Origin of the sequence: Chryseobacterium camelliae (assembly GCF_030818575.1) — a bacterium.
Classification (GTDB): domain Bacteria; phylum Bacteroidota; class Bacteroidia; order Flavobacteriales; family Weeksellaceae; genus Chryseobacterium; species Chryseobacterium camelliae_A.
In genome coordinates this window covers 3,286,893-3,344,563 of record NZ_JAUTAL010000001.1, presented here as the reverse complement: position 1 = coordinate 3,344,563, position 57,671 = coordinate 3,286,893, and the positions used below count along the sequence as shown (strand labels likewise).

The 57,671-nt window shown below is 42.0% G+C and carries 57 protein-coding genes (2 of these 57 cut by a window edge); 28 read left to right on the top strand and 29 right to left on the bottom strand.

The features are described 5' to 3' along the window. Together QE404_RS15285 and QE404_RS15280 are read right to left on the bottom strand one after the other, a co-directional pair. Positions 1–126, bottom strand: the 5' portion of a protein-coding gene (locus QE404_RS15285) for an outer membrane beta-barrel protein (protein WP_307451897.1). The gene continues 2,103 nt to the left of window position 1, outside the view; 126 of the gene's 2,229 nt are visible here — the first part of the coding sequence; it begins with the start codon at positions 124–126; its stop codon lies off the left edge, out of view. Between the two features lie 53 nt (positions 127–179). After that, complete coding sequence (locus tag QE404_RS15280; RefSeq protein ID WP_307451896.1) at positions 180–2,297, bottom strand: outer membrane beta-barrel family protein; 2,118 nt, start codon at positions 2,295–2,297, stop codon at positions 180–182. Positions 2,298–2,564: 267 nt separating this feature from the next. Between QE404_RS15280 and QE404_RS15275 the strand changes: the two genes are divergently transcribed. The 3 genes from QE404_RS15275 to QE404_RS15265 are packed head-to-tail and all read left to right on the top strand — an operon-like array spanning position 2,565 to position 4,153. Beyond that, positions 2,565–3,164 (top strand): histidine kinase, encoded by a 600-nt coding sequence (locus QE404_RS15275; protein WP_307453982.1) that lies wholly within the window; start codon positions 2,565–2,567, stop codon positions 3,162–3,164. Then, the gene (locus QE404_RS15270) at positions 3,121–3,480 is read left to right on the top strand and encodes a hypothetical protein (RefSeq protein WP_307454125.1); all 360 of its coding nucleotides are present in this window, start codon (positions 3,121–3,123) and stop codon (positions 3,478–3,480) included. The genes QE404_RS15275 and QE404_RS15270 overlap by 44 nt, the downstream gene beginning before the upstream one ends. Further along, positions 3,467–4,153: a LytR/AlgR family response regulator transcription factor gene (locus tag QE404_RS15265; protein ID WP_307451892.1), complete on the top strand. Its 687-nt coding sequence runs from the start codon at positions 3,467–3,469 to the stop codon at positions 4,151–4,153. Before QE404_RS15270 ends, QE404_RS15265 begins: the two co-directional genes overlap by 14 nt. Positions 4,154–4,205: 52 nt before the next feature. Here the strand turns inward: QE404_RS15265 and QE404_RS15260 are convergent, their stop codons facing one another. Beyond that, a complete protein-coding gene (locus QE404_RS15260) occupies positions 4,206–6,479 on the bottom strand; it encodes an aconitate hydratase (RefSeq protein WP_307451890.1) in 2,274 nt (757 codons plus the stop codon). A gap of 153 nt (positions 6,480–6,632) precedes the next feature. Between QE404_RS15260 and QE404_RS15255 the strand changes: the two genes are divergently transcribed. From QE404_RS15255 to QE404_RS15215, 9 genes are all read left to right on the top strand, one after another. Continuing rightward, positions 6,633–7,397, top strand: a complete 765-nt coding sequence (locus QE404_RS15255; protein WP_307451888.1) for a WG repeat-containing protein — start codon at positions 6,633–6,635, stop codon at positions 7,395–7,397. A 276-nt stretch (positions 7,398–7,673) separates the two neighbouring features. Next, entirely contained in the window at positions 7,674–9,791 is a 2,118-nt protein-coding gene (locus QE404_RS15250) for a TonB-dependent receptor (protein ID WP_307451886.1), read from the top strand. 140 nt (positions 9,792–9,931) lie between these two features. Beyond that, complete coding sequence (locus QE404_RS15245) at positions 9,932–10,687, top strand: HU domain-containing protein (protein WP_307451884.1); 756 nt, start codon at positions 9,932–9,934, stop codon at positions 10,685–10,687. Beyond that, positions 10,675–11,217, top strand: a complete 543-nt coding sequence (locus QE404_RS15240; protein ID WP_307451882.1) for an acyl-CoA thioesterase — start codon at positions 10,675–10,677, stop codon at positions 11,215–11,217. Before QE404_RS15245 ends, QE404_RS15240 begins: the two co-directional genes overlap by 13 nt. A gap of 163 nt (positions 11,218–11,380) precedes the next feature. After that, positions 11,381–12,310, top strand: coding sequence for a 2-hydroxyacid dehydrogenase (locus QE404_RS15235; protein WP_307451880.1), 930 nt, complete (start codon positions 11,381–11,383; stop codon positions 12,308–12,310). 165 nt (positions 12,311–12,475) lie between these two features. After that, complete coding sequence (locus QE404_RS15230) at positions 12,476–13,738, top strand: serine hydrolase domain-containing protein (RefSeq protein ID WP_307451878.1); 1,263 nt, start codon at positions 12,476–12,478, stop codon at positions 13,736–13,738. A 25-nt stretch (positions 13,739–13,763) separates the two neighbouring features. After that, positions 13,764–14,603 carry an Ig-like domain-containing domain gene (locus QE404_RS15225; protein ID WP_307453980.1) on the top strand — a complete coding sequence of 280 codons (840 nt, stop codon included), beginning with the start codon at positions 13,764–13,766 and terminating at the stop codon, positions 14,601–14,603. After that, entirely contained in the window at positions 14,581–15,546 is a 966-nt protein-coding gene (locus QE404_RS15220) for a hypothetical protein (protein ID WP_307453979.1), read from the top strand. The genes QE404_RS15225 and QE404_RS15220 overlap by 23 nt, the downstream gene beginning before the upstream one ends. Then, positions 15,546–16,004 carry a heme-binding domain-containing protein gene (locus QE404_RS15215; RefSeq protein ID WP_307451874.1) on the top strand — a complete coding sequence of 153 codons (459 nt, stop codon included), beginning with the start codon at positions 15,546–15,548 and terminating at the stop codon, positions 16,002–16,004. The genes QE404_RS15220 and QE404_RS15215 overlap by 1 nt, the downstream gene beginning before the upstream one ends. Before the next feature lie 55 nt (positions 16,005–16,059). Here the strand turns inward: QE404_RS15215 and QE404_RS15210 are convergent, their stop codons facing one another. The 5 genes from QE404_RS15210 to QE404_RS15190 all read right to left on the bottom strand — a co-directional run bounded on the left by QE404_RS15210 (position 16,060) and on the right by QE404_RS15190 (position 20,313). Beyond that, positions 16,060–16,575 carry an NUDIX hydrolase gene (locus QE404_RS15210; protein WP_307451872.1) on the bottom strand — a complete coding sequence of 172 codons (516 nt, stop codon included), beginning with the start codon at positions 16,573–16,575 and terminating at the stop codon, positions 16,060–16,062. After that, positions 16,572–17,486 (bottom strand): site-specific tyrosine recombinase XerD, encoded by a 915-nt coding sequence (gene xerD, locus QE404_RS15205; RefSeq protein ID WP_307451870.1) that lies wholly within the window; start codon positions 17,484–17,486, stop codon positions 16,572–16,574. Before xerD ends, QE404_RS15210 begins: the two co-directional genes overlap by 4 nt. Before the next feature lie 6 nt (positions 17,487–17,492). Then, positions 17,493–17,915 (bottom strand): deoxycytidylate deaminase, encoded by a 423-nt coding sequence (locus QE404_RS15200; protein ID WP_307451868.1) that lies wholly within the window; start codon positions 17,913–17,915, stop codon positions 17,493–17,495. A 41-nt stretch (positions 17,916–17,956) separates the two neighbouring features. Continuing rightward, positions 17,957–18,724, bottom strand: a complete 768-nt coding sequence (locus tag QE404_RS15195) for an enoyl-CoA hydratase/isomerase family protein (RefSeq protein WP_307451866.1) — start codon at positions 18,722–18,724, stop codon at positions 17,957–17,959. A 101-nt stretch (positions 18,725–18,825) separates the two neighbouring features. After that, positions 18,826–20,313, bottom strand: a complete 1,488-nt coding sequence (locus QE404_RS15190; RefSeq protein ID WP_307451865.1) for a catalase — start codon at positions 20,311–20,313, stop codon at positions 18,826–18,828. 133 nt (positions 20,314–20,446) lie between these two features. On the opposite strand from QE404_RS15190, the gene QE404_RS15185 reads away from it, so the two are divergent. The 8 genes from QE404_RS15185 (at position 20,447) to QE404_RS15150 (ending at position 27,818) form a co-directional block, all read left to right on the top strand. Then, on the top strand, positions 20,447–21,397 hold the full coding sequence (locus tag QE404_RS15185) for a LysR substrate-binding domain-containing protein (RefSeq protein WP_307451862.1): 951 nt from the start codon (positions 20,447–20,449) through the stop codon (positions 21,395–21,397). A 226-nt stretch (positions 21,398–21,623) separates the two neighbouring features. Next, positions 21,624–22,904, top strand: a complete 1,281-nt coding sequence (gene metK / locus QE404_RS15180; RefSeq protein ID WP_307451860.1) for a methionine adenosyltransferase — start codon at positions 21,624–21,626, stop codon at positions 22,902–22,904. An 82-nt stretch (positions 22,905–22,986) separates the two neighbouring features. Beyond that, on the top strand, positions 22,987–23,478 hold the full coding sequence (locus tag QE404_RS15175) for a hypothetical protein (protein ID WP_307453413.1): 492 nt from the start codon (positions 22,987–22,989) through the stop codon (positions 23,476–23,478). 195 nt (positions 23,479–23,673) lie between these two features. Then, the gene (locus tag QE404_RS15170) at positions 23,674–24,264 is read left to right on the top strand and encodes an RNA polymerase sigma factor (RefSeq protein ID WP_307451858.1); all 591 of its coding nucleotides are present in this window, start codon (positions 23,674–23,676) and stop codon (positions 24,262–24,264) included. 197 nt (positions 24,265–24,461) lie between these two features. Beyond that, on the top strand, positions 24,462–25,157 hold the full coding sequence (locus QE404_RS15165; protein ID WP_307451856.1) for a YjjG family noncanonical pyrimidine nucleotidase: 696 nt from the start codon (positions 24,462–24,464) through the stop codon (positions 25,155–25,157). Positions 25,158–25,267: 110 nt separating this feature from the next. Next, a complete protein-coding gene (locus tag QE404_RS15160; protein WP_307451854.1) occupies positions 25,268–25,717 on the top strand; it encodes a PepSY-like domain-containing protein in 450 nt (149 codons plus the stop codon). Between the two features lie 152 nt (positions 25,718–25,869). Beyond that, on the top strand, positions 25,870–26,544 hold the full coding sequence (locus tag QE404_RS15155) for a response regulator transcription factor (RefSeq protein WP_307451852.1): 675 nt from the start codon (positions 25,870–25,872) through the stop codon (positions 26,542–26,544). Next, positions 26,541–27,818, top strand: a complete 1,278-nt coding sequence (locus tag QE404_RS15150) for a sensor histidine kinase (protein ID WP_307451849.1) — start codon at positions 26,541–26,543, stop codon at positions 27,816–27,818. The genes QE404_RS15155 and QE404_RS15150 overlap by 4 nt, the downstream gene beginning before the upstream one ends. Before the next feature lie 37 nt (positions 27,819–27,855). Here QE404_RS15150 and trpS read toward each other — a convergent pair whose 3' ends face one another. The 9 genes from trpS to QE404_RS15105 all read right to left on the bottom strand — a co-directional run bounded on the left by trpS (position 27,856) and on the right by QE404_RS15105 (position 37,854). Further along, positions 27,856–28,824, bottom strand: a complete 969-nt coding sequence (trpS, locus tag QE404_RS15145) for a tryptophan--tRNA ligase (protein ID WP_307451847.1) — start codon at positions 28,822–28,824, stop codon at positions 27,856–27,858. 90 nt (positions 28,825–28,914) lie between these two features. Then, positions 28,915–29,559: a SanA/YdcF family protein gene (locus QE404_RS15140; RefSeq protein ID WP_307451845.1), complete on the bottom strand. Its 645-nt coding sequence runs from the start codon at positions 29,557–29,559 to the stop codon at positions 28,915–28,917. Positions 29,560–29,571: 12 nt separating this feature from the next. Then, positions 29,572–30,210, bottom strand: a complete 639-nt coding sequence (locus QE404_RS15135) for a lipoprotein signal peptidase (protein ID WP_307451843.1) — start codon at positions 30,208–30,210, stop codon at positions 29,572–29,574. Continuing rightward, positions 30,210–30,401, bottom strand: a complete 192-nt coding sequence (locus tag QE404_RS15130; protein ID WP_307451841.1) for a DUF2683 family protein — start codon at positions 30,399–30,401, stop codon at positions 30,210–30,212. Before QE404_RS15130 ends, QE404_RS15135 begins: the two co-directional genes overlap by 1 nt. Before the next feature lie 17 nt (positions 30,402–30,418). After that, complete coding sequence (locus tag QE404_RS15125; RefSeq protein ID WP_307451838.1) at positions 30,419–30,664, bottom strand: DUF6576 domain-containing protein; 246 nt, start codon at positions 30,662–30,664, stop codon at positions 30,419–30,421. Positions 30,665–30,744: 80 nt separating this feature from the next. Continuing rightward, positions 30,745–31,125: a TraR/DksA family transcriptional regulator gene (locus QE404_RS15120; RefSeq protein WP_100075899.1), complete on the bottom strand. Its 381-nt coding sequence runs from the start codon at positions 31,123–31,125 to the stop codon at positions 30,745–30,747. Between the two features lie 60 nt (positions 31,126–31,185). Continuing rightward, complete coding sequence (gene ileS, locus QE404_RS15115) at positions 31,186–34,581, bottom strand: isoleucine--tRNA ligase (protein WP_307451836.1); 3,396 nt, start codon at positions 34,579–34,581, stop codon at positions 31,186–31,188. 323 nt (positions 34,582–34,904) lie between these two features. Further along, entirely contained in the window at positions 34,905–35,219 is a 315-nt protein-coding gene (locus tag QE404_RS15110; RefSeq protein WP_307451834.1) for a hypothetical protein, read from the bottom strand. A 1-nt stretch (position 35,220) separates the two neighbouring features. After that, positions 35,221–37,854, bottom strand: a complete 2,634-nt coding sequence (locus QE404_RS15105; RefSeq protein WP_307451832.1) for a hypothetical protein — start codon at positions 37,852–37,854, stop codon at positions 35,221–35,223. A 249-nt stretch (positions 37,855–38,103) separates the two neighbouring features. Between QE404_RS15105 and QE404_RS15100 the strand changes: the two genes are divergently transcribed. Then, positions 38,104–39,396, top strand: a complete 1,293-nt coding sequence (locus tag QE404_RS15100) for a phenylacetate--CoA ligase family protein (RefSeq protein ID WP_307451830.1) — start codon at positions 38,104–38,106, stop codon at positions 39,394–39,396. Between the two features lie 76 nt (positions 39,397–39,472). Here the strand turns inward: QE404_RS15100 and QE404_RS15095 are convergent, their stop codons facing one another. Next, on the bottom strand, positions 39,473–40,717 hold the full coding sequence (locus QE404_RS15095) for an NAD(P)/FAD-dependent oxidoreductase (RefSeq protein ID WP_307451829.1): 1,245 nt from the start codon (positions 40,715–40,717) through the stop codon (positions 39,473–39,475). A 98-nt stretch (positions 40,718–40,815) separates the two neighbouring features. Here QE404_RS15095 and QE404_RS15090 point away from each other — a divergent pair, with 98 nt between their 5' ends. From QE404_RS15090 to QE404_RS15060, 7 genes are all read left to right on the top strand, one after another. Beyond that, the gene (locus QE404_RS15090; RefSeq protein ID WP_307451827.1) at positions 40,816–42,336 is read left to right on the top strand and encodes an HAL/PAL/TAL family ammonia-lyase; all 1,521 of its coding nucleotides are present in this window, start codon (positions 40,816–40,818) and stop codon (positions 42,334–42,336) included. Between the two features lie 73 nt (positions 42,337–42,409). Next, positions 42,410–43,141, top strand: a complete 732-nt coding sequence (fabG, locus tag QE404_RS15085) for a 3-oxoacyl-ACP reductase FabG (protein WP_307453411.1) — start codon at positions 42,410–42,412, stop codon at positions 43,139–43,141. A 145-nt stretch (positions 43,142–43,286) separates the two neighbouring features. Further along, the gene (locus QE404_RS15080) at positions 43,287–44,507 is read left to right on the top strand and encodes a beta-ketoacyl-[acyl-carrier-protein] synthase family protein (RefSeq protein WP_307451825.1); all 1,221 of its coding nucleotides are present in this window, start codon (positions 43,287–43,289) and stop codon (positions 44,505–44,507) included. A gap of 3 nt (positions 44,508–44,510) precedes the next feature. Then, entirely contained in the window at positions 44,511–44,765 is a 255-nt protein-coding gene (locus QE404_RS15075) for an acyl carrier protein (protein ID WP_307451823.1), read from the top strand. Positions 44,766–44,869: 104 nt separating this feature from the next. Then, complete coding sequence (locus QE404_RS15070) at positions 44,870–45,760, top strand: LpxL/LpxP family acyltransferase (RefSeq protein WP_307451820.1); 891 nt, start codon at positions 44,870–44,872, stop codon at positions 45,758–45,760. Between the two features lie 144 nt (positions 45,761–45,904). After that, the gene (locus tag QE404_RS15065) at positions 45,905–47,440 is read left to right on the top strand and encodes a phytoene desaturase family protein (RefSeq protein WP_307451818.1); all 1,536 of its coding nucleotides are present in this window, start codon (positions 45,905–45,907) and stop codon (positions 47,438–47,440) included. A gap of 58 nt (positions 47,441–47,498) precedes the next feature. Next, positions 47,499–49,151 (top strand): C45 family peptidase, encoded by a 1,653-nt coding sequence (locus QE404_RS15060; protein WP_307453408.1) that lies wholly within the window; start codon positions 47,499–47,501, stop codon positions 49,149–49,151. A gap of 14 nt (positions 49,152–49,165) precedes the next feature. Here the strand turns inward: QE404_RS15060 and QE404_RS15055 are convergent, their stop codons facing one another. From QE404_RS15055 to QE404_RS15005, 11 genes are all read right to left on the bottom strand, one after another. Next, positions 49,166–50,368: a DUF2062 domain-containing protein gene (locus QE404_RS15055; protein WP_307451817.1), complete on the bottom strand. Its 1,203-nt coding sequence runs from the start codon at positions 50,366–50,368 to the stop codon at positions 49,166–49,168. 5 nt (positions 50,369–50,373) lie between these two features. Continuing rightward, a complete protein-coding gene (locus QE404_RS15050; protein ID WP_307451815.1) occupies positions 50,374–50,859 on the bottom strand; it encodes a hypothetical protein in 486 nt (161 codons plus the stop codon). Further along, positions 50,856–51,236 carry a 3-hydroxyacyl-ACP dehydratase gene (locus QE404_RS15045; protein ID WP_307451813.1) on the bottom strand — a complete coding sequence of 127 codons (381 nt, stop codon included), beginning with the start codon at positions 51,234–51,236 and terminating at the stop codon, positions 50,856–50,858. Before QE404_RS15045 ends, QE404_RS15050 begins: the two co-directional genes overlap by 4 nt. Positions 51,237–51,355: 119 nt before the next feature. Then, on the bottom strand, positions 51,356–51,991 hold the full coding sequence (locus tag QE404_RS15040; protein ID WP_307451811.1) for a hypothetical protein: 636 nt from the start codon (positions 51,989–51,991) through the stop codon (positions 51,356–51,358). Further along, positions 51,957–52,583 (bottom strand): LolA family protein, encoded by a 627-nt coding sequence (locus QE404_RS15035; protein ID WP_307451809.1) that lies wholly within the window; start codon positions 52,581–52,583, stop codon positions 51,957–51,959. The genes QE404_RS15040 and QE404_RS15035 overlap by 35 nt, the downstream gene beginning before the upstream one ends. Next, the gene (locus tag QE404_RS15030; protein ID WP_307451806.1) at positions 52,576–53,331 is read right to left on the bottom strand and encodes a polysaccharide deacetylase family protein; all 756 of its coding nucleotides are present in this window, start codon (positions 53,329–53,331) and stop codon (positions 52,576–52,578) included. The genes QE404_RS15035 and QE404_RS15030 overlap by 8 nt, the downstream gene beginning before the upstream one ends. 22 nt (positions 53,332–53,353) lie before the next feature. Further along, positions 53,354–54,421, bottom strand: coding sequence for a beta-ketoacyl synthase N-terminal-like domain-containing protein (locus tag QE404_RS15025; RefSeq protein ID WP_307451804.1), 1,068 nt, complete (start codon positions 54,419–54,421; stop codon positions 53,354–53,356). Beyond that, on the bottom strand, positions 54,418–55,617 hold the full coding sequence (locus tag QE404_RS15020; RefSeq protein WP_307451802.1) for a beta-ketoacyl-[acyl-carrier-protein] synthase family protein: 1,200 nt from the start codon (positions 55,615–55,617) through the stop codon (positions 54,418–54,420). The genes QE404_RS15025 and QE404_RS15020 overlap by 4 nt, the downstream gene beginning before the upstream one ends. 7 nt (positions 55,618–55,624) lie before the next feature. After that, positions 55,625–55,882 (bottom strand): phosphopantetheine-binding protein, encoded by a 258-nt coding sequence (locus QE404_RS15015; protein WP_307451800.1) that lies wholly within the window; start codon positions 55,880–55,882, stop codon positions 55,625–55,627. Between the two features lie 160 nt (positions 55,883–56,042). Continuing rightward, positions 56,043–56,582: a 3-oxoacyl-ACP synthase gene (locus QE404_RS15010; RefSeq protein ID WP_307451798.1), complete on the bottom strand. Its 540-nt coding sequence runs from the start codon at positions 56,580–56,582 to the stop codon at positions 56,043–56,045. Beyond that, positions 56,579–57,671, bottom strand: the 3' portion of a protein-coding gene (locus QE404_RS15005; protein WP_307451796.1) for a beta-ketoacyl synthase N-terminal-like domain-containing protein. It continues 56 nt past the right edge of the window; the window shows 1,093 of its 1,149 coding nt (coding positions 57–1,149); the start codon falls outside the window, past its right edge — the gene reads right to left on this strand; the stop codon is at positions 56,579–56,581. Before QE404_RS15005 ends, QE404_RS15010 begins: the two co-directional genes overlap by 4 nt.

Here is a 57,671-nt window from a genome sequence, read left to right as displayed (position 1 = left end):
GGCTTTTTTAGTTTTCGTAATCGTTACCCCTTCAATCTGCTTTTCTTTTACCGGATTACTGGTTTTTTCCTGGGCATAAATCAAAGTAGCCCCGAGAAAAGCCAAAGTAATAATAATTTTTTTCATATCGCTTTTTTCTGCTTTATTAGACACAGAAAAGCAGATTTTGTTACACAGCTTTATTCAGCTCTTCCTTTTTCTTCAAATCTTATGTTCTTTGTGCGGATGCTTTTCTTCTGTCCAAAGTTATAGGTAACGCTTAAACGGAAGCTCCTGCCGTCCCAGTAATGGTTCATATGGTGGACACGGTCTGTGAAGTAAATATCTCCCAGGGAGCGCTGAGCCAAGATGTTGGTAACCGTTGCATTGATCTGGAGCTGTTTGTCCATCAGTGAAATTTTCAGCCCGGAAGAAAGGTCGGAAAAATTGTAGTAATAGTAATTGACAATTCTGCGGGGAAGGTTTTGACCATAATTTACAAACAGGGCAATAGTCTTGTTTTTGTTAAGGGAAAAAGTATTATTAACAGAATAGCTCAGTGAGTTTCCTTTATGCATTTGCGCATTGACTCCGAAGAATTCTGAATTCTGTGCGCTGGCATTGATGGCCACAACAGATTCCCAGAATTTGAAAAAAGTATCGGTATAGGAAACATTAAGCCCAAACGCATTATTATTATAATAATTCAGATAGGTGGAGATCTGTGAAAGTCCGTCCTGATAGGATACCTGCCCGAATGCATTTTTTACTCTGAGGTAGTAGATGCTTGCGGTCAGCTTATTGTTAAAGGTATATCCGAGTTCAAGATTATTAATGTATGAAGGCGTTAACAGAGGGTTCCCGGAAGAGTAGGAATAAGGATTGGAATACCATCTGAATGGATTTAGGGTACCCAGGTCAGGACGGTTGATCCTTCTTGAGTAGGAGAGGGTGAATACATTCTTATCTTTTTTATACGCTACATAGGCAGACGGGAACCACTGTCCGTAATGGTAATGGTTTCCGGAATCGGTGGAAGGCGTAAAGCCTTTGGCAGAAGTCTCTTCATAACGCAGGCCTGCTTTGGCCTCCCAGTGCGCTCCGAAATTTTTGGCATAGCTGAAGTAGGCGGCATAATTTTCCTCTTGATACTGAAAAAGATTGGCTCTTGTTTCATCGGCAACATACCCGTTATCAGTAAGGTTGAAATATTTTAGATCGGAATTGTTCTTAAACCGGTTGAATTTCACCCCTGTTTCAATGTTTCCGAACGAGAAAGGAAGTTCAAGGTCGGCCTGTGCAGAGAAAACCTGCGGTTCAACGATCGAAATGGTTTTCACATCCTGCACGGTATTGTCGGAAAGCTTGCGTGTGGAAAAATTAACTTCCGTATTAGAATTATCTTTATAAAAATTTGCAGCAAGGCTTAGCTTTTTCCCGAGTGAATCCAGCTTCAGGTCGTAGTATGCGCTTAGCGTATGGGTAGGCGACTTTCCCCTGTGGAACGTATTTGTAAGGAAATTTTCTTCTACAAGGTCGGGACTGATGTTTTTTGTCCTGTTCACAATGTCCATCCCTGACTTCTGCCGGGAAAATAGGTATTCAAATCCGGCTTCTGAATTTTTACTGATTTTGTAAGACATATTGATGCTGGGAGTCAGTCCGCTTCCCATATCCCTCCTGATCGTATTGCTGTAGTTTTGAGTAGGGCCTACGATGCTGTAATTTTCATCCGAACGTTTGGCAGTATCATAATAAAACAGCTTCAGGCTGCTGCTGAATTTCTCCGTCTGGTAATTCAGCATACCATTGTCGCTGAATCCTGAATAGGTTCTCTGGATCAGGGTTGAAGTAATATTTCCGCTAAAGCCGAGATTAGGGTTCTTCTTTAGAATAATATTGATTAATCCGCTGTTTCCCTGGGCTTCATATTTTGCGGGTGGAGTAGTAATTACTTCTATCCTGGCAATATTCTCGGAGCGGATAGATTTAAGGTAATTGAAGAGCGCTGTTCCGGAAAGATTCAGCATCCTTCCGTTTACCATTACATTGACGCTGCTTTTTCCTGCAATTGAAATAATACCCATCGTTTCATCAACATTAACCAATGGGACATTCGCCAGAGTCTCTGTGCCGTCCATACCTTGTGAAGCAATGGATGCCTCAACATTAAAAATCATCCGGTCCGCTTTTCTTTCCAGCAGTTTTTTCTTCACCAGGATCTCAACCTGTTCTATATTCTTAATACTGTCTTTCCGGGATTGGGCAAAAATTGCGGATGAAACTAAAAGGGCAGTACATAACAATGTTTTCTTCATGTTTGATAACTTTACCGCAAATGTATTTTTAGTACATATTGTCTGAAACAGCATTTAGATTTGGCCGTCAATTGTCCCGATGAAAGCATGTTCATCGGATAAAAAACCGGTTTTATCGAAAATATTGTTTACCTGACCTCGCAGATCGTCTATTTTTGTTGTATGAAAACCAATAAGATCATCTACTTACATCTATTATTCTGGCTGACCTATTTTCCAGGGAGTTTTTTGATTTACTATTATCAATTAAACTCAACAAAGAGAATAGTGCTTGAATTCACCTCTTTCGTGACCTACTTTGTATGTTTTTATGTCAATTACTTTTTTATCACTCCCCGGCTTTATGATGCGAAGAAGTTGTACAAATGGGTAATTGCGTTCATTTTAGGTGTCACCTGTTTTGTAATTGTCCGGTTTTCTTTAGAAGAAATTCTATTACCAGCTACTTTTGGATTCAGGAATTATATGGAAGGGACTGACTTCTGGTTTTATTTTTGCGACAATATTTTTTACAGCAGTTTTCCCATTTTTATCAGCACAACCTTCTGGTTTTTCAAGTATTCCATGGATACTGAAGCCGAAAAGACACAACTTGTTGAGGCCCGGAGGATTGCAGAGTTGCAGGCCCTGAAAACCCAGATCAATCCGCATTTTATCTTTAATTCGCTGAACAATATTTATTCTCTGGTTTACCAAAAGTCTGATAAGTCCTTGGCTGCCATTGAAGAGCTGAGCACACTGTTAAGATATAGCACCAAGGACCTGGAGAAAGACTTCATTCTCCCTGGAAAAAGAAATTGGATATATAGACAGCCTTACTGCATTGGAAAAGCTCAGAATCAAAAATCCGGAGCTGCTGGTCGTTGAAAAAAATATCTGTTACCCGTATCTTGATATTTCTCCCATGCTTCTCGTGCCATTTGTGGAGAACGCTTTTAAACATGGAGATTTCCGGAATAAAGGATTGGAAATGAGAATATCAGATGAAGATAAGGTGTTGCATTTTTACCTGTTAAATTTTAAAGATTACAGAAATAAAGATGAGGTGTCCGGAATCGGGATTGATAATGTGAGAAAGAGACTGGAAATCCTGTATCCTAAAAAATATACGCTGAACATCAAAGATTCGGAGAAAGAATTTATTGTAGATTTAACCATTGATTTAAGGGATGGAAAAAATTAAATGCATTATTGTAGATGATGAACCTCTGGCTATATCGCTATTGGGAAGCTATGTGCGGAAAGTTCCTTTTCTGGAACTTGTTTTTTCTGTGGAAAACCCCATATCAGCTTTGGAATATATTCAGAACCATCCATCAGACCTTATTTTTCTGGATATTCAGATGCCTGAACTCACCGGAATCAATTTCATGAAAATCCTGGGGGACAGTAAGAAATATATTTTAACAACGGCATATTCAGAATATGCACTTGAAGGATATGAGCACAATATCATTGATTATCTGCTGAAACCCGTCTCTTTTGAACGGTTTTATAAAAGTGCCATAAAAGCTAAGCAAAGGCTGATGACCGTAGAAAATAAAGCAGGGACCTACTTTTTTGTTAAATGTTCCGGTCAGCAGCATAGAATCAATTTTGTAGATATCCTGTATGTGGAAAGCATTAAAGATTATGTGAATATTCGTACCGAAACACAGGAATATATTGTATTGGACACGCTGAAATCCATGGAAAACCAGCTGCCGGAATCTTCTTTCGCCCGCATCCATAAGTCTTTTATCGTTAACCTGGACCGTATCAAAAGCATTGGCGCCAGAAATGTCACCCTTTTATCAGATCAGGAGATCCCGATGGGTGAAAGCTACCGTGCCGGTTTCCTGCAGCGCCTGAAATAAAAAAAGCAACCTCAATATGAAGTTGCTTTTCTATGATTAATCGATCTAACAATTAATTTTGTTTTTCCTGTTGCTTAATCAGGTTCAGGGCAGAACCTGCTTTGAACCATTCAATCTGCTGGTCGTTATAGGTATGATTTGCAATCACGATATCTTTAGTTCCGTCAGCGTGAACGAATTCTAATGTCAGTTGTTTACCCGGAGCAAACTGATCAAGATCAAGGAAGTTTACAGTATCATCTTCCAGGATTTTATCATAATCCGCTTCATTGGCAAAAGTAAGGCCTAACATTCCCTGTTTTTTTAGGTTGGTTTCGTGGATTCTGGCAAATGACTTCACCAATACCGCTTTTACACCTAAATGTCTAGGCTCCATGGCAGCATGCTCTCTTGAAGAACCTTCTCCGTAGTTTTGGTCTCCCACAACGATAGAAGGAATATTTGCTGCCTTATAAGCTCTCTGTACAGCAGGAACTTCACCATATTCACCGGTTAACTGGTTTTTAACATGGTTAGTCTCCATATTGTAAGCATTAACGGCACCAATCAGCATGTTGTTGGAAATGTTATCCAGGTGACCTCTGTATTTCAGCCATGGCCCTGCCATAGAAATGTGGTCTGTGGTACATTTTCCGAAAGCCTTGATCAGTACTTTAGCACCTACGATGTTTTTACCGTCCCAAGCCGGGAATTCTTCCAGCAGCTGAAGCCTGTCTGAAGTAGGGCTTACATTAACCACTACCTGAGATCCGTCTTCAGAAGGTGCCTGGTATCCGTTGTCTTCGACAGCAAATCCTTTTGAAGGTAATTCAGTTCCGTTAGGCTCGTTCAGTTTTACCTGCTCACCGGATTCCGTTGTTAACGTATCAGTGATCGGGTTGAAATCCAGTCTTCCTGAGATTGCCACTGCTGCTACCATTTCCGGTGAAGCTACAAATGCGTGGGTATTCGGGTTACCGTCTGCTCTTTTCGCAAAGTTTCTGTTGAAAGAGTGGATAATAGAGTTTTTCTCTCCTTTTTCAGCACCTTCTCTGTCCCACTGCCCGATACAAGGTCCGCAGGCATTGGTAAAGATTCGTGCATTTTCAAATTTTCTGAAAGAGTTCAGGAATCCGTCTCTTTCAGCAGTATATTTTACCTGCTCAGAACCTGGGTTGATTCCCAGGATCGCTTTAGGTTTTACGCCTTTGGCTACAGCATCTTCAACGATGGAAGCTGCTCTGGAAAGGTCTTCATAAGAAGAGTTGGTACAAGAACCGATCAGTGCCCATTCTACTTCAATAGGCCATCCGTTAGCTTCCGCTTTTGCTCTGAATTCAGAAACAGGGGTTGCCAAATCCGGTGTGAAAGGTCCGTTAAGGTGAGGAGCCAGTTCAGAAAGGTTGATTTCGATCAACTGATCAAAATACTGCTCAGGGTTTGCATATACTTCAGCATCACCGGTCAAGTGCTCGGCAATCTGGTCTGCAGCATCTACCACATCCTGCCTTCCTGTTGCGGCAAGATATCTTCTCATGGAATCATCATACCCGAAAGTGGACGTAGTGGCACCTACTTCAGCACCCATATTACAGATCGTTCCTTTTCCGGTTGCAGAAAGGGATTCTGCCCCTTCGCCGAAATATTCTACGATGCATCCGGTTCCTCCTTTTACGGTAAGGATTCCGGCTACTTTAAGGATAACGTCTTTTGCAGAGGTCCATCCGTTCATTTTACCGGTTAATTTTACACCGATAAGCTTAGGCATTTTAAGTTCCCATGCCATGCCCGCCATTACATCTACAGCATCTGCACCTCCTACACCAATCGCAACCATTCCCAGACCACCTGCATTTACAGTGTGCGAGTCGGTACCGATCATCATCCCTCCCGGGAAAGCATAATTCTCAAGGACTACCTGGTGGATGATTCCTGCACCCGGCTTCCAGAAGCCAATTCCGTATTTATCGCAAACAGAGCTCAGGAAGTTAAAAACTTCGGAATTCTTATTGATCCCTTCCTGTAAATCTTTATCAGCGCCTACTTTAGCCTGGATAAGGTGGTCTGCGTGTGCCGTTGACGGTACAGCCACTTTGGTTTTCCCGGCCTGCATAAACTGGAGAAGAGCCATTTGTGCAGTTGCATCCTGCATTGCTACCCTGTCCGGCGCAAAATCCACATAAGAGTTCCCCCTTTCATAAGCCTGTGTAGCATTGCCCTCCCAAAGGTGAGCATATAATATTTTTTCTGATAGTGTAAGAGGTTTTCCCACTGCCTGTCTTGCCGCAGCAATCCTTTCAGGGTAACGCTCATACACTTTCTTGATCATATCAATATCAAATGTCATATCTCAAACGTTTTTAAAATTATCAAACAATTAAAATTGTCCCCAAAATTACGAAATTTTACTATTTTATAAGAACGAAATTATTTAGATTCTTTATAAATAGGAATTTTATAGATTCTATTTTTGGTTGTACTTTTGCATGAAATGCTGAATATGAAAAATGCAGTTAATATCTTTTGTCTGATGATCTCCTGTTTTGTTTTTTCCCAGAGCAAACAGGTTAAAAAAAATCCCGTTAGCAAAACTTTGAAAGCTTCAGTTAAAAAAGCGCCGTCTGCTCCGGTTTTGGACCTTCCTGTCATCAACAGTGAGCTCCCGGTGCTGATTCCCAAGAAAAAAGACGGGAAGTTCGGGTATGTCAATCAGAACGGAAAATTTATCATAGCCCCGGAATATCATATCGCCGTGTTTTTCTATGAAGACTGCAACCTGCTGAATTCCCCGAACGAGAAAGTAAGAAAGTTCGGGATCAATGATTATGCTACGGTAGAAAAAGATATGATTTCCTACAGGATCAACAGATCCGGTAAAAGGGTATACCAGTTCAAGGATTCGGATATGGCCAAGTGCAAGCCCGTGGAATATAATCAGCAGCTCTATCAGGCTTATGTGCTGAACGGCTTTTACGGGATTATCGATAAGAAAAAGTTCGCCAATGCGGCAGATTACAGGGATTACCAGATCTATCCCCAGTATCAGTACCTTTTTATTCTGGAAGGTGATGATGTGGCAAATCCTATGATTATTGCTTCATATAATGATAAATTCGGCGTAATCGATGTTCATAATAAGGTAATCATTCCATTTGAGTATGATGATATCAAACGTAATTTCAGCTGGAAGCTGGGTCATATGTTTGAAGTATCTAAAGACAGTAAAAATTATTATTACGTGGATTCCAATAATAAAACGTACTGATCAGCTTTTCCTAAATCATTTTTCTGAATTCATTTTTAATTCCAATATCCGGTCATCTAACCTTTTAACAATTTTTTCGTACTTTCGCAGTCTGAAATAAAGGGGTGCTGTAAAAGGCTGAGATGATACCCAATGAACCTGGAACGGATAATGCTGTTTAGGGAAATTAAAATAAGCAATCGGTAATAGCAGTGAAAAAATGCTTACAATATACCGGTTACTCATTACTCATCATAATCTGACCCCTTTTATTCATTAAATGTTAAAATTTATAGAATGAAAGGATTTATTTTTTTAGGGCTGACCGCAAGTGCCATGGGCTTTGCACAGACCCAAAACAGAGACACCCTGAAAACAGGGGAAATAGAAGCCGTTAGTTTTACCAAAAGACTTCCCGTAGCCAAAGAAATCATTAATGTTCAGAGAGATCTGGACAGCCGGAACCTGGGGCAGGACCTGCCCTTTCTTCTGAAGAACCAGACATCTGTAATTTCAACGTCTGATGCCGGAAACGGAGTAGGTTACACCGGATTCAGGATCCGCGGTGTTTCCGGAACGGGAATCAACGTGATGATGAATGGAGTACCATACAATGATTCCGAAAGCCAGGGTTCGTTCTTCGTTAATGTGCCTGACCTTACCAGCTCTGCATCCCAGATTGTGATCCAGCGTGGGGTAGGAACTTCCAACAACGGGGCTGCAGCATTCGGTGCAAGCATCAATGTGATTTCCAAAGATCCGGAGGAAAAGTTCTACGTAAAAACGGATGACAGCTACGGTTCCTTCAATACCTACAAATACTCTGCAGAAGTCGGTTCAGGTAAATTCTGGAAAAACAGGCTGTCCGTGATGGGAAGGTATACCAATATCCATTCCGATGGTTATATAGACCGGGCTTTTTCAGACCTGCACTCCTATAATTTCACGGCACTTTTTGAAGAAGGTAAAACCAGGATAAGACTGATGGCATTCGGAGGGAAAGAAAAAACTTATCAGGCATGGAACGGGATCGACAGGAAAACCTGGGAAACGAATCCACGATTCAATTATTCCGGTGCGATTTATGATGCCGACTGGAAAAATATTACCGGATTCTATGATAATGAAACGGATAACTACCGGCAGAACCATTACCAGCTACTCTGGCAGCAGAAATTCAATGACCGGTGGAACCTGGAAACCACCCTGCATTATACCAAAGGCAAAGGCTATTATGAAAATTACAAGCAGGGAGATCCTTTTGCACGCTATAATTTACCGGATTTCATGAATAACGGGCAGGTCGAGCAATACTCTGACTTTATAAGGAAAAAATGGCTGAACAATGATTTCTACGGAATTGTGTCTACATTATACGGGAAGTTTGATGATCTTGACCTGAATTTCGGAGTTGTAGGAAACCAGTATTACGGAAGGCACTTCGGGAATGTAACCGGGGTTTTTTATCCTCAGATCAATGAGCATGAATACTACAGGAACCGTTCAGTTAAAAATGAGGTGGCCGGGTTTGCCAAAGCATTATACCGTGTAAATGATTTTGAATTCTTCGGAGACCTGCAGCTGAGGAATGTCGACTACAATACCAGAATCCTGCAGGCCGGAGACGGAGAGGGAGCAGACCTTAATAAAAGCTGGCTGTTCTTTAACCCGAAAATGGGGATTAACTACCGCATTAGCAATGGGAAATTATTCATTTCCTATGCCCATGCGCACCGTGAGCCGAACAGGGATGACCTGATGGCTAATTACAACGTTCTGGCAGAAAAACTGCATGATTATGAAGCCGGTTTTGAAAAGCAGATCGGGATATTTTCCCTTACCGCCAACCTCTACTATATGTACTATGTCAACCAGCTCGTGCTGAACGGTGAGCTTAATAATGTAGGGGCATTCATCAGGACCAATTCCGGCAAAAGTTACAGGAGAGGAGTAGAAGTGGGAACACTGGCCAAGCTTTCGAAACAATGGGAACTTTCCGGGAATTTCAGTGCAAGCCAGAACAGGAACCTGGACTTTAAAATGGAAGATGGAGCAGCGGTAAAAGACCTTGGAAATACACAGATTTCATTTTCCCCTGATATTATTGCCAATATTAATGTGAAATTCGATCCGAATGAACACTTCCGTTTGGCTCTCATAAATCAGTATGTCGGCAGGCAATACCTGGACAATACCGGTAATGATGATCTCCGCCTGAATGATTATTTCCTGATGGATTTCAATGCGCAGTACCAGTTTAAAATCAAAAATAATGATATCGCCCTGAAACTTCTGGTGAACAACATCCTTAACCGTAAATATGTAAATAACGGGGCAGTATGGGACGGACAGCCGTATTATTTCTCCCAGGCAGGTACGAATTTTATGTTCGGAATCAGCTGGAAGATTCAGTAAAAGGGTTCAGATTGAAATTCTTAAAACCAAATCCATTTAAAATAGTACCGCAAGGAACATTAAAAGGCTGCCAACGCAGTCTTTTTTCATGGCAATAAATCATCCGAAAAGTCATGAAAAAGTTATAAATTTGCTGCCAAATGAATATATCTGCGTACATTTTAGAATATGTGAAACAATTTGGTTCTGTTACAGTTCCGGGTTTTGGCATTTTTTCACTCGAAAAATCAAAAGCCATCATCAATTCGGAAAACGGGAGCATCCTTCCGCCGGCGAGCCAGATTGCATTCGTCTTTAATGATGAGGTAAAGTCTGATGATTTTTCAGCCTTTATAGGCACCCAGGAACAGCGGTCTGCCCAGGCTGCGGCTACTGATCTGAAAATACAGACGGATTTCTGGAAAAAGAAACTCCAGGCAGAACACAAGCTGGAAATCCAGCATCTCGGGACGGCTTTCCTCGATGAAGGAACGGTGAGCTTCAAAGGAAACCGGCTGGCAACAGACCATCCGGATTTTTACGGACTGGAAGAAATTATCCTTTCGGATATCCACACCGCGCCGGAGAAAAAAGCATTACCGCAAAACCCTGAAAAGGATTACAGGCTTAGGAAATCCATCCTATGGATTTTTCTGCTGATCATTCCGGTTCTGGGGATCATCTATCTGGCTTATACCCAGAGCGATCTTCTTTTCGGTAAAAAATCGTTCAATGATGTTTCAGTGCAGACGAAAACCCACAGGATTGTGGAAGATACCATAAAAATACAGGTTCATACCCCGCAGATAGCAGATACGCTGAAAAAAGATACGCTGAAGAAGGATTCAGCAGTGCTGCCTGCTGCAAAAAATGTTAATCCAAAGACAAAAACCACTAAGGCTACATGGCAAAAATAAAAAAAGCGTCAGATTCCCTGACGGTGATGACCAATATCGTTCTTCCGAACGAAACCAATTCTTTACGAAACCTGTTTGGCGGTGAGCTTCTGGCTAAAATGGACCGTTGTGCTTCTATTTCTGCGGCCAGACATTGCGAAAGAAGGGTAGTAACGGCTTCCGTAAACCACGTTTCCTTTAATCATCCGATTCCAGAAGGGGGTGTTGTGGTACTGGAATCTAAAGTATCCAGAGCATTTTCCACCTCCATGGAAGTGTATGTGGATGTTTGGCTGGATGATCCCATCAACCAGAAAAAGATGCATACCAATGAAGGTATTTATACTTTCGTAGCCGTAGATGAATTCAACCGTCCGATCCCGATCCCGGAAATGATCCCGGAAACCGAAGAAGAAAAACTGAGGTATGATGCCGCTTTCCGCAGAAAAGAACTTTCCCTGATCCTTTCCGGAAGAATGAAGCCGCTGGAGTCAGTAGAACTGAAAAAACTGTTTCAGGAACCGCAGGAACCTGCCGGAGACAAAAAGTAACTTTTAAAACATGATCTGATAGAATTCTTTCATGAGGGAAAGGCCTTTGAAGGTGCTCCTGGTTTTGAGGCTGCTGTATCTTCATGATGCAGATTTGAAATAAATGCTTTTATCTGTTATCAGTAAAGAATTCTATCCTGTTTATCATTTCAAAATTGAGTTCATGAAAATCCTCTTGTTAGATAAAAACCATCCACTGATCACTGCCCAGCTTTCAGAAAAAAACTTTATACTGGAAGAGGACTTCACATCATCTTATGAAGATGTGGGGCGGAAAATAGAACAGTATGACGGCATTATCATACGAAGCAGGATTCCTTTGGACAAAAACCTGTTGGAAAAAGCAAAAAACCTGAAATTCATAGCCAGGGTAGGTGCCGGGATGGAAAATATAGATGCTGAAGCAGCGGAAACGTTGGGAATCCAGTTGATCAATTCACCTGAAGGCAACCGGGATTCCGTGGCCGAACACGTAGTGGGGATGCTGCTGATCCTGATGAACCGCCTATTCATTGCCTCACAGGAAGTAAAAAGGGGGATCTGGCTCCGCGAAGAAAATAGGGGAGATGAGTTGCTGGGTAAAACAGTAGGGCTCATCGGGTATGGCAATATGGGAAAAGCTACTGCGAAAAGGCTTTCCGGATTCGGCTGCAGGGTTATTTTTCATGATATACTTCCCGGGCTTTCCGATGAATTTGCCACACAGGTGAGTCTCCAGGAGCTTCAGGATTCTGCGGATATTCTCAGCCTGCACATTCCTCTCACGGAAAAGACCCATTATTTGGTAAATGCTGAATTTATAGCAGGTATGCGGAAGGACTTTTATTTTGTTAACACAGCAAGAGGGAACAATGTAGATACCCACAGCCTGGTCATGGCTTTACGGTCAGGAAAAGTGAAAGGTGCCTGCCTTGATGTGCTGGAATATGAAAAATCATCTTTTGAAAATCTGGAAGCAGATAATGAAGACCTTACTTACCTGCTTGAATCTGAAAAAGTTATTGTAACCCCTCATATTGCAGGCTGGACCCATCAGAGCAAAGAGAAACTAGCACAGGTAATCGTCGATAAAATAATAGCTTCCTTCGCATAAACATGTGCATTCATTGCTGTATCCTTTAAAAACGGCTGCTCTAAGCCCTGATGATTTTACAGGTCTGTTTTTATGAATGAATTTATGTTAAATAATTCATAATATCCTGCTCAGATTTAAATTTATTTTCAGTTTTCATTAAATTGCCGCTCATTTTTTAGCCGTATGAAGAGTTTTAATTTTGTGTTTATTCTTGCTGTTTCCCTGTTTTTGTTTTCCTGTAAAAAGAATCCCGAATCTAAAGAAACTGTCATACAAAGCACAACCAATCTTCCGAATTACGGTACCGTAGATTTACAGAAAATTTTTACTCCTGCCGATGATAGGCTGCCCAACAAACCTGCTGTAGTCCGTTATATTGATCAGTACTACAACAAGGTGTGGGAACGCGGGAACCTAAGTGGAGGTCTTCTGGTAGCGAAAGGGGATGATATTCTGTACGAAAATTACCGGGGCTTCGGAAGGGAAGGGCACCAGATGCCGATCGGTAAGGATACCCCAATGCATGTAGCATCCGTTTCCAAAACCATGACCGCCATGGCAATGATGAAACTGATAGAAGCAGGTAAGATCAAACTTTCTGATCACCTTACTCAGTTTTTCCCTGGTTTTCCCTATCCTGATGTTACTGTTAAAAGCCTCCTGAGCCAGCGAAGCGGCCTGCCGAAATATGAATATTTTATCACGAAGATTCAGCCTGCTCCGCAGGAACTCTCTAAAACTTTCATTACCAACCAGGATATCCTGAATATGATTATCCGGTACAAGCCGGAACTGGCCAGGGATACCGAGACCGGTTTTATGTACTGCAATACCAATTTTGCTTTACTGGCCCTGCTGATTGAAAAAATAACCCGGACCCCTTTCCCGCAGGCCATGAAGGAAATGGTTTTCACACCACTGAAAATGAATCATACCTATATTTTTCAGGAAAAAGATATTCCCGTAGCAGCGCAGTCCTTTTATTTCGGTGGGAACAGATTGTATCCACTGGACCGGCTGGACCTAATCTATGGCGACAAAAATGTATATACGACACCCAGAGATCTGCTGAATTTTTCAAAAGCAATGTTCTCCAAAAATTTCCTGAAGCCTGAACTGATGGAAATGGTTTTCACGCCCTACAGCAACGAAAAAGCAGGGATGAACAATTATGGATTAGGCTTCAGGATGAAAATTTATGACAACGGTGAAAAGCTTACCTACCATAACGGATGGTGGCACGGTACCAATTCCGTATTTGCCCATCTGCTGAAATCCAAGGTAACCATTGTGGCCATCGGGAACTGTTATTCCAACAAAGTGTATTCGGCACTGGCTTTATCCGGGCTGTTTGAAAACTTTCCGCCACAGCAGGAAAAACTTCACAGTGTAATGGACGACAGCAGAGATACTTTAAACGGGCAGCGGGAGTTTTCTGGAGAATAATGTTTATTTTTGTCCAAACCTATTCATGAAAAGATTTTTTTTATTATTCCTCATCACCATACTCGTCCATTCCTGCGCACGGGTGGGATCTCCCGTAGGAGGTAAGAAGGATACGCTGGCACCTAAATTTCTGGGATCTAACATTGACTCCACCAGGATTAACGTGCCGCGTGACATCAAAGAGCTCCGTCTGGACTTCGATGAATATGTAACCCTGAAAGATGTCAATAAAAACCTGATCATTTCTCCTCCGATTAAGAATATAAAACGGATACTTCCTTCCAATATCGCCAATAAATTTGTGCTGATCCAGTGGACGGATACTTTACAGGCCAATACGACCTACAATTTTAATTTTGGGAATTCCATTGTGGACAATAACGAATCCAACGTACTTCCTTATTTTAATTTTGCATTCTCCACAGGTGATAAGCTGGATGACCTGTACATTAGCGGGGAAGTAAAAGACGCCCTGGCAGCTAAAAAGCAGGCGAATGCCACTGAAAATAAACTGGTTGTAGGCCTGTACAAAGTTCAGGATACCATGAACTACAAACAGAAGCCTTATTATATAACCAAAGTAGATAATGACGGGTACTATGAACTCAATTACCTTTCGCCTGGGAAATACAGGATCATTGCATTTGACGATGAGAACGGAAATTCAGTCTATGATCCCGGAAAAGAAAAAGTAGGTTTCCTGAAAGACCCTGTTACGGTTGAAAAATCCATTTCCGGCCTTAACCTTAAGGTATACCCATCCAGAAAGCCTTTGAAATACGGTGAAATGAAAGAAGTATCAGGAGGTATCCTAATGACTTTTGAAGGAGCCCCGGAAAAATGTGAAAGTCCTTTCCCTCAATGACAAGCTGCAGGATATCAAGGTGACGCACCGGCCTAAATCCGATTCAGTCAGAATCTGGTTTGATGCGGCAAAAAGCAATGTTGGACAAACCGCCAATGAAAACCTCAAATTCAGTTATAATGCCGATAACAAACAGGATACTGTTTCTGTATTTTACCGGTATAATACCAAGAACGTTATGACGCTTGATAGTGATAACGGTGGCGCACTGATCCCTCCTAAGGCTGACTTTAAAATGGTTTCCAATTACATTATAGACAGGATAGAGCCTGAAAAATGGATGCTGAGGGTAGCAGGTGATACACTTAGTAAACAGCAGTTCAGTGCGGTTATTTCGCCTACTAACCCGTATCAGGTCATTGTAAAATCTGATTTTGTGATCGGGAAAAAGTACCAGCTTACCGTACCGAAAGAAACCGTTTACTCATTTTATGCTAAAAATCCCCAGTCCAAGCGTTTCGATTTTGAAATCGACAAGGCGGATAATTACGGAAGCCTGACGCTCACACTGCAGAATGCACCTGCCTCAAACTATTGGATTCAGCTGTTGGATGCCTCAGATAAGGTAGTTTACCAGAAGTACACCAAAGGAAGCCAGGTGAGGTTTGATATTCTCAAGCCGTCTGAATACATAGTCCGCATCCTTGCCGATAACAATGGGAACGGATACTGGGACGAAGCAGATTTCCAGAACCAGGTTTTTGCCGAGGATGCATATACCTATTATAAAGTCGTAGTAATAAGGCCGCTTTGGGATACCAACGAAACCTGGGATCTTAGCGATACCAGAAGTCTTGAAAACCCGAAAGGAACTTCCGCAACTGCTGCAGGTACAGACACTAATGCTGCCGGAACCACCAATCCAGTTACCGCTCCTTCAGCGCCTGTGCAAAACAATAAAGTAATTGAGACATCTAGGGAAGTTCTGAAACCCGTACGATAATGAAAACGGCAAAAAAAATATTATTCTGGTCGCTCATTGTATTTGTGGTCATCCAGTTTATCCCGGTCAACAGGACCAACCCACCGGTAAAGAGCTCTCAGAATTTTGTCGAGGTGAAACAGACCCCGGATAAGATCAGAGCCCTGCTTAAAGGTGCCTGTTATGACTGCCACTCCAATGAAACGGTATATCCTAAGTATGCCTTTATAGCACCTGTATCATGGTCTGTAAAAAGCCATATTGATGAAGGGAGGGAACACCTGAACTTTTCAGTATGGGAAACCTATAATAAGGATCTGAAGAAAAATATGCTCAGCCATTCGATACAAACCCTTCAGAACAGGACCATGCCAATGCCAGGTTATATTGTATATCATCCGGAAGCCAATCTTTCAGAGGCGGAAAGGACATTACTGGAGCAGTATTTTGACCATATGCTTAAGACGGAATCGTATTAAGAAGCTGAGTTATAGGTGCAGATCTTACAAGATTATAAAATCTGCACAGGATAAATTAGTTATTCTTGAGGTACTTTTCAAAGAATTTTTTCTGGGAACTGAAAGCAAGATCTTCCTGTCTGAGCTGATTCATGGGAATCCATAAGCCTTCTGAAATTTCCTGCAACTCAATATTTTCCTCAAACTTTTCCTGAATCTCATATTCGTAAAAAAGGTCAATGGTATTGTAATCGATACCCTTGTAATGATATACATTAGGCAAGCTGGTAATATACCTGAGCCTGGAGGAATCAATTTCGATATTAAGTTCTTCAGAAAGTTCCCTTTTACAGGTTTCCTCAGCACTTTCACGAGGGTCTACAAAGCCTCCGGCAAGATCCAGCAGGCCTTTTGCCGGTTCGCGGTTTCTTCTGGTTAAGTAAATCTCATTTCCATGCCGGATTACAACAGCCACTGCACCTGCAACATTATGATAAAGCGTAAAGCTGCATTCTGTGCAGCTCCACTTCTTTTCACTGTACCATCTTAGGGTTTTTTGTCCGCATTCAGGGCAGTAGGGTAGTTCCTTCATTCTAATACATTGGTATTTCTGGGGTGGTAGGTCAGGATGACATCCCGCAATTCCTCCGTTTTAAGGCGTGTGTAGATTTCGGTTGTGGTAATACTGGAGTGACCCAGCATTTCCTGTATGTATCGCAGGTCTGCACCGTTCTGCAACAGGTGGGTGGCAAAAGAATGCCGGAACGTATGCGGGGAAATTTTCTTGCTCACACCCGCCTTATCCGTCAGTTCTTTGATGATGAGGAAAACGATTACCCTGGACATGGAAGTTCCCCGGCTGTTTAAAAACAAGGTGTCTTCATGTTTTTTATTCACCTTATTCTTGCAGCGCACTTCAAGGATATAAGTTTTCAACAGTTCACCCGTATAATCAGCCAGAGGAACGAAACGTGTCTTGTTCCCTTTTCCGTTGATTTTGATGTAATTTTCCTTAAAGTTGATATTGGATATCTTAAGGTCGATAAGCTCCGAAACTCTTAGTCCGCAGCCATACAATACCTCAACGATACAGTGATTTCTCCTGCCGAGATCTGTATTCATCTCAATGGCACTGATGATTTTATTGATGTCCGGAAGTGTCAGTGTGTCCGGAAGGTATAAGCCCAGCTTAGGGCCTTCCAGAAGGGCTGCCGGATTGTCTTCGCGAAATTCGTCCTCATGCAGGAATTTAAAGAAAGCTTTAATAGAAGAAATCCATCTGGCCTGTGACCTTTCGCTGAATTTCTGTTTGGAAAGCTTAAAAATATATTCCTGGAGGTGGTCATACGTAATGGTTGCCGGAGATATATTCTCCAGGTCTTCTTCTGCGTACTCTTTCAGTTTTCTGATATCGCGGATATAGGCGTCAAGAGTGTTTTCTGAGAAATTCCTCTCAAAACGAAGAAAAATTTCAAAATCCTTAATTTTTTCATCCCAAGTCATTGTGTGTTATTTTTTTAGTTCAAAATCCGATATTTGTTCTATTTCAATTCCATGGTTTTTTAAAAATGATATTCCGTCATCATCGGAATATTCATTAATATAGACCAATCGGGTAATGCCAGCCTGTAAGATCAGCTTACTGCATTCCTTGCAGGGCGAAAGGGTAAGATACAAAGTGGCTCCCTTGGCAGACTGCGTGGAGGCAGCCAGTTTCAGTATGGCATTCGCTTCTGCATGCAGAACGTACCAATGCGTTTTCCCTTCTGCATCTTCACAGCAGTTCTCGAATCCCGAAGGAGTTCCGTTATATCCGTCTGAAATAATCATACGGTCCTTTACAATCAGTGCACCTACCTGCTTTCTCTTGCAATAGGATAGTTTTGCCCATTCCTGGGCCATTTTCAGATAAGCTTTATCAAACTTATTCATACAGCGGCATCAATTGGTTCGAAATAATTTTTAATTGTCGTTTAGAAATTTGGTTTTCTTTTTTCAATAAAGGCGGAAACACCTTCTTTCTTATCATCCAGATCGAAAAGTTCCCCGAAATACTTGATCTCAGTTTCAAAACCCTGATCTGTGTCTGAAAGATTAACGGCATGTATCGCTCTTGCTATGGCCATAGGGGAATTGCGTGCAATGGTCTGAGCCAGCTCTTTGGTTTTCGCAAGTAAATCTTCGATAGGAAATACTTCATTGACAAGTCCGATTTCTTTGGCTTTCTGGGCAGGGATCATTTTCGCGGAAAAAATCATTTCATTGGCCATTCCTTTTCCTACAAGCTTAGGAAGCCTCTGTGTACCTCCATAGCCGGGGATCAGTCCCAGAGTAACTTCCGGAAGGCCTAGCCTGGCATTGTCTGAAGCATAGCGGATGTGGCAAGCCATAGCCAGCTCAAGGCCGCCTCCCAGGGCAAAGCCGTTTACAGCAGCAATGACCGGCCTTTTCATATTCTCAATGGTATTGAAAAGGATATTCTGTCCGTTTCTGGCCAGTTCTTCTGCTTTTTCCTGTCCGAAATCGCTGAACTCCTTAATATCTGCACCGGCCACAAAGGATTTTTCTCCGCTACCCGTAATGATGACCGCTCTGCAGGCAGGGCTTTGATCAAGCTCTTTCAGCGCGGAACTTAATTCCTGAATGGTTTTGGCATTCAGGGCATTAAGGCTCTCAGGCCTGTTGATGGTGATTACCGTTACCGGTCCTTCGTTTTCCAGTAGAATATTCTCGTAGTTCATCTTGGTTTATAATTACAGTCGCAAATTAGAAATTTTTTACATAAAAAAAGGAAAAAAATATAAGCTTTTTTCCTTTTTTGTTGAATTATTTTGTTGCAGGCTTATTTAATGTGGTTCATCATGTTGGCATCGATATTAATATTGAGCTTTGATGCCACTTTCATGCCGAGTTCAATATTAGCCCTGAAAAAATGGCACAGCTGACGGTTGATAATATCGTTTTTCTTAGGTCCGTCTATGCCCTTCATGCTTTCAACGATATTATGCACCAGGTGTTCACGGTCTTCCGCATTCATTGCTTTGGTATACAGGAGCCCGGGCTGGGTATAATGATCGTCGTCATTTTCATTTCTGTTGTAGCACGCTACATGAGTGCTGTCCAATTCATATTCAAAGCTCCTGTAGGCCGGATCTGGCTGAATGTCATCAAAGCTGTTCGGATGATAGTTCGGCTTGTCAGTGTACTCTGAAGAATCTGCCATGAAACCGTCACGCTGATAATTGTGTACTGCAAAAGGGCAGCGGTTCACTTCCAGCTGGTGCGCATTAACGCCTACGCGGTAGCGGTGTGCATCAGGATAGGAAAATAGCCTTCCCTGAAGCATTTTGTCCGGTGAAAAGCTGATGCCGTTGACCAGATTGCTTGGGGAGAAGATAGATTGCTCCACGTGGGCAAAATAATTGGCAGGGATTTCATTAAGTTCCATTTCTCCCACTTCAATTAAAGGGAAATCATCCTGGAACCAGACTTTGGTAATATCAAAAGGATTCCACCTGAATTCACGGGCCTGTTCCTCTGTCATTACTTGGATGTACATGGTCCATTTCGGGAAGTCACCGTTTTCAATGGCATTGCAGAGGTCTTCCTGGGCAAAGTCCGGATTTTCACCGGCCATTTTTATAGCTTCTTCATGGGTAAAGTTTTTAATGCCCTGTTTTGTTTTGAAATGGAACTTTACCCATGTCCTTTCATTAGCGGCATTAATCATGGAAAAGGTATGCGACCCAAAACCATGCATGTGGCGGAATCCGTATGGAGTACCGCGATCTGACATCAGGATCAGTACCTGGTGCAGAGACTCGGGGCTCAGGCTCCAGAAATCCCACATCATTGTTGCGCTTTTCAGGTTGGTTTTAGGCACTCTTTTCTGGGTGTGGATGAAATCAGGGAACTTTTTGGCATCCTTGATGAAAAATACCGGCGTATTATTTCCTACCAGGTCCCAGTTGCCGTCTTCCGTATAAAACTTAAGGGCAAAACCTCTGGGGTCCCTTGCAGTATCCGCACTTCCTTTTTCACCTCCTACTGTTGAAAAACGGGCAAACATTCTGCATGAATTACCCACCTTGGAAAATAATTTTGCTTTTGTATATTTTGAAATATCGTGGGTCACAGTGAAGGTACCATATGCGCCGCTCCCCTTGGCATGGACAATTCTTTCAGGAATCCTCTCCCGAACAAAATGCGCAAGATTTTCCTGAAGAATAAAATCCTGAAGCAATACAGGACCTCTGGGACCGGCGGTCTGGGAATCCTGATGCTCAAAATAAGGAGCACCATTGCTTAACGTTAACTTTTTAGAATCCATATAGTTATGATTTGAATGATTAATATCCCCCGTACACTGCAAAATACACAGCATACAATTTATCAAATTTAGCTGAATTTTTAATTTCTTATGGCAAAAACATCATATCTTTGTCATAGATAATATTAATCAGATGAATATTCAGCAATTGGAATATCTTATCGCTGTAGATAAGTACAAACATTTTGGTAAAGCTGCTCAGGCCTGTTTTATTACCCAGCCTACACTAAGTGCGATGATACAGAAGTTTGAGGATGAACTAGATGTGAAAGTTTTCGACAGGACTACTCACCCGATCCGCACTACAGATGTGGGGCTTCAGATCATCGATCAGGCCAAGGTAATTATAGAGGCTGTCAATGAACTGAAAAATAAAGCCAACCTGCTGAACAATATTCTGGGAGGAACCATCAACATCGGGATCATTCCTACTGTTTCCTCTTTTATCCTGCCTACCGAAATTTTTAAATTCCTGAAGGATAATCCGAAGATCCAGATGAACGTTAAGGAGATGACTACCGATAATATCATCAGGGCACTCAAGTCGGGAGAACTGGATGCGGGTATTATTTCCACGCCATATGATACTGCCGATGAATTTTATCAGGATTTCCTGTTCAATGAGGAACTGATGATCTATAGTTCAGATACGGAGGCCAACAAGAAAAATGCTTACATTATTCCGGAGGAGCTGAATGTAGAAAAAGTGTGGCTGCTGGAAGAAGGGAACTGTCTGAGAAACCAGTTTGAAAATATCTGCCATCTTAAGGAGAATACACTGAAACCTAAAAACCTGGATTTCCTGGCTTCCAATATCCAGACCCTGGTGCATATGGTGGATAAGGTAGGAGGGATCAGCATCCTGCCGGAGCTTGCCCTGAGCCAGCTTTCTGAAGAGCAGAGGAAAAATGTGTTCCGGTTCAAGAAACCTTTCCCGTACAGAGAAATCAGCATCATCTATTACAAGCCTACATTCAAGCAGAAGATTATCGATGAGCTATCCCATTCTATCAGGACTTCCCTGGAGAAAAAACTGAACTATACAGAAAATCCGAAAGATTACGTGAGTATCAAGCCGCAATAGGCCTTCAGACCAGTAGGATCGATGTTCTGCATCAACAAAAATATAATAAACGGGCAAAAATTTGAGTATTAAAAAAATAGTACTTAAATTTGCGCACGTTTACGAGGAAAATTTGACCTGATTGCAACCTCTATAAAAAAATGCTAAAACAGTATTCTTTTTTTGAGCTTTCCTGGCAATGTATTCAGCTTTTCCTTACCTCTTAATCTTAAAAACATAGAATAATATGTCTTATTTATTTACATCTGAATCCGTTTCAGAAGGACATCCGGATAAAATTGCCGATCAGATTTCCGATGCATTAATCGATCATTTTTTAGCATACGATAAAAACTCGAAAGTAGCCTGTGAAACGCTGGTAACTACCGGACAGGTGGTATTGGCCGGAGAGGTGAAGTCTGAAGCGTATCTGGATGTTCAGAATATTGCAAGAGAAGTAATTAACGGGATCGGATATACTAAAGGTGAATATATGTTTAACGGGGATTCCTGTGGTGTGATTTCTGCGATCCATGAACAGTCGCCGGATATTAACCAGGGGGTTGACAGAGCGGTAAATGATGAGTCTTTTGAAGCTAAAGCCAATGCTCAGGGAGCTGGTGACCAGGGAATGATGTTCGGGTATGCCACCAATGAGACTTCCAACTATATGCCTTTGGCTCTTGACCTTGCCCACACCATCCTGAAAGAGCTTTCCGCAATCAGAAGGGAGGGCAAAGAGATTGCATACCTTCGTCCTGATGCTAAAAGCCAGGTAACCATAGAATATTCTGATGACCACAAACCGATCAGGATTGATTCTATTGTAGTATCTACCCAGCATGATGATTTCGGAACCGAAGAGGAGATGCTGAACAAGATCCGCGAAGACATTAAGAATATCCTGATCCCGAGAGTGGTTGCCCAGCAGTCTGAAGAGATCAAAGGGTTGTTCAATGATCAGATCAAATACCACATCAATCCTACCGGTAAATTCGTGATCGGAGGGCCTCATGGAGATACCGGTCTTACAGGAAGAAAAATTATTGTAGATACCTACGGAGGAAAAGGAGCGCACGGAGGCGGAGCATTTTCCGGTAAAGACCCTTCAAAAGTAGATCGAAGTGCTGCTTATGCCACCAGGCATATTGCCAAGAATCTGGTAGCGGCAGGGGTGGCTGATGAAGTCCTGGTGCAGGTTTCTTATGCGATTGGTGTTGCTGAGCCTTGCGGACTGTACATCAATACATACGGAACGGCAAAAGTAGATCTTCACGACGGGGCAATTGCCGGGAAAGTGTCGGAAATTTTTGATCTTCGTCCTTATGCGATTGAACAGAACCTGAAACTGAGAAATCCTATTTATCAGGAAACAGCTTCTTACGGACACATGGGTAAAGAATACTACAAAGGTGACAAGACCTTTAATAAAGGACATAAAAACGAAATTACCCTGAAAGACCTGGAGTTCTTTACCTGGGAAAAACTGGATAAAGTAGAGGAGATTAAAGCGGCTTTCGGCATCTAATCTTCCTTTATACATAAATTAGGCTGCTTTATCTGTCACAGATAGAGCAGTTTTTTTTATTTTTACAGTAAATAATAGTATGATGATGAATTCCAGGGCGGCATTTGCTGCACTTTTGATATTTTTTTTCAGCGTAGCCGCCAAAGCGCAGTATACGGTGCATAAGATGATTCAGGTGGGCTATGCTTATCAGAACCAGAGTTTCGGGGAAGTTGGCGGAAGGCTGCTGTTCCTGAAAAATGATGATGTGATTTACAGGCTGGGTGGTTCAGCTCTCATGGGATCAACCCGTGGCGAGTTTGCCATTATGCCGAAGCTTCAGGCGGATGTGCTGCTGAATTTCGAAAGAAATGTAGATTTCTATCATTCGTATTATTTTCTGGCCGGCGCGGAAGGCACCAATAAATATATTGCTCCCAAAATCGGGGTAAGCCTTTTCGGGATTCTGGATGTGACCGGAGGGTATGCTTTTCCTGTAGGAGACGCCCTGCTGAACGGAAAACAGATGAAAGGTCTGAATATTAATTTCACACTAAATATCCCTACCGCATTTATTCATGATATGTTTGATTAGGATTTTTTAAATTTTTATCGCAAATATTTTATAAAAGGTTAACAGTTATTAAATTTTTATTATATTTACATCAATAAAAATGATACTGCCTATTGATTCTACTTTACTCTGAAAAACTGTTTTGTAATTAAAGCTGATGCCGGATGATATATCTGGAAAAAAGCTTGTCTGCAAATATATTTATTGAGAAGAGTTATGAAATCAAAATCGGATAGCCTATTAATATCCCTTTACCAGAACGGTGATGAAGAAGCATTATCTACGCTTATCCATCGCCATCAGAAAGAACTGTTTACATTCATTTTTTACAAAATTAATGATGAAGACCTTGCAAATGATATATTTCAGGATACGTTCATGAAAATTATCCTTATGCTTAAAGAAGGCCGGTATAACGAAGAAGGTAAATTTATCCTGTGGGGCAAAAGAATCGCCTACAACCTTATCATAGACCATTTCAGATCCAAAGCCAAAAATATTAAGGTATCCGAAACGACTTTCGAGACGGATGAATACTCTATTTTTGACATGATCAGGGAGCCTTCGGAAAACATTGAAGACCAGCTGGTTACTAATCAGATCCAGGAAGATCTTCTGAAAATGCTGCAGTACCTCCCGCAGAACCAGCAGGAAGTGATCAAACTGAGGTTTTTTGACGGACTTAGCTTTAAGGAAATCGCCGAACACACGGATATGAGCATCAATACCACCCTGGGAAGAGTGAGGTATGCTCTGATTAACCTGAGAAAAATCATGGATGAGAAGAATATTGTATTAACAAGATAATAAATCCCGGACTTCGCCGTTTTTAAGGAAAACCTCTCGCTTATGAGAAAAAATGATTCCTTAAAAGTGAAAACTTTGAAACCAAAGAAGCAAACTATTGAATTTCTGCTCAGCTACTCCAAAAGTCTGGAAGTAGTAAAAGTCAGGGAAAAGAATTATCCGATCTCCAAAAATTAAAATGACTAATTTTGTGCTGTATGAATATTCAGCACATTTTTTTTGACCTCGACAATACACTGTGGGATCACCGCAGAAACGCTTACCTTACCATCAAAGACCTTTTCGAAAAAGAAGAGATTAACCTGAAATACCAGATTGACTTTGAAGCATTCCATGCCGTATACCACCGCATCAATGAAAAGCTCTGGGAAGATATCCGGGACGGAATCATTGATAAAGAATACCTCAGAAAACATCGTTTCTATGATACTTTCAGCGATTTTAACGTACAGGATGAGCAGCTTGCCATGTATTTTGAGGAACATTTTTTAGACAGGATCCTGAATTACAATGAACTGGTGGAAGGAACCAAACCTATTTTAGAATATCTGAAAGCCAAAGGGTACACATTACACATCATATCCAACGGATTTAAAGAAGTTACCGAACGGAAATGCCTGCTTTCCGGAATCGCCCCGTATTTCCAGACCATTACCAGTGCCGATACCGTCGGCGTAAGAAAACCCAGGCCTGAAATTTTTGAATATTCACTGAATCTTGCTCAGGCAACAGTAGGGGAGAGCATCCTGATCGGGGACGACTGGATTGCAGATGTTGTAGGGGCCAGAAACTATGGGATGGACGTGATCTTCTTTGATGTCCTTCATGAAAACCCGCAAGAGGAGGGACTGAAAGCCATCAGTCATCTGTTGCAGATCAGAGAATTTTTATAATGCACTCCATCAGGGAAAGCATAATTTTTAATCATTTTTGCTATTCCTAATTCTTTCCCAAATTGATCCTGAAATTTGCTTCATAATAATAATTTGAAAAATATAGAATTATGGAAAAGAAGCAAAGCATTACCGTATTGTTAGGACTGATCCTTACATTGATGACCGGCTGTGTTTACGGTCAGGACAGAGTGATCAACCAGAACCAGCTGCCTAAAACAGCCAAGAACTTCCTGTTTGCCAATTTCAGGGGAATTCCTGTCGCTTCAGCGATTGAAGACCGGGAAATTTATGGGGTTGACGATTACAAAGTAAGACTAGGAAACGGGATGAAAATTGAATTCGACAGCAGGGGAAACTGGAAAGAAGTGGACGGTGAACACCAGAAAGTTCCTAATGGCTTCGTTCCTGCTGCGATCAGGAATTACATTGCCAAGAACTTCCCGAATACCTATATCACGAAGATCGAAAAGGGAAGATGGAAATATAAAGCAGATTTATCCAACGGCCTAGATCTGGAGTTTGACCGCAATGGGAATTTCAGTAAAATTGATGACTGATAGCCTCGGGGCTGAAAATGTTTCCGGAACTGAGTGACCATATTATTTACAGATACAAATGTCTAGAATTGATATTCTATGACTTATAAATAACCTTCTTTTTTGGAGGTTATTTATATATTTGAATATAGAACACCAACACCAAATACACAATGAAAATATTAATTATTGAGGATGAACCGGAACTAAGAGAAGTCGTACAGCATTTTCTTGAGCGGGAATTGTTCCTGGTGGAATATGCGGCAGATTATCAATCGGGACTGGATAAGATCATTTCTTATGAATATGACTGCATACTGCTGGATATCATGCTGCCGGACGGAAACGGAATGGATCTGCTGAAAGAACTCAAAAAGCTGGATAAAAAAGATCCTGTGATCATCTTATCGGCAAAAGACTCTGTAGATGACAAGGTGAGCGGGCTGGAAATAGGAGCAGATGATTACCTCGCTAAACCTTTTCACCTGGCGGAACTCCTGGCCAGGATAAAATCTGTGATCAGAAGAAAGAACCAGGATGGTGAAAACAAACTTCATTACCGTAATATATCAGTCTATCCAGACAGCAGGAAAGTCATCATAGATGATAATGAGCTTGTGCTGAACAGGAAAGAATATGATGTCCTGTATTATTTTATGGTCAATCCTGAAAAGACCCTTCAGAAGACGATGCTGGCAGAGGCTATCTGGGGAGATTATATTGACCAGGCAGACAGCTACGATTTTATTTACTCCCAGATAAAAAACCTCCGTAGGAAATTAAAGGACAACGGAGCCAAAGCGGATCTTCAGGCAGTATACGGTATCGGTTATAAATTGATTTCATGAAATTATCTTTAAAATATTATACCCTGAAATACATTGTGGTTGCCCTGCTGCTGATTATTGCGGTCTGGGCGGCGCTGTTTTATGCATTCATCCTGGATGAAGTGTATGATAATGTGGACGATGGCCTTAAAAACAGGAAAATACAGCTGATAAAAGCAGTATACAAAGACGAAAAACTGCTCAACAATGTGGATTTTGAATTTAATGAATTTAAAATTGTTCCTATTTCAGAACAGGAATGCAACAACAGGAATAAGTTCTACAACAGGACTTATTATATGGAATACGATGATGATGACGAGCCTTACCGTGTATTGGAAACCTGCTTTACCGATCAGTTCGGGGGACACAGGAAACTGGTGATCAGGACTTCAACGGTAGAAGAGGATGACCTGATTTATGATTTAAGCATTGCCCTCGTTGTCCTGTATTTTTTCCTGGTGCTCAGCATCCTTTTTGTGAACGGGTTCTTACTGAACAAAGCATGGAGGCCGTTTTATGCAATTTTAGAAAAACTGAGAAATTATCAGTTCGGAGAAAAAACCGGAAACCAGAGGCAGGAGTATTCCATTAAAGAATTTGAGCAGCTTGATGAGGAAATCGATGAGATGATCCGCAGAAATGAATTGGTGTTTGACCAGCAGAAAAAATTCATAGAAAATGCTTCCCATGAACTTCAGACACCATTGGCTATCATGATCAATAAGATCGATCTTTCGGTACAGGACGGAAATATTGATGAAAGCACCGTGCACCTCCTTATGGATATCAAAGGCAACCTTACCAGAATGACAGGTCTCAACAAATCATTGCTGATGCTGTCTAAGATTGAAAACAACCAGTTCAGTGCGACGGAGAAGGTGGATTTTAACAATCTGATCAAAGATGTGATTGAAGCCTATAAGGATTTTACCGATCATAAGGGAATCAGTATTGAGATAGTTGAACGTGGGAATTTCAGTACTTCATTCAATTCAGATCTTGCCCATATCCTGATTTCCAATTTGCTCAAAAACGCCATTAAGTACAATATTCCCAATGGGTTTATTCAGGTGATTATTGAGCGTAACTGGTTGACTATGATGAACCCCGGCCAAAACCATCCTCTTGATCAGGATCGTATTTTCAGCAGGTTTTATAAGCAGTCTGCAGATCATAGTTCCACAGGATTAGGGTTATCAATAGTCCATTCCATCATCAGGCAATATCCTGACCTGAGCATTGCGTACCGTTTTGAGGATGAGATGCACCAGCTGATTATTTCAAAAAAATAAGCCTTTCAAAAAGAAAGGCTTATAAATATTGATATCGTTAGACGCCTAAGCTTGCCCTCACACGCTTCATTGTTTCCACAGCAATTACCCTTGTTTTTGCTGCTCCTTCCTGAAGTTTGGTCTCAAGCTGGTCCAGGTTATTCATATAAAATGAGAAAAGTTCCCTTTCTTTCGCAAACCTCACAAGGATCAGATCCAGAAGTTCTTTTTTGGCATGGCCGTACCCGAAGTTTCCGGCCAGGTACTTGGCTCTGAGTTCTTCTGTCTGCTCAGGAGTGGCAATCAGCTGGTAGATTGCAAATATTTTATCTGTTTCCGGGTCTTTGGGTTCTTCCAGGGTCTTGGAATCAGTTTCGATGCTCATCACCTGTTTTTTCAGTTCTTTTTCCGGAAGGAAAATATTGATGATATTCCCTCTGGATTTTGACATTTTATTACCATCGGTTCCCGGAACATATTTGGTATCTTCCTGAAGTTCAGATTGCGGAAGGATAAAAGTTTCACCCATCTGGTTGTTAAACCTTGAGGCAACATCTCTGGCATACTCAAGGTGCTGAAGCTGGTCTTTACCTACAGGAACAATTTCTGCATCATACAGTAAAATATCCGCAGCCATCAGAAGCGGGTAGGTAAACAGCCCTGCATTCACATCCTGCAGCCGGTCTGCCTTATCCTTGAATGAATGCGCTAAAGTAAGTCTCTGATATGGAAAAAAACAGGATAATTGCCAAGAAAGTTCACAGGTTTCAGGGATGTCGCTCTGCCTGTAGAAGAATGTTTTTTCCGTATCCAGCCCACAAGCAAGCCAAGCCGCAGCAATCTCGTAGGTATTCTGTTTCAGTTCTTCCGCGTTCTTAATCTGGGTTAAAGAATGAAGATTCGCGATGAATAAAAATGATTCGTTTCCTTCCTGCTTGGATAGCTCTATGGCAGGAATAATCGCACCTAAAAGGTTCCCAAGGTGCGGGGTTCCGGTGGCTTGAATGCCGGTAAGAATTCTTGACATTGTTTTATGATTAAAATTAATGAACTGCAAATGTAATTATTTCTTCCCACGCATTTCAACGATGCATGAGATTATTTGGCGGCCCAGAATTCAGGGAATGATGATTTTTTTGCCCCCGAATTTAGGCTCTACGCCGAACAGCAGGTCCCAGTATACTTTTGCCTTGGCCAGGTATTCCCTCATGTGGGTTTTAAAGCCTGCATTTTTGCTTACATCATTGGCATTATAGCCATATGACTCAATTCCGTTTTTCCTTCCGAGAAAGACTGCTCTCTCGTTATGGAACTTCTGGGAAATAATGATAATTTTTTTCTGCCCGAAAATGTCTTTGGCCCGCACAACGGAGTCCAGGGTCCTGAATCCTGCAAAATCCGCATAAATACGGTCTTTAGGGATGCCGTATTTCATTAGGGTAAGCTGCATGTCTTCAGGCTCGTTATAATCTTTCCTGCTGTTATCGCCGCTTACGATAATATATTTGATCTTCCCGCTTTTGTACAGGTCGATTGCCGCTTGAATCCGGTTGTAGAAGTAAGCATTAGGCAGTCCGTTATCCAGGTTTTTGCTGGTACCCAGAAGCAGGGCAGTCTTGGTTTCAGGAAGATCAGCAATGCTGTATGAAATATAAGGGTCACTGTTTTCTTTAATGCTGTAGTTTGCCCAGGCAATAAAAACAATTCCTGCAACAAAAAGCAGCAGGAAAAGGATAAGAATATTTTTAATGAATTTTTTCATTATGGGTTGATATTAAAATTCCAGCCCGTTCGGGAAGGCCTTTTTCCTGAAGACTAACAGTAAGACGGCGCCTACCGTAATGGCCGAATCGGCAACATTAAAGATGTATTTGAAGAACTCAATGTGTTTGCCGCCGATCACAGGCCAGCTCTCAGGAACATTCCAGTCTACCAGAGGGAAATGGAGCATGTCTACCACGCAGCCTCTCATGAAAGTGGAATATCCGTGCCCGAAAGGTACCATCTTGGAAATACCGCCATATCCTATCCAGCGGTCAATGCTGGCGTCATAGACGGTTCCGCTGTCGAAGATCAGCCCATAGAACATTCCGTCAATAAGATTTCCGATTGCTCCTGCGAAGATCATGGCCATGGGAATCAGAAGATAATTGGATTCCCCTTTCTGGACCCATTTTCTGAAAAGGTAGATCATTCCTCCAATCAGGAAGATTCGTACCATTACCAGGAAATATTTACCAATCACTCCACCGAAGTGCAGTCCGTAAGCCATACCCGGGTTTTCTACAAAGGTCAGCTTGAATCCGGGGAATACCGGAATGCTGTCATCCAGATTAAAATGCGTTTTTACGTAAATTTTTGAAGCCTGATCAATCAATAAAATAAGGAAAGTGACCCATACAATCTTTTTCATTACAGTCCTTTAGGTTTTGATGGTTTTCCTATTTTCTCATTTTTCTGGTCAACGATTTTTTTAATCGTCTTCTGGTTGTGGTGCGTATTCTTGGTGTGGAATTTTTCGAATTTGATATTCATTTCTTTCAACACGCTTTTCAGCGCACTTAGTTCCATGGCATTTTTGGTGTGGACAATTATGGATTCCATTGTATGTAATATGAATTTTACTTTTTAGACAGTTCGTCGAGCCGTTTCCTGTCTTTTGCAGACAGGTCGTTGATGCCGTTCCTGCCCATTTTACTTAACAGCCGGTCTATTTCTTTTTCCCGCTCGCGCTTTTCCGAGTTGAACCGGTCATCGATCGTATAGTTTTTCTGACGGTCCGGGAAAAATCTGTCCTTTATCCAGTTGCGGTTAAAGAACGCCAATATGGCAGCAATAATAAGAATTAAAATTAACAATTCCGTCATGGTGGAAATTAAAAATTAGGTTTATACCATATTTTATTATAATATGATATAAACCTAAATGTATGATGATAAACGAATCGTTATTTCTGCATGTTCTTAGCTTCGATGCTCAGGGTAGCATGAGGCACGGCAAGAAGCCTTTCTTTAGGGATCAGTTTACCGGTAACCCTGCATACGCCGTATGTTTTGTTTTCAATACGGATCAGTGCATTTTTAAGGTCGCGCACAAATTTTTCCTGTCTCCCAGCAAGGATTGAATTCTGCTCTTTGCTCAGTGTCTCAGCCCCTTCTTCAAATGCCTTGAAAGTAGGGGAAGTATCGTCCGTCCCATTATTCTGGTCGTTGATAAAGCTTTCACGGATCAGTTGCAGGTCCCTTTCTGCTTTTTCTATTTTTTCACGGATAATGGCTTTGAATTCCTGTAAATCGGAATCGCTGTATCTGATTCTCTCGTCTGTCATGTTGTTCTTCTCTTTTTTAATAAATTTATGAAATGGAATTTGAAATACAATAACTAAATGTTAATTTTTCTGAATATTTATCTTAAAACTAACCTCATCAATTTCAATTTCATTAAAATTTTCAAGGGAAGGTGCCGTTTTTATTTCATCGGACAGCACTTCGGAAGAAATATATTCTTTGTTCTTCATGATATCATTCAGGAAAGGTGTATTTTCCTCTATTGAAATGATGATCCGGTCTGTCAGTTCGAAATCTTTGTCCTTTCTCAGGTTCTGGATTCTGTTAATGAACTCTCTGGCAATCCCTTCAGATTTTAACTCGTCAGTCAACTTCAAATCTAATGCCACAGTTGTTTTACCGTCAGAAGTTACTGTCCAGCCCGGGATGTCTTTGGTAGAAATTTCCACGTCATCCAATGTGATCTCATATCCCTGAACGTCAATACTTCCCTTTTTTTCGAGCTCTGTAATCTGTTCTGCTGCAAATCCGGCAATGGCCCCGCCTACGGTCTTCATATCTTTGCCCAGTTTAGGGCCCAGGGCTTTGAAGTTCGGTTTGATCTGCTTTACAATCAGGTGGGAAGCTTCTTCCGCATTGATCAGCTGAAGTTCCTTTACGTTTACCTCCTGTTTGATCAGGTCGGCAACAGCCAGGATTTGCGCTTCTGCTTTGGCATCCAGCACCGGGATCAGTACCTTCTGCAATGGCTGGCGTACTTTCACATTCTCTTTCTTTCTTAAAGAGAATACCATGCTGGTAATATTCTGTGCCAGGTGGGTTTTCTCAACCAGGTCCTGATCAATCAGGCTTTCATCTGCCACAGGGAAATCGGTAAGATGTACCGATTCGTATTGCTCTTTTCCGGTAACAGCATTGAGATCCTGATACAGCTGGTCCATGAAGAACGGGGCAATAGGCGCTGATAATTTGGCGATCACCTCAAGACAGGTATACAGGGTCTGGTAAGCGGAGATTTTATCTTCTGAATATTCCCCTTTCCAGAAACGCCTTCTGCATAACCTAACGTACCAGTTGCTCAGGTTGTCATTTACAAAAGTGCTGATCGCTCTGGCTACCCGTGTAGGTTCATAATCTTCATAGAAAGATTTAACTTCCTTAATTAAAAGGTTCAGTTCAGAAAGGATCCAGCGGTCGATTTCCGGACGGTTTTCAACGTCTTTTTCAGCATAGGTGAATCCGTCAACATTAGCATACAAAGCCAGGAAAGAGTACGTATTGTATAATGTCCCGAAGAACTTTCTCCTTACTTCGTCTATCCCTTCAATGTCAAATTTCAGGTTCTCCCAAGGATTTGCATTGGAGATCATATACCAGCGCGTGGCATCTGGTCCGTATACCGCAAGCGTTTCAAACGGATCTACGGCATTTCCGAGACGTTTGGACATTTTCTGTCCGTTTTTATCCAGGACAAGCCCGTTGCTCATTACATTTTTATAGGCAACGGAATCAAATACCGCTGTTCCGATGGCATGCAACGTATAAAACCATCCGCGGGTCTGGTCTACTCCCTCAGCGATGAAATCTGCCGGGAAGGCTTTATGGCTGTCGATTAATTCTTTATTTTCAAAAGGGTAGTGCAGTTGTGCGTACGGCATAGACCCGGAATCGAACCATACGTCGATCAGGTCGCTTTCGCGCTTCATCGTTTTTCCGGAATCCGAAACAAGTACTACTTTATCCACTACATTTTTATGCAGGTCTACCAAAGCATAGTTTTGCTCAGACATATTCCCGATCACAAAGCCCTTGAAAGGATTCTCTGCCATAAGTCCTGCCGCTACCGATTTTTCGATTTCATTGTACAGCTCTTCTACGGAACCTATGATCTTTTCTTCTTTCAGGTCATCTGTTCTCCAGATTGGCAACGGAATCCCCCAATATCTTGAACGTGATAAATTCCAGTCGTTTACATTTTCAAGCCAGTTGGCGAAACGGCCTTCACCGGTGGCTTTCGGCTTCCAGTTGATTTCCTTGTTCAGGTTGACCAGCCTTTCCTTTACGGCCGTCATTTTCACGAACCAGGAATCCAGCGGGTAATACAATACCGGCTTGTCGGTTCGCCAGCAGTGTGGATAGCTGTGGACATATTTTTCTACTTTGAAGGCTTTGTTTTCAGTCTTTAACAAGATCGCCAGCTCAACATCCCATGATTTCTCCGGAGCTGTGCCTTCATCGTAATATTCATTTTTGATGTATTTTCCTGCAAACAGTTCAGGAACATGTTCTCCTTTGATAAATTTTCCCTGTAAATCTACCAGCGGCACCAGGTTATCATTTTCATCCTCAACCAACATCGGCGGAATTTCAGGCTGGGCCATTTTAGCCACCCGAGCATCATCGGCACCGAAGGTCGGAGCGGTATGAACGATTCCTGTTCCGTCTTCTGTGGTTACGAAATCCCCTAAGATCACACGGAAAGCGTTTTCAGGATGGTCATTCGGGGTAAACCAAGGCACTAATTGTTCATATCTTGTGTCTACCAGTTTTTCCCCTGTAAATTCTTTTAGGATTTTAAAAGGGATGGTTTTGCTTTCTGCAGTATAGCTGGCAAAATCTTCGTCTGTTCCTTCCGCATACTTCTTACCGAAGACTTTAGGCAGAAGAACTCCGGCCAAAACAACAGTTACCGGTTCAAAAGTATATTGGTTAAAGGTTTTTACCAGTACATATTCGATGTCTCTTCCTACGGTAAGAGCTGTGTTGGATGGGAGCGTCCATGGGGTAGTCGTCCAGGCCAGGATGCTTACATCACCTTCCACATCACGGAAAAGCTCTGAAGATTCCTTTTTTACCTTGAACTGTGCTACTACCGTCGTATCCGAAACATCTCTGTAAGTTCCCGGCTGGTTCAGCTCATGGGAAGAAAGCCCTGTTCCTGCTTTCGGGGAATACGGCTGGATGGTGTATCCTTTGTACAGCAATTCTTTATCGTACAGCTGCTTCAACAGCCACCATACCGTTTCCATGTATTTGGATTTGTAGGTGATATACGGATCATCCAGGTCTACCCAATACCCGATTTTCTCGGTCAGGTTATTCCACACGTCCGTATAGCGCATCACCGCTTCACGGCAGGCTTTGTTATAATCTTCAATTGAAATCTTTTTGCCAATATCTTCTTTAGTGATTCCTAATTCTTTTTCCACACCCAGCTCTACCGGCAGTCCGTGCGTATCCCAACCCGCTTTACGGAACACCTGCTTTCCGTTCTGGGTCTGGTAACGACAGAAAATATCCTTTAAAGCCCTGGCCATTACGTGGTGAATTCCGGGCATCCCGTTTGCTGAAGGTGGTCCTTCATAAAAAACAAACTCAGGCTGTCCTTCACGGATCTCAACGCTCTTACTGAAGGTTTTATTCTGTTTCCAGAACTCCGCTACATTGTCGGCTATATCAATAAGGTTGAGGTTTTTGTATTCTTTAAACTGGCTCATTGTATGATCTCAATATCGATTGATTAATTAAGTTGGCAAATTTACTAAATTTTGCCGGTTTATAAGATATGTTTTCTGGGGATCTGCCGATTAAAAAGTTCTGTTTCAGAAATATAAACGGGAAATGAGGGGAAAAGTGAATGGTGAATCGTGAATCAGTGAATTGGGTGTGCTATTTTACCATACAATCAGGATATTTGGAATACATTAATAATGCTGTTATCATTGCTTACAGCCTGAATGGATACAGCCACCCGAGAGTGGCTGTTTATTATTGAAAATTGCTGAGTGGAACTTATTTAGTATAGATGTGTAGCTTATCGTTAATTCTGATTAGGATCCCAAACGCCATATGACGCAGGTTTCCAGGTGCCATCCTCATATCCCTTAATATAGTAATCAACATCCATAGCGGTACCAAACGGAATTACAATGCCTGTGTCATTTTTTACTAGAAATGGGCCATTACCTGCCAGTCGATGTTTCTTGTAATCTTTAGCTCCATAAAAATAAATTCTTCCATAAGATTTATCAATTATAATATCTTTGGGAATAATTAATTCTACGTTTATATTTTCAGATATCATTTTTACATATCTTTCTGCGATTTTATCTATTTTTTCATTACTTAGCATCATCTTATTTTACTTTAATATATTCAAAATATTTATAGTCTCTTGTTCTGGCTAATATTCCAAACTGTCCATCGGGCAGAATCAGCCTGTTATTCTTTTTAACAATATTAAAAACATGACCTTTAATAGTTGTGGAAATATTTTTGTACGCAAAAATAATCCCAATTTCTCCTTCTTTCATTCCTTCCTCTGCCTTGAGAGCTTCTAAAGTTGTTGGTTTAAACTTATCATTATAAATTTGTTCTAATAAATCAACTTCTTGTCCTTCAGAAGGTAATGCAGTCTTCAATTTACCTGTTGTTAGATATTCTATTACATTTTTAACCACATTTACACAATTAGTATTAGAAATCATAACAACTTCTCCATTTACCACGTGATGATTAAAATATGGTAGTACTTCATAAATGTAATCAATTGCATTTTCACCAGTAATTTTACCTCCAACTATAGCTTCCTGAAGAGCTTTCCATCCTGCTTCAAACTCTTCTGCTTTCATACTGAAGTTAGGAGGAACATTTTCCGCCATTCCTGCAAGGCGGCTTATCTCTTCATCAAGCTTTGTGATATTACCGCTAGCTTTTCTGTAGAGATAATCTAAAAATTTACCCGTTCTTCCAGCAGAATTTGCTTGAAAAAACTTTTTTCCTTTATAGAGGACTGCTATTTCTTTCTGTGCATTTTCTATAAAAAGTACATTCAGCTTCTCAAAATCAGAAGAATGCTCGGTAACCTTTTTAATGCCGTCTTTTAAAAGAACCCTTAATCCGTTCTTAGAATAATCCCTTAAAGGAAACGAATATAATGCATTTTTAATTAATTTTTGCAGGCTTTCCTGTTGACGCGGATATCGGGAAGTATACAGTACTTCTACGGTGACATCCAGTGCTTTTTCTGCTTTAGTCAGCATACTTGCCATTGCACTTGCCGTACCCTGAACCATATAAATATCATCCCATAATTTTAAAAGCTTTTTTCCTCTGGTGGTCATCTTAAGCTCATCTCTGAGGCGGGTCTCTATATAAAAATCTGAAAGGGCCACTCCGATATCTGCATAAGCCGCATATAAAGGCAATCCTGAAACTCCGGATTCAATGGTCGCAAGACTGGCTGAGATAACCATGAGATCCGCGGCGACGCGGAGACATCTTAATGCATCTTCAGCGGCTTTCTTTTGCGCGATGTGATACAAGAATAATGCAGGAACTTCAGTATCGGTTTCAAGGGTTTGAACGGTACCCGTCCGAAGCTTCATCTTTTCATACACCTTCAGGTGCAGCATATCCAGTGGTCTGAATTCTCCGTTTTCAATTTCGTTTTCAGCTTCAATCTCCTTTGTTTTCAGATTAAATACTTTTACAGTATTAATCAAGGTTACGATATTGTTAGGATCTCCTTCCATAAAATACCCTGTCAACTCACAATGCCTTTCTATCGTATCAGAATCCCTGCTCACACCTAATGCGAAAAGGGAACCTCTGTCCAGAGGCTGATGAGCATCATCCGTAGCATGCTGTGCCTGCATGAACGCCGTTACATAAATGACGAAAAGTTCCTTGTTTTCATACATTTGTCCATAAGCGGCCTGTGTGGTATCTGCAATGATGCCTTTTCCCATATAAACACTCTCTCCGTCTAAAGAATGATAAATATGAAGAATAAGCTTAGGGTCATTTTTTATTTTTTTGTAAACAAATTCCCCGGAAATGGCTGTTAGAATACGGATCGCATAACGGCTTTTATCGCGGAAAGGCTCTACTGCCAAAGCAGCGGCTTTGCCTATTGAATCTACATCACGGATTAATTGGGAATCAAAATTTAAAAACTGCAAAAAATGATCCCATAACATCCCGTCTGAAAGTTTCTTAGCTTTTCCTTTGTAATCCACCCCGGTCAGGGCAAAATTAGGAAGCTGGTTGTAGAAGAACATCAGGTCATCAATAGAGGTAAGCCCGTTTCCGGCCTCTTCAAAATGGGATATAAGCGCAACCTGTGCCTCCTGTCGATGGTACGGAAAAAGGTAGGTGATAGCAGCCATATAGTCTTCTGCATCGCTCAGCCTGATTTGTATGGCATCAGGAGATTCTGAAGAATAATGTACAGTGGCTTCCGTCTCGTTTATTACTGTTTTTGTGGCTTCCCGGTGGTAGTTACGATAAGGGATATTGATCGTACATTCTATTTTTCTCTCGCTGATTCCGATCTCCGTGTGATGGGTGTATTTTCGTGGGTCAATATAACCTGGGCTTACATTGACCCAGACCTTTTGATCAAGGCGTTCCAGAAAAGAGTTTTGAAATTGTTTTTCATCCAGCTTAGGCTCCTGGATAATTAATTTCTCAATCATCTTGGCCTTTACTTTTACATTGTCAATCTTTGCCGGAGGTATTTCTTTCAGGTTTACTTGTTCTACTTCCTGAGCATAATTGATAAAGTTTTTCTTGGCATCAAACAGATACGTGTTAAAATCTGTTGAAGAAGCAAGTAATGTGAAAAGCTTTCTTTCATCTACCCACAGATTTGTAAAAAAAGGTTCTATGGAATTGGTAGCGATTTTTTCTCCTCTCATATCTGCCCATATTTCCCGGCTGATCCTGTCAAAATCATCCATCCCTTTTAAAGAGTTTTTAAAATTCATCTTTAAGTTTTTTCATTATTAATATTTCATATTGTTCATATAGTATTCAGATCATTGAGATGGCATTAAGCCAATGTCTCAATAGCTTCAATGCAAATATCAATGCCGTTAACGACAGAACTTGACGTAAAAAAATAAATTATGATGTTTCAAAAAAGACATCTTAAGTGGATACACAGGCTTTATTTTTATATTCATTGTTCAATAATCTTTAATTTTAAATACATTTGTCCATTAAAATAAAACCCATTGGAACTCTATCCATCCATTGAAAAAGCCGACATTCAGGAAATCAAAAAGTTTCAGGAGCAGAAACTCCGCGAACTGTTGATTTATCTTCAGGACCGGTCACCGTTTTACCAGAGGCTGTTTAAAGATAACAGCATCCATATTCATGATATAAGGACCCTGGAAGACCTGCAGAAAATTCCTGTAACCACAAAGGATGACCTGCAGCAATACAACCATGACTTCTTCTGCATTACACCGGATAAAATTGTGGATTACAGCACAACTTCAGGTACGCTGGGAGATCCGGTAACATTCGGATTATCAGACCAGGACCTTGAAAGACTGTCTTATAACGAGGCTGTTTCCTTTGCCTGTGCCGGGATTAAAAAAGGTGATGTGGTGCAGATGATCACTACCATTGACAAACGCTTTATGGCCGGATTGGCTTATTTTTTAGGGCTGAGAAAAATGGGAGCAAGCGTCGTAAGGATGGGACCGGGGATTCCGGAGCTGCAATGGGATTCCATATTCCGGTACCAGCCGAAATACCTGATTACGGTTCCTTCCTTCCTGCTGAAGATGATCGACTATGCTGAAAAGAATGGTATTGATTATAAAAATTCCAGCGTTTATGGTGCAGTGTGCATCGGAGAAAGCATCAAAAATCAGGATTTTACAGACAATATCCTTTCAAAAAAGATCAAAGAAAAGTGGGACATCCAGTTGTTTTCCACTTATGCTTCCACGGAAATGAGTACGGCCTTCACCGAATGTGAGTTTCAGGCAGGAGGGCATCACCATCCGGAACTTATCATCACAGAAATTTTGGATGACTCGGGAAATCCGATTGCGGAAGGAGAGAGTGGCGAACTGACGATTACGACTTTAGGTGTTGAGGCGATGCCCTTGCTTAGGTTTAAGACCGGGGATATTGTGCAGGCACATTATGAGCCTTGCCGATGTGGCAGAAATACCATGAGGCTGGGTCCGGTCATCGGCAGAAAGCAGCAGATGATTAAATATAAAGGCACTACTTTATACCCGCCTGCGATGCATGATATCCTGAATGATTTCAGCGGGATCCAGTGTTACCAGATCGTCATTCATTCCAGTGACATCGGATTGGATGAAATCATCATCAAACTGAGTTCGGAACATGCAGATGAAGAGTTTGTGGGCGCAGTGAAGGATCATTTCCGGGCCAAACTTAGGGTAAGCCCTAAAATTGAACTCGTTGATTTCGATGTTTTATCAAAAGAAGTCTTTCATCCGAACAGCAGGAAGCCGATTACGCTGGTAGATTTGAGGTAGCAGACCTGATTGCAGCTGAATAATTTCAGGTTGAATATAAAAAGTAAATCCGCCTCCTGTGATGGAAGCGGATTTTTTATGACTTGATTTTTTCTGCTTTAATAAATTCTGCTAGATTTTTAACAGCCGTGTCGTGTATCCTGACGAATGTATTTTTTTTGTTCCAGACGTAGCCGGCTAAAACCGCGCAGATTTTCCTTTTAACATCCGGGTTTTCCGGCTGATGGAAAAACAGCTCCTGAAGATTGCCGGTATACCATTCTTTTACGTAAGTTGTAAATACATCTACACCATATAAGATGTAATCTGAATATTCCTTCTGCCAGTCGATCGTTTCGCCGTTCAGCTGCCGTAAAGCCAGTTTGGCGGCAAGCATTCCGGATTCTGTGGCGAAGGCCATCCCTGAAGAGAATACCGGATCAAGGAATTCCGAAGCATTTCCCGTTAAGGCAAATCCATCTCCGAATAGGCTTTTTACCGAACAGGAATAATCTTTCAGGTGCCTCGGCTCAAAAAGGAAATCAACCGCTCCGAAGCGTTTTACATAATAATCCGAAAGGGAAATCGCCTTTCTTAAGGCTTCTGCGGGGTCTCCGTTTTCCGATAGCAGTTCAATATATTCTGTGGGACCCACAATGCCAACACTGGTATTGCCATTGGAGAAAGGGATCACCCAAAGCCAGACTTCCGTTTCTATAATGTCAAATGAAATGAGGGTTCCTTCTGTGCCTTCTTCCCGGTTAATGTCTTGTACATGGGAGAAAATAGCCGAATGAGGTGACAGCTTTGAAGGTTTTTCCAGATCCAGAAGCCTCGGCAAAACTCTTCCGTAGCCGCTGGAATCAATCACGAATTTTGCGTGGATCTCTTTGGTTTCCCCGTTTTTGTTCTTTACGGTAGTTACCGAATCAGTTCCGTTAAAGGTGATTCCGGTTACCTCGGTTTCAAATTCCAGGTCAACACCTTTTTTAATGACTTCCTGGGCTAAGGCATTGTCAAAATCTGCTCTCGGAACCTGCCACGTCCAATCCCAACCTTCGCCGAATTTGTTGCTGAAATCAAAAATACATACTTCTTCTCCACGCAGGAACCGGGCACCCAGTTTTTTTTCAAAACCCATAGCGTCCAGTGCCGGGAACAGCCCTGCCTCATCAAAGTGGTCCATAACGCGGGGTATAAGACTCTCGCCTACCACCAGACGCGGGAACAGGGTTTTCTCAACCACTTTTACGTTGATGCCGTTGTTCTTTAAATAAGAAGAAGATACGCATCCCGAAGGCCCGGCCCCAATAACGAGGACATCAACCCATTCTTTAGTCATCTTTGATTTTTTATTTTAATAATAACTTTTATCTTTGCCGCAAAATTAATGACAATTAATTAATAATTTACAAATATATATTACATTAACTTTGATTGATGAAAATAAATAACTTTTTAGAACTGAAGGACTTTCAGAAAATCATTATTGAAAATGAAAATATAGAACTGGATGACGCACTTTTAATGAGAGTAGAGGAAAGTTTTCGTTTTTTAAAAGAATTTTCTAAAGATAAAGTAATATATGGAGTGAACACCGGTTTCGGTCCGATGGCCCAATTCAAGATCGGCGATGCTGATACGCACCAGCTTCAGTATAACCTGATCAGGAGCCATTCATCCGGTATCGGAAACCCACTTCCTGCTGATGAAGTCAAAGCCTGTATGCTTGCCAGGATGAATACCCTTTCATTAGGGAAATCCGGAGTACACCATTCTGTGGTGGAATTACTTAAAGAGTTGATTAACAGAGATATTATACCGCTGATATTTGAACACGGCGGTGTGGGGGCAAGCGGCGATCTGGTACAGCTGGCTCATTTAGCCCTGGTACTGATTGGTGAAGGAGAAGTTTTTTATAAAGGACAGAGGAAACGGACTGCCGAGGTTTTTGAAGCTGAAGGGCTTCAGCCGATAGCTGTAGAAATCCGCGAAGGCCTGGCCCTGATGAACGGAACTTCCGTAATGTCAGGAATTGGAGCCGTAAATGCATTTAAAGCCGGACGTCTGACGGAGATTTCCTTACAGCTTTCCTGCGCGATCAATGAGATTGTCCGGGCATACGATGACCATCTTTCCGAAGCTCTGAATGCCACCAAAAGGCATTATGGCCAGCAGAAAATTGCAGAAAGGATGCGTGAACACCTGGCCGACAGCAAGCTGATCCGTAAAAGAGCAGACCACCTGTATACCCGTTTTGAGGAACAGGAAAAGATATTTAAAGACAAAGTTCAGGAATACTATTCCCTTCGGTGTGTGCCTCAGATCCTCGGTCCTGTGCTGGATACCCTGGAATACACCGAAAAGGTACTTGAAAATGAGATCAACTCAGCCAATGACAATCCGATTATCAACGTTGAAGACCAGCATGTATACCATGGAGGAAACTTCCACGGTGATTACGTAGCTCTAGAAATGGACAAACTGAAAATTGCCGTTACCAAGCTTACGATGCTGGCAGAAAGACAGCTGAACTATCTTCTGAATGCGAAGATCAATGAGATCCTGCCTCCGTTTGTCAATCTCGGCAGATTAGGGCTTAATTTCGGGATGCAGGGCGTACAGTTCACGGCAACGTCCACCACGGCAGAAAGCCAGATGCTTTCCAACCCGATGTATATCCATAGTATCCCTAACAATAACGATAATCAGGATATCGTCAGTATGGGGACCAATGCTGCGGTCATTTGCAGAAAAGTGATCGAGAATGCATTTGAAGTTCTGAGCATTGAAGCCATAACCATTGTTCAGGCCATTGATTACCTTGGTTTTCAGGATCAGGTTTCATCTTCAACCAAGGCATTGTATGATGAAATACGGAATATCATTCCTGTATTTTCAGATGATATGGTGATGTATCCGTACCTTGAAGAGGTAAAGAAATATCTGAAGGGCATGTAACCTTCTCCAATAATGAATTGTCTTAATCTAAGATGAAGAATATAATTAAATCAGACGAATGAAACAGGAACATATGAAATGCGCAATTGTTACAGGAGGCTCCAGAGGCATCGGAAGGGCCATCTGCATCAAACTGGCAGAAGAGAAAAAGTATCATATCCTGATCAATTATACCTCCAATGGAGAGGCAGCAAGAGAAACGCTTGCTCAAGTGGAAGCGCTGGGATCCACGGGTGAAATCCTGAAATTTGATGTTGGCAATGCTGAAGAAACCCTTCAGGTATTAGGGCAGTGGCAGGAAAAGAATCCGGATTCTGTGGTTGAAGTCATCGTGAATAATGCCGGGATTACCAGAGACGGACTGTTCATGTGGATGCCGAGCGAAGACTGGAACAGCGTGATCAATACCAGCCTGAACGGCTTTTTCAATGTAACGAATTTCTTCATCCAGAAACTGTTGCGCAACAAATACGGAAGGATCATTAATATGGTGTCTGTTTCCGGTGTAAAAGGAACGGCGGGGCAGACCAATTATTCTGCTGCTAAAGGAGCTTTGGTGGGGGCTACAAAAGCACTTGCCCAGGAAGTCGCCAAAAGGAATATTACCGTAAATGCCGTAGCTCCGGGATTTATTAAAACCGATATGACGCAGGAATTTAATGAGGACGAGCTGAAAGCGATGATTCCGGTCAACCGCTTCGGGGAAGTAGAAGAAGTGGCAGACCTGGTCGCCTTCCTGGCTTCCAAGAAAGCATCTTATATTACCGGTGAGGTCATTAATATCAACGGGGGAATCTATTCTTAGATAATTAGCGATGTAACAGTTTGGTAATGTTATGATTAGATTATTGTTAAGTTGTTGATTCAGGCTATATAAAATTAAAAATTGTAAGTACTATATTCTTAAAAGTTGTTACACTGTTAAATTGGTAAATTGTTACATTTAGTAAATGGAAAATAGGGTAGTCATTACCGGAATGGGAATTTATTCCTGCATAGGAACCTCTCTGGATGAGGTGAAAGAGTCCCTTCTCAAGGGGAAGTCCGGGATTGTTCTGGTGGATAAAAGAAAAGAGTTCGGATTCAGGTCCGGGCTCAGTGGTGTTGTTCCTAAACCTGACCTGAAGAACCTGCTGAGCAGGAGGCAGCGCGTTAGCATGGGCGAGGAGAGTGAATACGCCTTTTTGGCCACAATGGATGCGTTACAGCAGGCCGGGATCAACCAGGATTTTCTGGATGCCAACGAAGTCGGTATCCTGTACGGCAATGACAGTGTATCCCAGGCTGTAGTGGAATCCATTGATATAGCCCGGGAAAAGAAAGATACCACCCTGATGGGTTCCGGTGCGATTTTCAAATCCATGAACTCCACCGTAACCATGAATCTTTCCACCATCTTCAGGCTACGGGGCATCAACCTGACCATCAGTGCAGCCTGCGCCAGCGGATCGCATTCTTTGGGACTGGCCTATATGATGATTAAAAACGGCTTTCAGGATATGATTGTATGTGGAGGCGCACAGGAAACCAACCACTATTCTATGGCAAGTTTTGATGGATTAGGGGTGTTTTCAGTACGGGAAGACGAGCCTACGAAAGCTTCACGGCCGTTTGACTCAGGAAGGGACGGTCTGATTCCAAGCGGTGGTGCCGCGACGCTGATTGTGGAAAGCCTGGAATCTGCACAGAAAAGAGGGGCGCATATCATTGCAGAAATTGCCGGATACGGATTTTCATCCAACGGAGGACATATTTCCACCCCAAATGTAGATGGTCCTGCGCTGGCCATGCAACGCGCACTTCAACAGTCGGGTCTTACAGTGAATGATATCGATTATATCAACGCCCACGCTACTTCCACGCCTATCGGGGATGCCAATGAAGCCAGGGCGATCTATGAGATTTTCGGCGGGGATATTCCTGTGAGTTCTACCAAATCCATGACAGGGCATGAATGCTGGATGGCGGGTGCCAGTGAAGTGATCTATTCCATATTAATGATGCAAAACGATTTTGTGGCTCCGAATATCAACCTGGAACATCCTGATGATGAAGCCCAAAGGATAAATATCATTGCTGAAACCAAAAGTCAAAAAATTGATGTATTTTTGTCGAATTCTTTCGGATTTGGGGGGACCAACTCCGCATTGATAGTAAAAAAATATAAATAAAACATGGAAAGGAAGAAAATTATTGCCACTGTTAATGATTTCCTGGTCAACGAATTTGAGGTAGACAGCGATGAGATCAGCAACGAAGCCAATTTTAAAAAAACATTAGGGCTGGATAGCCTCGATTATATTGACCTGGTAGTGGTTATCGAATCCAACTTCGGCGTGAAGCTGGGTGAGGCAGACTTTAAGAACATTGTGACCTTCGATGATTTCTACTCGAAGATTGAACATAAAATAGCTGAAAAAAACGCATAATTATCGATTAAAATCTACTTATTAAAGTTTAATGATCTAAAAATGAATCAGTTAATTCTGGTTTATTGTGTATTGTTAGTCCGAGACATCGCTAAATGAAAACCGTGAACAAGTGGAAAGGCAAATCCAAAGGCAATATTGCAGGCTATAAAATATTTGTCTGGTGCATCAGGAATATCGGGATCCGAAGTTCATATTTCGTTCTGTATTTTGTGGCAGCCTATTACTTTCTGTTCCTGAAAAAAAGCAGCCGGTCCATACGGTATTATTTTCATCATCGTTTGCATTACAGTCCTTTTAAAGCCAAGTGGTCCGTTTTTAAAAGCTATTTCACATTCGGAACGGTGCTGATTGATAAGACTGCAATCTCTGCAGGCCTGAGAGATAAGTTCACCTATGAATTTGACGGGATAGAAAACCTCCGGAACCTTTTGGCGGCAAAAAAGGGCGGCATCCTCATCAGTGCGCATATCGGTAATTTTGAAATCGCAGAGCATTTTTTTGCAGATATTGATTTTGATTGTCAGATTAATTTAGTTACTACAGATCAGGAAGTTACAGCTATAAAAGAATACCTTGACAGTGTCGCGGTAAGGAAAAGTAATACCAAGTTCATCTATGTGAAAGATGATATGTCGCACATCTTTGAGATCAATGATGCTCTGGCCAGGAATGAGCTCATTTGTTTTACTGGCGACCGTTATTTTGAAGGATCCAAATACCTTGAGGGAGAACTGTTGGGCAAAAGTGCCAGATTCCCGGCAGGCCCTTTCCTGATTGCCTCCCGGCTTGCCGTTCCCGTGGTATACGTCTATGTAATGAAGGAAGATAACCTGCATTACCACCTGTATGCGAGAATGGCTGAAAACGTTAAAAAAAGGGACGCTCAGGGTCTTTTAAACTCCTATACAGGGAATCTTGAAGCAATGATCCGGAAATATCCTCTCCAATGGTTTAATTACTTTGATTTTTGGGACGATATAGATCAGGCTTAAATATATGATGGCAGCTTTTCCGCCCTCCATTCCCGCTTTTTTATTCCCTGCCCGATACCCGGAGATAAAAAAGAGCTCCATTCAGGTCGGGCTGCAGATATCCGACCATTTAAAATTGTAATTTAGCAGAACAAAACAGATGTATTGAAAAAAGAATACGACATACTGGTGATCGGCAGCGGCCTTGGGGGCCTTGTTTCTGCACTCATTCTGGCTAAGGAAGGAATGAAAGTCGTTATCCTGGAAAAAAACAACCAGTATGGAGGAAATCTCCAGACTTTTTCAAGGAATAAAAAAATTTTTGATACCGGTGTACACTATCTCGGGGGTCTTTCGGAAGGCCAGAACCTTCATCGGTATTTTTCCTATCTGGAAATTATGGATGATCTTGAGATCCATCAAATGGATGAAGACGGTTATGACCATATTACTTTTGGCGAAGAAGCAACTGCATATCCGCATGCCCAGGGATATGAGAATTTCATAGCCCAGCTATCTCATTATTTTCCGGCAGAAAAAGAAAATATAGAAAACTACTGTGAAGGAATCCGGTACGTATGCAGTCAGTTCCCGCTTTATAACCTTGCTGTTAAAGAACAGTACAATGAAGAAGTGCTCCATCTTAATACAAGAAGATTCATAGAATCCATTACATCAGATAAAAAACTGCAATCCGTATTGTTAGGGGCCAATTTCCTATATGCCGGAAATTCTGAGGATGTTCCTTTTTATGTGCATGCTCTTACGGTCAACTCATATATGCAAAGTGCCTATAAATGCGTAAAAGGCGGAAGCCAGATTTCCAGGCTGCTCATCCGGAAATTAAGGGAATACGGAGCGGAAGTGTATAAACATACTGAAGTGTCAGAACTGGTTTTTGATGAATGGAATATCTTGAGGGCAGCGAAAACCACTGGCGGAAAAGTATTCACTGCCAAACAGTTTATTTCCAATGTAGATATCCGTGCTGCGGTTAAGCTCATTGGCGAAAAAAGGCTCAAGAAATCCTTTTTAAACAGGATTATGAGCTGGGAACCTACGTCTTCATGCTTCAGTGTCTACATGGTGCTGAAACCTAAGTCAATTCGTCATTTCAATCATAACGTATACCATTACGCATCAGAAGACAGTGTGTGGAATGCATTCCGGTACCGTAAAGAACAATGGCCTGAAAACTACATGCTTTCCTGTACGTCTTCCAGAACTAACCCGGAGTTTGCGGAAAGCCTTACAGCCATTTCCTATATGGATTTTGAAGAGGTGAAACAGTGGGAAGATACTGTAAATACGGTTGTTCATGAACATTCCCGGGGAGAAGCCTATGAGCATTTCAAAAAGGAAAAAGCAGAAGCTATGATTGGTGCTTTAGAGAAAAAAATACCTGACATCAGGCAATGTATAGATCATGTATATACTTCTTCGCCGCTGTCTTACCGGGATTATATCGGAAGCTTTGAAGGCAATATGTACGGATACCTTAAAAATTCGGAAAATCCGCTGAAAACAATGGTTTCACCCAGAACGAAGATTGATAACCTGTTTCTTACAGGGCAATCGGTAAATATGCACGGCATTCTCGGGGTTACCATCGGGGCTTTCGGTACCTGTGCTGAAATTCTCGGGAAAGAACTGATAAGTGAGCGTTTAAATGCATTAAAGGGCAGTTATGATAAACAGTAGACCTCTGCATCGTAGCAAAAAACTATATGGCCGGTCTTTCAGCCGGTTAGGTTACGTGATGCATATGGTAACCATTTTTTCTTTGTTATGGATGCTGAGTTCCTGCGGCGTTTCCAGATCGGTGCACCATATCCCGGATATCAGTGCCTATTCTGCTGAGGTTCCTGAGGTAAGGCGGATTAATGATTCCACCTTCAGTTTCAGGGAAAACTACCTTACCAAAAATAAACAGCAGCTCTGGGAACTGTATATCAAAGGAAATCCTCTGGAATTAGGGTATAATAATGGCGCGCTTACCCAGCCATTGATGCAGAAGCAGGAAGAAATTTTCTTTTCCAAGATAGAAGGATTCGTACCTTCTAAATTCAGGCAAAAACTGTTGCGTGGATTCCTGAAATGGTATAACAGGAAAATGTACCTGAACGTCCGTGAAGACTACCAGGCAGAACTCTACGGCCTGTCCCGCTACTCATCGGACCGCTACAATTTTATAGCCCCGAAATACCTCAGGAACCTCTACCTGCATGGTGCCCATGATATCGGCCATGCCCTGCAGGACCTGGCTATGGTGGGCTGCACTTCCGTGGCTGTCTGGGACCAGTATACGGATGACGGCAACTTATTGATCGGAAGGAATTTCGATTTTTATGTAGGGGATGACTTCGCACAGAATAAAGTGGTTGAATTTGTGGAGCCGGACCGGGGGATTCCCTACCTTTCAGTCAGCTGGCCCGGAATGATCGGCGTGGTTTCAGGGATGAATAAATCCGGAATTACCGTTACCATCAATGCAGGAAAATCCAAAATCCCTTTAACAGCAAAAACACCGATTTCATTCGTCACCAGGGAGATCCTTCAATATGCCGAAACCATCGATCAGGCTATAGCCATTGCCAGAAAGAGAAAGGTATTTGTTTCCGAATCCATATTGGTTGGAAGCGCCCATGACCGGAAAGCCGTGATCATTGAGGTATCACCGGATAATTTCGGAGTATATCAGGCTGAAAATTCGGATAAACTTTTCTGTACGAACCATTTCCAGTCGGATGCATATGCTCATGATAAAAGAAACCAAAAACACATCCTTGAGAGCCATTCAGAGTACCGGTATGAGAAGCTTCAGGAGCTTATGGAAAAAAACAGGACCCTGAACCCCGAAAAAATGGCGGCTTTGCTGAGAGACCGGTCAGGGTTGAAAGACCGTGCGTTAGGATATGGTAATGAAAAGGCGATCAATCAGCTCATCGCTCATCATGCCGTTATATTCTCACCTGAAAAAAGACTGGTTTGGGTATCTTCCAATCCATATCAGCTGGGTGAATTTGTCTGTTATGACCTCAACAAAATCTTTTCCGGAAAATCCAAGGAGGGCGGCTTTTCTGTACCCGGAATGACCATTGCGGAGGATCCGTTTGTCCGGACTTCAGATTTTAAGAAGTACCAGGAATACAAAACACTCAGTCCGGTCATTGAAAAAGCAATCCATCATACAGAGGCAGAACTCAATGAGGAATGGATTGCGCATTATCAATCCTTAAATCCTGATTTCTGGCTGGTGTACGAGCGTGCCGGAAGGTACTATTTTGAAAGAGGCGAATACGCAAAAGCAAAAACAGAATTTGAAAAAGCCCTTACCAAAGAAATTACTACGGTTCCGGATAAGGAAAATACAGAAAAATACCTGAAGAAGACGCTCAGGAAGCTAAAATGATCATCGGAAGAAACTTATTCAGCAGGATGCGACTTGCTAAACGGTTCATCAGCATCCGGGCTTATCCTGTTCAGCAGAACAAACGTTACCACTCCTGAGACGGCAGACAATACGGTAGCGAGAATGAAACTCCCTATGATATACTGAAGCAGATGGCTCTTAACAAGCTCAAAATTCAGCTCATCGTTCACAATGCTGCTGTCACCTTGTACAAACGGTGCACCCAGGAATAATGAAGCAGCGATGATAAAAGGAATAAAAGGCGGAAGGCTCACGTTTGAAGCCATGAAAGCCAGTACCTTATTCAGCTTGAACAATACGGATAACGAAATTACCAGCAATGTATGAAATCCCCACAGTGGCGACAGGCCTACGAAAACTCCCAATGCCACAGAAAATGCCTTGATACGGTTGCTGCCATCACTTTCCAGAACATCCTCTTTAATAAACCGCTTAAAACTTTTCTTCCTGAAATTATGCACAAACCTTCTGGGAATAATGTAAACCAGCGCTATAGCAACCAGAATGGTATTCAGGATGCTGATACGGGTAAAATCCTTGAAGGGCCTGAAATGGGATACCCTTTCTGCCGGGTCATACAAGACCTTTACCGGTACGTTTTTTACAGGGATATGCATCCATGCGGAACGTACGATGATCTCAATCTCAAACTCAAATTTCGGGGTAAAATACTTCTTCGGTATTTTGTGTAAAGGGTAAAGACGGTAGCCGGACTGGGTATCTTCCAGCCTGATGCCTGTTTCAAACCAGAACCAGAAATTAGAAAACCGGTTCCCGAAACTGCTTTTTTTAGGAATTCCGTCCTGGGACATATTTCGGTTACCAATCAGCAGCAGGTCTTCATTTTCTTTCAAAAGAGCTTCAACAAATACCGGAATGTCATCCGGATAATGCTGCCCGTCTGAATCAATAGTGATGGCATAATCATAACCTGTAGTCTGAGCAGTCCTAAAACCTGTCTTCAGGGCATTGCCTTTCCCTTTGTTTACCGGAAGATGGATGACCACAACATCAGGATATCCTGCTAAGATACCGGGTGTGGCATCTGTAGAACCGTCATTTACGATAATAATGCTTTCCGTATAGACAAGAACGCCGTCAATAACCCTCTGCAGGGTCTTTGCATTGTTGTAGGTAGGAATAAGGACACAGATCTTCTTTTCAGAAATGAAGTGCCGAACTTCAGGGAGGGTCATGGCGATTACTTAAGGGCTGAACGTTCTGTATCAGTTATGGTTTTAGACTGTGAGGCGAACCTTTTGATATAGCTTTTGAGACTGCTGTTCTGTTTGCTGTAGTTGCTCAGGATGAACGCTTTGTCTTCATTCATGTTTTTATGGTATCCGACAATTTTAGGGATGTTTTCCTGTACACTCAAACGGATCAGCCTTAACTCGAGGTTATTCGGATTGCTTTTGATCACATTTTCAAGGCTCGTGGCTCCGGCTTTGACAAACATTTTGCGCTTCCCTTTTTCCGTGGTTACCTTGGCTTCCATAATCTGCGCAGCAGCTTTATACCCGAGGATAACAGGATCTGATCCAGACTGTTTATCCGCTACATTGATGAATGCTCTGGTATTGGCCGTAGACTGATTGGCTTTGGCGTAACTGTACCGCAAAGATTCAATCTCCGAAGTCTGGAAAAAAAAGACCAATGCCGCTATAATTGAGAAAATGAATTTCATGATGCTAATTTTTGATAATGTACTGACATTTTTAATGCAATAGTCTCGCCAAAGGTCGTGACATTTTTTACCTTAACATCCTTTTCATGTTCCGAAATATCAAGTTGCAAAAGGAGTTCCGGAGTTTCAAACGGATTGATGATGGCCATGAACTTTACATTGGATGCCGATTTAAGAAACAGCCTGGCCCCGGTATATTCTTCAGTAATTTCTTTTATAATCTGCATCATGCATACTCCCGGAGTAACCGGATTACCGGGAAAATGCCCCTTGAAGATATCATGGTCTTTATTGAGTATGATGCGGGCGGTAAAATGGCCGTTTTCTGTTTTTTCGGTTGACTGTACTGTATAAAAGTCTGTAAAAATGCTTTGCATACGGTTGTTTTTAAGATTAAGCTACAGGCTCCTGCTTATTTCCCGGCTTACTAGTAGCGTGAACGAATAAATGCATGAGCAAAACATCAGAGATAAAAAAGTATAGTTTCCTCATGTGCCTATTCTGTTTCTGAGATCTGAAATAATCGGATGCTGATTTTATAATCCCTGTGCTGTAGCTGTATACTGTCTGCGAAGATATGTTTTTTTGCACCGAAAGTAAAATCAATTTTTTCACGGTCTTTTTCAGTGTATACAATCTGTCTCAGCATGTTTGTCTCTTTATCAAAGAAGAGATAGTATTGTTCCCTGCCGGCTTTTGACATATAAATCCTGAATTGTTCGTTTTCAAAAGTCTGATTTACAGGATACTGTCTTTTCAGTAGCTTTCGGAAATCATTTTTCAGGAAGTTGATTATGATTTTCCTATCCAGATCAGGAATAACATAGTTGATTTTAAAATCCGTATCGGAAATGGTGAAATCAATCAGTTTATTGCCGAAATCGGAAGTAAGGGCTACACGGTGAGCACCGTTTTCCGTTTTTTTAATGATGAGGATTCCGCTGACATGGTTGCTGTAAATATCCATCTGGCACTTATACACATAATCTTCTCCGGAAGAAAAATAAAGGTTCTCCGCAGTTTTCAGTGTATCAGAGGCCGGCTTTACATCTGAAAGCTTATAAGTCGTACAGCTGATCAGCCCTAAAAACAGAATGCTATAAAGAAAACTCTGACGCAGGAACCGGTGCATTGGTCTTGGTATTTTTAAAAACGATGTTGGTAGTATCCCCAGAGGCTTCCAGCATATTTACCTGTGAAACCGTTGACTGGTTTTTAGGGAAATAGAGCTCAATCTGTTTGATGTATTTCAGGAGCTGGGAAGATCTGGGTGTGAATTTTGCGATATTGAAGCCGTTGTTCTTAAAATAGGACACCGTAAATTCCGGGTCATTGAACATCTGTCCGTTAGAGCTTCCTACAATCAGCTTATTGATCTTTTCAAAGGTTTTACTTTTGGCATCTACCGAAGATTTTTTCCCCTGGTCATTGATGAAAATCTTATTGTCTTTGAAAACAATGGCATACTGGTAAGGCTTGGTATATTTCCAGTTCAGCGTATTTGGGGCTTTCAGCGACATCCTTCCCTGGGTTACGATGCTCTTATCCAGGAAATCCATTTTCTTGGTCTGGGTAAAGTCGCTCTGCAGGGTTTTGATCTGCCGGCTCTCTGCTGAAACTTTGGCCACAAAAGCTTTTGCTTCAGTACCAGTCATTGCTGTATTTTGCGCAGAGGCAAATCCTGAGAAAAGGAATACAATTCCTAAAGCCATATTTTTAATCATGATATTCCGGTTTGATGAGTGAATCGATGGTGTACGTATTATACTTTTTATCCTTCAAAAATAATAATAAATCTTTCAGGACAAGGGTTGTTTTTTCTGAAGTGTCATGAAGGAGCACAATGCTTCCGGGACGGATTCTTTTTACAATCCTTCTGTAAATAGCCGGAGCATGTTCAGTTACCGTATCCAGCGAACGCACATTCCATCCGATACTTTTTTTACCGGTCCTTTTAATAGCTTTGGCAATATTAGGATTGGTTACTCCGAACGGAGGTCGATATAATGGGGTCTTAATATTTCCGGTTCTGACCATAGCTGCATCGCAATGCTTGATCTCTTCCGTCATAGCAGCAGCGGATAGAAATCCTGTGGATTTGGAATGGCTGTAGGTATGGTTTCCTATTGTGTGGCCTTCCGAAATAATCCTCCTGAATATTTCAGGATATTTTTCAACCTGCTTGCCGATGCAGAAAAATGTAGCCTTGAGCTGATGTTCATGAAGCAGGTCAAGGACAACCTGGGTAAATTCGGTAGGGCCGTCATCAAAAGTCAGTGCAATTTCTTTCTTTTTTGTTCTTTTATGGGTGATACTGTTCACAAAATACCCCAGCCGGATGTCAAAAGAAGCCCAGATGACCACAGCTGAGAACCATATGAAGCAGAACACATATACCCAGAATCCTCCCTTAAACCCATAGATAAACAGGTTGCAGAACAGGTAAAACAGGATAAACAGGTAATGTTTCATATTTTGAATATCATTAAATCAGTTAAGAATCAGCTTTTTGCAGCAGCATGAGGCTATGGTCATGCCCTTTCAGATGATTGTATAAGAGCACATTTTTAATGCCGTTCTTTGGTACAGTGTTGATCCTCATTATTTCCGGGATCAGCTGTTCTTTAAGGATATGGCAAGCCATGAACACTGAAAATCCGCTGGATGTATTGAATTCGCCGCTCAGGTGTTTATAGTACAGCAATGCAGAATCCGGGAAAATTTTCACCGCTTCTGTATAAAAAATATCCGAAGCAGCATCACCGCTGAAGCCCAAGATTACAGCATCAATATCATGGGGACCGATATGGTTTTGAGCTAAAAACTGTGTGATAAATTCGGAGGTTTCCTCAGCCTTCAGCGTATTGATGATCTTAATATCCTTCAGTTCAGCATAGGTACTTTCAGATTTACTTTTGCCCAGGACAAAAAAGCTGGCTCCTTCTCCCCAGGTTACCCCATCAGTATCTGAATGAAGGTGGTCAGCAGGGAGGTTTTCTTCTTTTTTCAGGCTTCCGTTCAGCCTATGAAGTTCCATTACACGGTCTGTTTTCTCGTCTGTAGAACCTGTAAGGATATTTTCTGCCTCACCGTCATTGATCTGGAGTTTGGCGTCCAGAAATGAAAATTCCAGAGCAGAAGACGTGTTCACATAGGTGAAATTATAGGCATGGCACTGAATCCCCAGCGTGATTTGCCCTGCTACTGTATTATGGGTAGACTGGATGAAATACGTAGGGGTCAGGAATTCCTCATGATTGTCTATGACATTTTTCAGGAACTTTTCAGAATCCTGGCAGCATCCCATCCCCGTACCCACGATAATGGCGTCCGGCTGGTCAATCCCTGCTTCCTTTAAAGCATAATGTGCTGCTACGGTACTCATTTTTACCGTTTTGGACATCCGCCTGATCATGGCAGGAGGAATAAATTCTTTATAATTGGGTTCTATAGCCTGCAAAATCTGCTCTGCGTTCTGTAGCTGAAGGTGATTCATAAAACCTTCCTTCAGGGTTTCCTGGGCTGAGATGCAGGCTGCGCTGTTGATATAAACGGAACTCATGATTCTGAAAAAATTAAAGTGGAACAGTTCCCGCCGAATCCAAAAGAATTGGACAGCACATGGCGGATGCTTTTATCTTTCCGTTCAGTAACGGGGATGAGGTCGAACTCTTCCATTTTGGTGGTGAAATTCAGGTTCGGAAAAATGGTATTGTGTTGTATGGCCAAAAGTGAGAATACGGCTTCAATCCCTGCGGCGGCGGCAAGTGTATGTCCGGTAAACGCCTTAGTAGAGCTGAATTCCGGCACAAGGCCTTCCCCGAATATCCTGATCATGGCAATGCCTTCAGATAAATCATTGTTAGGTGTGGCAGTTCCGTGCACATTGATGTAATCAATATCTTCCCTGGCCAGCCCGGAAACCTGTAAGGCCTTCTGCATGGCAAGGTAAGCGCCCTGCCCGTTTTCAGAAGATGCGGTCTGGTGATGGGCATCATTGGCATTTCCGTATCCGGAAAGGTAGCCTAAGACTTTTTTATGGTCTTTTTTTACCGCTTCATCAGATTCCAGCACCAGAAAAGCGGCAGCTTCACCCAGGTTAAGCCCTTTTCTGTTTTGGTCGAAAGGCGTATTATAGGAATCGGTGAGGATCATCAGGGTATTAAAACCATTCAGGGTAAATTTGGAGAGAGAATCTGTGCCGCCCACAATTACCCGGTCCAGTACGCCGCTTTTGATGAGTTTGGCCCCCATCATAATGGCGTTGGCTGCGGATGAACATGCGGTACTGATCGTGGAAACCATTCCTTTCAGCCCCAGATCTTCTGCGATAGCCAGTGAGGAATTGCCAGCATCATGTGCATCGATGTATTTTATTTTCTCAGGATGGTTTTCGTAGGTGTAGAAGAAGTTTTCTGTGATATCCATTCCCCCCACGCTTGTAGAGGAGATCAGCCCGGTCCTGCATTCATTGATATCTGAAATCCCTGCTTTTTCAACCGCTTCTCTTGCCGCCCAGATGCCCAGTAAAGCTGTTCTGGTCAGGTTATTGTTTTCAGGCAGGCCCAGTTTCCGGATCAGGTCTTCATTAGACAGTTTGATTTCCCCGGTCTTTATGGTTCCTGCATGGCGGGTTTCAAAGAGTTCAATATCAGAAATACCATGTTTCCCGGATTGTAAAGAAATAAAATTTTCCTCCACGTTATGACCGATGGAGGAAATGATGCCCATTCCCGTAATGGCAATTTTTCCGCCCATTACTTATTTATTTTGTTCTGTTTTCTTCAATAAATTTAGCCATCGTATCGATAGACTGGAAAATTTCTTTTCCTTTTTTAGGGTCGGAAAGTTTGATGCCGTAATCTTTGTCCAAAAGAACGATCAGTTCAAGGGCATCAATAGAATCCAGCCCAAGCCCGCCTCCGAATAAAGGATCGGTATCCTGGATCTCTTCTACGGCAACGTCTTCAAGATTAAGGACTTCAATGATTTTGTGTTTTAATTCTTCTCTTAAATTTTCCATAAAGATTTTAATTTGAAAATAGGTTAATTAGATAATCTGAAAGTGGATTAAAACTATATCTTATACGTGGGTTTTAAATTAAAGATACTTTCTTAATGATTTTTGTACGCTCATTGCAGTATTTACATTCTCAAAATGAGCCCGTTTTCAATTATCAAATTTATAATGTAAGCAAATATACGAAAGCATTATAACTTTCTTTATAAAGTTCTATCCAGCCGCACAGTACTTTTTCCGCTTTTCCGGATTCCAGCAGCTGCTCTGAATAGGTATGCATGAAATCTTCATCAAATTCATCCAGAACAAAGAAGGCGTTCTCTGTCTGCATCTTATGCCTGATGCATATTTCCCCTGTACAGATATTGGGCAGCGTATACACAAAAACAGCAGGGCTCGGAAAGTACTGCTCTTTTGAATTGATGCTTTCCTGGTATTTGACATCGGTATCCAGGCTGGATGACCTGTTTGCAAAAACCAGCGCGGTCCGGTTATTATCCTGATCTTTAAGAAGCATTTCGGCACCCAGAAAAGCAAGCTTGCTCAAAGCGTCCATTTTGTGGAATTTAGGATAGTTGATTTCCAGGGTTTTATAAGCTTCTTTGGCAAAGTCTGAAAAATCCTTTGCTTCACTTTTGAAAATCACTTCGCCGTTTACCGTTATGGCTGATCCGGCTATGGTACAGATATCGGTTTTCTTCATACGCTTGGTGTTGAACGTTTTTCCAGGACAAGAGCAGCGTTGCAGCCTCCGAATCCTGAGGCTGTTTTAAGGATCCGGGTAATCCCTGCAGGACGGTTTTCCCTAAGGATATCCAGTGTCCCGGATACTCCGTTTGCCTGAAAGTTTTTCGATTTAATGAGCGTGCCGCGCAGGGCACTTTCCATTGCTATGATGCTTTCCAGCAGCCCCGAAGCTCCCAGGCAGTGCCCGTAAAATCCTTTAAGGCTGTGCAAAGGCGTACTCTGCAATCCCGCTCTGCCGAATGCAATGGATTCCATTTCATCATTATAAAGGGTTGCGGTTCCGTGTGCGGAAATAAAATCGATGGCTTCAGGGGTTATGCCTGCCTCCTTCATGGCATGGGTGATGCTGGCATATAAGCCGTCACCGGTTCTTGAAGGTCCGGAAATATGATTGGCATCGTTAACCGATGAATCTCCCAATATTTTAAAGCATAACTGTGCAGTACCTGGAGGTGATGAAGTGACATAAGCTGCCGCAGCTGCCTCTCCTAGGTTAATGCCGTTCCGTGACGCATCATAAGGTTTACAGGGCTCTGGTGCAATAGCCTGGAAGGAGTTGAATCCTGAAAGCACAAATTCCGAGACCTCATCGCCGGCGATGACAAAAGCATCGGCAAACCTGCCGGCTGCAATCATGTTTTTCGCTACAGCCACTGCCATAACCCCCGATACACAGGCATTGGAAATGACGACAGGTTTTGTGGCAAACCCGAAATGATCAGCAATCTTTTGGGCAAGCACGGAAAGGTATGCGCCTTCCGGAAGTTGCGGCTGGTTCTTAAGCAGGGTGATATTTCCCTTCGTTGTAGACAATATCAGTCCCGTATGTTCTGTAATACGATGCCTTTCAACCAGGGGTTTCAGGGATAACAACAGCATTTTTTCCAGCCGGGTAAAATCTGCATGATCGAAATATGTATCGAATTCTTCGTTTAGCCTTTCATCTGGGATGATGGAAGCATAAAAGGATCCCTGATTTCCCATACCAGGATGCGGGGCAATTCCTGAATTACCTGAGATCAGGTTTTCCCAGTTAGAGGCTGTG

Bases quoted from the DNA above. Each gene is read 5' to 3' on its own strand.
- QE404_RS15170 (WP_307451858.1), top strand. From the start codon at position 23,674: ATGAAATCAAAATCGGATAGCCTATTAATATCCCTTTACCAGAACGGT.
- QE404_RS15215 (WP_307451874.1), top strand. From the start codon at position 15,546: ATGAAAACGGCAAAAAAAATATTATTCTGGTCGCTCATTGTATTTGTG.
- QE404_RS15010 (WP_307451798.1), bottom strand. From the start codon at position 56,582: ATGAAGAAAACCGATATCTGTACCATAGCCGGATCAGCCATAACGGTA.
- QE404_RS15020 (WP_307451802.1), bottom strand. From the start codon at position 55,617: ATGGGCGGAAAAATTGCCATTACGGGAATGGGCATCATTTCCTCCATC.
- QE404_RS15055 (WP_307451817.1), bottom strand. From the start codon at position 50,368: ATGACCCTCCCTGAAGTTCGGCACTTCATTTCTGAAAAGAAGATCTGT.
- QE404_RS15155 (WP_307451852.1), top strand. From the start codon at position 25,870: ATGAAAATATTAATTATTGAGGATGAACCGGAACTAAGAGAAGTCGTA.
- QE404_RS15255 (WP_307451888.1), top strand. From the start codon at position 6,633: ATGAAAAATGCAGTTAATATCTTTTGTCTGATGATCTCCTGTTTTGTT.
- QE404_RS15160 (WP_307451854.1), top strand. From the start codon at position 25,268: ATGGAAAAGAAGCAAAGCATTACCGTATTGTTAGGACTGATCCTTACA.
- QE404_RS15280 (WP_307451896.1), bottom strand. From the start codon at position 2,297: ATGAAGAAAACATTGTTATGTACTGCCCTTTTAGTTTCATCCGCAATT.
- QE404_RS15175 (WP_307453413.1), top strand. From the start codon at position 22,987: ATGATGAATTCCAGGGCGGCATTTGCTGCACTTTTGATATTTTTTTTC.
- QE404_RS15090 (WP_307451827.1), top strand. From the start codon at position 40,816: ATGAAAATAAATAACTTTTTAGAACTGAAGGACTTTCAGAAAATCATT.
- QE404_RS15135 (WP_307451843.1), bottom strand. From the start codon at position 30,210: ATGAAAAAGATTGTATGGGTCACTTTCCTTATTTTATTGATTGATCAG.
- QE404_RS15095 (WP_307451829.1), bottom strand. From the start codon at position 40,717: ATGACTAAAGAATGGGTTGATGTCCTCGTTATTGGGGCCGGGCCTTCG.
- QE404_RS15195 (WP_307451866.1), bottom strand. From the start codon at position 18,724: ATGAACTACGAGAATATTCTACTGGAAAACGAAGGACCGGTAACGGTA.
- QE404_RS15140 (WP_307451845.1), bottom strand. From the start codon at position 29,559: ATGAAAAAATTCATTAAAAATATTCTTATCCTTTTCCTGCTGCTTTTT.
- QE404_RS15150 (WP_307451849.1), top strand. From the start codon at position 26,541: ATGAAATTATCTTTAAAATATTATACCCTGAAATACATTGTGGTTGCC.
- QE404_RS15165 (WP_307451856.1), top strand. From the start codon at position 24,462: ATGAATATTCAGCACATTTTTTTTGACCTCGACAATACACTGTGGGAT.
- QE404_RS15240 (WP_307451882.1), top strand. From the start codon at position 10,675: ATGGCAAAAATAAAAAAAGCGTCAGATTCCCTGACGGTGATGACCAAT.
- QE404_RS15235 (WP_307451880.1), top strand. From the start codon at position 11,381: ATGAAAATCCTCTTGTTAGATAAAAACCATCCACTGATCACTGCCCAG.
- QE404_RS15030 (WP_307451806.1), bottom strand. From the start codon at position 53,331: ATGAAACATTACCTGTTTATCCTGTTTTACCTGTTCTGCAACCTGTTT.
- QE404_RS15260 (WP_307451890.1), bottom strand. From the start codon at position 6,479: ATGACATTTGATATTGATATGATCAAGAAAGTGTATGAGCGTTACCCT.
- metK (WP_307451860.1), top strand. From the start codon at position 21,624: ATGTCTTATTTATTTACATCTGAATCCGTTTCAGAAGGACATCCGGAT.
- trpS (WP_307451847.1), bottom strand. From the start codon at position 28,824: ATGTCAAGAATTCTTACCGGCATTCAAGCCACCGGAACCCCGCACCTT.
- QE404_RS15080 (WP_307451825.1), top strand. From the start codon at position 43,287: ATGGAAAATAGGGTAGTCATTACCGGAATGGGAATTTATTCCTGCATA.
- QE404_RS15185 (WP_307451862.1), top strand. From the start codon at position 20,447: ATGAATATTCAGCAATTGGAATATCTTATCGCTGTAGATAAGTACAAA.
- xerD (WP_307451870.1), bottom strand. From the start codon at position 17,486: ATGACTTGGGATGAAAAAATTAAGGATTTTGAAATTTTTCTTCGTTTT.
- QE404_RS15245 (WP_307451884.1), top strand. From the start codon at position 9,932: ATGAATATATCTGCGTACATTTTAGAATATGTGAAACAATTTGGTTCT.
- QE404_RS15120 (WP_100075899.1), bottom strand. From the start codon at position 31,125: ATGACAGACGAGAGAATCAGATACAGCGATTCCGATTTACAGGAATTC.
- QE404_RS15035 (WP_307451809.1), bottom strand. From the start codon at position 52,583: ATGATTAAAAATATGGCTTTAGGAATTGTATTCCTTTTCTCAGGATTT.
- QE404_RS15075 (WP_307451823.1), top strand. From the start codon at position 44,511: ATGGAAAGGAAGAAAATTATTGCCACTGTTAATGATTTCCTGGTCAAC.
- QE404_RS15200 (WP_307451868.1), bottom strand. From the start codon at position 17,915: ATGAATAAGTTTGATAAAGCTTATCTGAAAATGGCCCAGGAATGGGCA.
- QE404_RS15210 (WP_307451872.1), bottom strand. From the start codon at position 16,575: ATGAAGGAACTACCCTACTGCCCTGAATGCGGACAAAAAACCCTAAGA.
- QE404_RS15265 (WP_307451892.1), top strand. From the start codon at position 3,467: ATGGAAAAAATTAAATGCATTATTGTAGATGATGAACCTCTGGCTATA.
- QE404_RS15225 (WP_307453980.1), top strand. From the start codon at position 13,764: ATGAAAAGATTTTTTTTATTATTCCTCATCACCATACTCGTCCATTCC.
- QE404_RS15110 (WP_307451834.1), bottom strand. From the start codon at position 35,219: ATGATGCTAAGTAATGAAAAAATAGATAAAATCGCAGAAAGATATGTA.
- fabG (WP_307453411.1), top strand. From the start codon at position 42,410: ATGAAATGCGCAATTGTTACAGGAGGCTCCAGAGGCATCGGAAGGGCC.
- QE404_RS15025 (WP_307451804.1), bottom strand. From the start codon at position 54,421: ATGAGTTCCGTTTATATCAACAGCGCAGCCTGCATCTCAGCCCAGGAA.
- ileS (WP_307451836.1), bottom strand. From the start codon at position 34,581: ATGAGCCAGTTTAAAGAATACAAAAACCTCAACCTTATTGATATAGCC.
- QE404_RS15105 (WP_307451832.1), bottom strand. From the start codon at position 37,854: ATGAATTTTAAAAACTCTTTAAAAGGGATGGATGATTTTGACAGGATC.
- QE404_RS15190 (WP_307451865.1), bottom strand. From the start codon at position 20,313: ATGGATTCTAAAAAGTTAACGTTAAGCAATGGTGCTCCTTATTTTGAG.
- QE404_RS15250 (WP_307451886.1), top strand. From the start codon at position 7,674: ATGAAAGGATTTATTTTTTTAGGGCTGACCGCAAGTGCCATGGGCTTT.
- QE404_RS15230 (WP_307451878.1), top strand. From the start codon at position 12,476: ATGAAGAGTTTTAATTTTGTGTTTATTCTTGCTGTTTCCCTGTTTTTG.
- QE404_RS15125 (WP_307451838.1), bottom strand. From the start codon at position 30,664: ATGACGGAATTGTTAATTTTAATTCTTATTATTGCTGCCATATTGGCG.
- QE404_RS15045 (WP_307451813.1), bottom strand. From the start codon at position 51,236: ATGCAAAGCATTTTTACAGACTTTTATACAGTACAGTCAACCGAAAAA.
- QE404_RS15050 (WP_307451815.1), bottom strand. From the start codon at position 50,859: ATGAAATTCATTTTCTCAATTATAGCGGCATTGGTCTTTTTTTTCCAG.
- QE404_RS15040 (WP_307451811.1), bottom strand. From the start codon at position 51,991: ATGCACCGGTTCCTGCGTCAGAGTTTTCTTTATAGCATTCTGTTTTTA.
- QE404_RS15060 (WP_307453408.1), top strand. From the start codon at position 47,499: ATGCATATGGTAACCATTTTTTCTTTGTTATGGATGCTGAGTTCCTGC.
- QE404_RS15015 (WP_307451800.1), bottom strand. From the start codon at position 55,882: ATGGAAAATTTAAGAGAAGAATTAAAACACAAAATCATTGAAGTCCTT.
- QE404_RS15130 (WP_307451841.1), bottom strand. From the start codon at position 30,401: ATGGAATCCATAATTGTCCACACCAAAAATGCCATGGAACTAAGTGCG.